The sequence below is a fragment of the Chengkuizengella sp. SCS-71B genome (genome assembly GCF_040100845.1).
Classification (GTDB): Bacteria; Bacillota; Bacilli; order Paenibacillales; family KCTC-33759; genus Chengkuizengella.
Window position 1 is genome coordinate 2,150,172 of the sequence record NZ_JAZHSH010000001.1, and the last position, 57,671, is coordinate 2,207,842.

Below are 57,671 nucleotides of genomic sequence, written 5' to 3' on the forward strand. Positions count from 1 at the left end.
TTAGATCTGATGCATATGGTTTAGTTCAAGGGTACCAAGAACCATATTTTGAAGCTATACAACAAGCGTTAAATTATGCAGAACCGAGAGGGAATGAACCATACTGGACTGATGCAGAGCCAATCTATTTAGAAGTGTTCCAAAAAATTGTTGTGAATGGTGAGGATGTTAAAGCAAATTTAGATGAAGCAGCAGGAAAATTAAATGCATTAAAATAAATTGTTAATATAGACATACTTTCTCTAACCTCCATTAAATAGATGAAGAACTATCTATTTTGGAGGTTTTTTCTGTTACAGACATGCATATGATAATAGTATAAGAATGACTGTAAGGAGGGGAGAGTCATTTTGAATAAAAGATCGCACCGGATGATTTATTTAACGATGTTTATTGTTTTTATAAATGTAATTCTTGTATTACTTCTTATTATTCCTCAAAATCATCACCAACCATCACATATAAAAGAAGGTAGTGAAGCAGCTTATATCGTGGAATGGACGGAGGAAGTTCCTGTTAATTCCCTATTAGATAGGTCTGAATATAAAAAGAAAGGTGATACATATTTTGTGACATTAGAAAAGCAATTGGTTGATTCAAAAATTGATGGAGAGATCTTAATTGAAACCTTTCAGGAATTTGAGATTTATAAGAACCAATATGGAGAAGTGGTTCAGATTATTCCAACATCAAATTTTGATTATTTACGATATTCAATAACTCAATAATATGAAAAAGAAAGTACCTTTTATTACTATGGTGGTAAGAAAGGTTCTTTTTGTATGTAGATATTTAACGTTAATACGATAAAATAATAATTAGATGTTAACTTAATGTCTGATAAAATAACATCAAGTTGCATGATTTATACTGAAATGTGGTGAGATTCTAACATTTATGTTAAAATTAATGATAGTGCGTCTGAATGATGATAACTTATGAGACTGTAAGTATGAAAGGAAGTAATAAAATGATGAGTATAAAAAATAATAGACAATTAACTACAAGAGAGAAGATATTAAAGGCTAGTCTTAAGTTGTTTTCTGAAAATGGTTACAAGGGTGCAACATTAAAAAAAATTGCACTTGAAGCAGGTGTTACAGAAATGACAGTATTCAGAATTTTTGAAACAAAAGAAAAGATTTATGAAGAGATCATGGGTACATTTAAATCTTCTTTACCAATTTTAAGAAATTATATTGAAAATGAAGCAACATATGAACTGGAAGTAGATTTGAAGGAAATTACCAAGTTGTTTTATAATCAATTGCTAGATAACGCCCAAATAATGATGATTATTTTTAAAGAGAAGGATATAAAATCTGTTATATCAGATAAAAGTTTACTGGAGATAAGATACTTATTCATTCATTATTTTGACGAATTGAAAAACAAAGGAATAATAAGAGAAGATATCGACTCAGATAATCTAACATTTACTTTTATAACTTCTATACTAGGTTCTTTCTTAACACGACAAAGATTTTTAGATATTTCATTACCACCTCAAGATCATCTCATAGAAGTAATGATGCCTATTTTAATAAGAGGAATTCAATCTTAAATAAATTGAAATTCCCTTCAATATCCCTAAATTATTTTAAACAATACCGGATTAACCCCCGTATTTTGGACATAATCTCTCTTTTTCTAACGGCTTCTTATTATTTCTTTTCTTTTTGACCTTTCACTTTATTGCTTTAAGATGAACTTGCTTGACATGAAGCCACCACGGGCATGATTGTCTACCAAGAGTCAATAAGACTTAAGTTGGTATTGCTTTAATAAGCTATCATGTCCTTAAGCTGTGCTTTTAGACTACACAAAATTCGCTTATACATGTACATCTTTAATTTCATCATATACATCAATGAGCATTGTAATTTTACCCTCTATATAATGAAGAAGGTGATTTTTTTGATATTATTAATTTAAAAATATAATTCAACAGGGAAAACTTATCATGAGTATTAATAATAGAAAGGAGTAATTTAAAATGGCAATCGCTGATATTACTATCATTCCAATCGGAACACAAAATCCTAGTGTTAGTGATTTTGTAGTAGAAATCCATAAAAAGCTTGAAAAGTTTAAAGATAAGATAAAAGTTCAGCTCACACCTATGAGTACACTTATTGAAGGAGATTTAGATGATTTATTTGAAGTCATCAAGGCGATTCATGAAATTCCATTTTCAAAAGGTGCCCAAAGAGTTGCAACTAATATACGTATAGACGATAGAAGAGATAAACCTTTAAATATGGAGGAAAAGGTGAACAAGGTTCAAAGTAAGATGCATAAATGATATAAAAATGAACAAAGATTGAAGGGGCATAACAAACATTTTCATTTTGACGCTAATTTTGTGAAGCAATTACCATGTTAAAAGAAGCTGAAGAAATATGAGTGATTTTTCTTCAGCTTTTCTTTACTTTTAAGAGACTTATCGGACAGCCGATTCTTTCATAGAGTAATGAAAAAGGAGTACCAACAAACATGCCAATATAAGGGAATATCATATTAATTATACAACTGACAGATATGAAAATTGCTTTTGGGATTGAATAGATTGACTTTTGTACGCTCCTATTTTAAATGAAAAATACAACCAAAAGATCTGGAAAAAATCATCAAAAAAGTAAATTTTATATCTTTTAGGATTGATCAATTTCCTTTTGGAAGAAATATAAGCAATATACCTACAAGTGGTAAAAAACTTAACCAATACATGACTTGATCTAAATCTATGATATCAATCGTTAATCCCAGAACTCCAGAACCGATAGCGCCTAAACCAAAAGCTAAACCTAGTATAATGCCAGTGACAGTTCCAATTTTGTTAGGGATCAATTCTTGAGCGTATACGACCATAACAGTAAAGCTAGAAAGCATGATCAATCCGATCATGAAACAAAATAACATAGCCCAATAGGGAGTAGCAAAAGGCAGCGCTAATGAAAAGGGAACTGTACCAAACATAGATAATAACATGATGTTCTTTCTACCCCATCGATCCGATAACGTTCCCCCTAAAAAGGTACCTAACACGCCACCAAATAAAAAGAGAAAAACATACACTTGAGCATCACTAAATGTAAGACGATATTTTTCCATAATATAAAACTGATAGTAACTTGTGATTCCTGAATAGTACCATGTTCTTGCAATAATAAAAATGATTAAAATAGAGAAGACATATATTATTTTCTTTTTATCAATATGGGATGTCTGATGATTACTTTGTTTTTTCTTTAAAATTTGATGACTATAAGTTTTTTTATACCAAATTGATACTTTCATTAGAAAGAGTATTGCTATCATAACCGCTACACTAAACCATAGAGTTCCTGATTTACCTAAAGGGGCAAATACTAATGCAGCCATAATAGGGGCAAACGCTTGTCCAAAATTACCACCCACTTGAAAAATGGATTGTGATAAACCCCTTTTGTTTCCTGCAGCAAAATATACAACTCTTGAACCTTCTGGATGAAATACAGCGGAACCTATACCGATAAACATAATGCCGATAAGTAGTAAATAGTAGTCATCTACAATACCGATAAATAAGACTCCTATTAATGTAAATAACATTCCTAGTGGCAGTGAATAGGGATTAAATCGTGTATCCCCCCACCAACCCATGAACGGTTGTATGATCGCAGTGGTAATACTTAAAGTAAAACCCAATATTCCTATTTGGAAGTATGAAAGATTTAAACTTTCTCTTAAAATTGGATACAAAGCAGGAACAATGGCTTGAACTAAATCATTAAGAAAATGAGTAAAACCCATCAAATATACAATGATAAAAACAGTTTGGTTTTGCGGTATTTCTGTTTGTTTTTCTACTTGCACCATGCTCATTTATACCTCACTTCTTATGTAACTGCACCCGATGGGCATTAGTCTATTTGTAACATATCTTCGAATGAAATAAAAGATCGCAAATCTCTTTTATTAAATATTCATTTTTTTCTTGACTCTGATTGGAAAGTATTGTATTTTAATTAAAAATGGTATGACCATTAGACTTTTTTTGAATTTAACAACATAAGGAGTACGTTATGAAAGATAAAGTAAGTTTAGGAGGGATCTTCAATAAGGTTCAACCTGTAAGAGGATTTGAAGACATTGCAATGCAAATTCAAGAAGCCATTTACAGCGGACAGCTAAAAAGTGGAGATCGTTTACCTAGTGAGCGTGATTTGGCTGAGATGTTTCAAGTGAGCCGATCTAGTGTACGTGAGGCAATTCGTGTCTTAGAAACTGAAAAAATGGTAGAAGTACGCAGAGGAGTTAAAGGTGGAATTATCATTGTTGAACCTAAACCAGAGCAAGTAGGACGTTCTATTGAAGCATTAATACGTTTTAGGGGAGCAACTGCCGAAGAGTTGGGTGAATTCAGAACAGATTTTGAAAGTCAAACTGCATATTTAGCAGCTAAAAGAGCTACACAAGGGCAATTGGATCGTTTACAGGAAATTACAAATTTATTTAGAGATGAATCGAGTACTTTTGATACCCCTTGGTCTACGTTGGTAGAATATGATCTTATGTTTCATGAAGAGGTTGCAAACGCTTCCCACAATAAAATTCGTGTCGCGATTATGATGGCTACTCATGGAATCCTTCAGAAATCATCATTGAGTATAGAGAAAGTAGATACGAAAGAATGGAGAAAACAACAAGCGATAGATTTACAAAATATAACGGATGCTATTACTGAAGGTGATCAAGAAAAAGCAAGAAAAGCGATGGAAGATCATGTGAGTAGAAATGTAGATAAATATATAGATCAATGAACATATAACAGAAAGTTTGAACAAAATCAGCATTTTCAATTTAATTCATTTGAAATGTTTGGTTTTGTTTAAAAAATACAATAAGGAGAGATTCTATTGAAACAGTTTGAAGGTGTTTTTGTAGCCATTGTTACACCATTTACCAAAAATAATGAGGTGGATTATAGTGGATTAAGAGATCATTGTGACTGGTTAATTCGTGAAGGAGTTCATGGTTTAATACCGGCTGGGTCTGTCGGAGAATATGCGGCCCTTACTAAGGAAGAGAGAGCGAAAGTTGTTGAAACAGTAATTGAAACTGCAGCTGGAAGAGTATCAGTAGTTGTAGGTACAGGCGCACCTTCAACTGACCAAGTTGTTTATTGGGTTCAACATGCGAAAGATGCTGGAGCAGCAGGTGTTATGGCACTTCCTCCTATTAATTATAATCCAAGTGAATCGGAGATTATTGCACATTATGAAGCGATTTCAAATGTGGGATTGCCAATCATTGCATATAATAATCCACATGATTATAAAACCGACTTAACCCCGGAATTATTAGGCAAGTTGTCTAAGATTAAAAATGTAGTTGCTGTTAAAGAGTTTTCCGGAGATATTCGTAGAGTTCAAGATATATATGCAAGTGCTGATTTAGAGATTTTAATTGGAGTAGATGATTTAGGTTTCGAAGGTCCATTAATGGGAACAACAGGATGGATTGCTGGATTTGCCAACGCTTTACCTAAGGAAAGTGTAAAAATATTTGAATTAGGCAGACAAGGAAAAACAGAAGAAGCACTCCCTTTATACCGTAAGTTATTGCCTTTATTCCACTATGATGCAAGACCTGAATTAGTGCAAGCAATCAAGTATACATTAGAATTAGCAGGAAGACCTGGTGGACCAACTCGTCCTCCACGATTACCATTAAGTTCATCAGATTTGAAACTAATTAAGGAAGCATATGAACTAGCAATAAGCAAAGATGAAGTTAAAATTTAATAGAAAGGAATGTAACTTTATGAACAGTAAAAATTGGATAGGAGGAGAATGGATTACTCCTAACAATGGTATTGCAGTTGTGAAAAATCCTTCAAATCTCCAAAAAGAAGTAGGCGTGATTCACTTATCCGATGAATCACAAGTATTGCAGGCAGAGCAGTCATCTAAACAAGCCTTTAAACAATGGTCTAAACTTACAGGAGCTGTTCGTGGTGAACATTTGTATAAAATGGCTGCATCTCTTGAAAAGCATAGTGAAGAGTTAGCTACTCTAGCAAGTTCTGAAATGGGTAAACCCATCACTGAAATGAAAGGTGAAGTAACCAGAGGAATTCACTTATTGCGTTATTACGCCGGTGAAGGTGTTCGCTCAGATGGATCAATCATTCCTTCCAGTGATATCAACGTACTACAATATTCACGTCGTGTACCATTAGGTGTTGTTGGTGTCATTACTCCCTGGAATTTTCCTGTGGCGATTCCAATTTGGAAATTTGCACCAGCATTGATATGTGGTAATACTGTCATTTGGAAACCTGCTGAAATTACATCATTAACTGCAACTAAGATGGCAGAAATATTTGAAGAAGCAGGATTGCCGGCGGGTGTATTAAATCTAGTAATTGGAAAAGGAAGAGTTATAGGAGAAACTTTACTAGAGAAAACTGATATAAATGGACTTAGTTTTACTGGATCAACTGAAACAGGGAGAAGAATTGCAGCTACATGCGCAAGTAGAAATATTAAATATCAAACAGAAATGGGCGGTAAAAATGCTGCTATTATTTTGAACGATGCTGATTTAGCTAAAACCATTCCAATGGTCATCAGTGGGGCGTTCCGTTCTTCTGGTCAAAAGTGTACAGCTACAAGCAGAATAATTGTACAAAAAGAGATTTATCCTGCTTTTATTGAACAGTTAGAAAAAGCTGTGTCAGACATTAACATTTCAAATGCATTAGATCCTGCTGCTTATTTAGGTCCAGTTGCTTCAAAATCTCAATATGACATTGTGAATTCATATACTGAAATGGCTCGTAGTCAAGCAGAAGTTATTGCGGAATGTCAAACTTCAATTTCAGAAGAGGGATATTACATTAAACCATTAATTGCATCTGGAGTACAGGCGAACCATTCGCTAGTACAAGAAGAGATCTTCGGACCAGTGGCAGTGACTTTACAGGCTAAAAGCTTTGAAGAAGCAATTGAACTATGTAACCAAACCATATTTGGTCTAAGCGCTTCTTTATTTACAACTGATTTATCTAAGGCACATCGATTTTTAGATGAAGCAAATGCTGGTATGGTAAGAGTGAATCAAGAAACAGCTGGAGTAGAATATCAGGCTCCATTTGGTGGGATGAAACTTTCAAGCTCACATACTCGTGAGCAAGGACAGGCTGCTTTAAGTTTTTATAGTGAAATTAAAACTTGCGCAATTAAACACACATTCTAAGAACAAAGGAAACTTCAACCTTTATTGGCAAGGGAAGAATGCGCTAAATGTTGTTTTTTTAGTGAATCAGGGGGATTGTTATGAGAGACCGTAAAACAATCATATGTCGTTGTGAAGAAGTAACATTGGATCAATTAGTTCATGCTGCAGAGTCATATCGATGCTCCTCAAGAGAGCTAAAACTGCGTACTAGAGCAGGCATGGGTCAATGTGGGGGTAGGACATGTCGTGCTTTGATAGATACAATTGTCCAAAAGTGTACAAATGATCCTACACCACATGATATACCGCTTGGTTATCAAGCTCCAATACGTCCAGTTACATTTTCATTATTAGGGGAAATGGATCATGACTAAAAGTAGAATTGTGGATCACCCTGTTCTCGGTCGTTTAAAAGAACGAGATAAGGTTCATTTTACTTTTGATAACAAAGAATATATTGGCTATGACGGGGAAACAATAGCAGCTGCTCTGTTGGCAAATGGAGAGCGTGTTTTACGCTGCCATGAGGAGACAGGAAATTTACGTGGAATCTACTGCAATATTGGTCATTGTATGGAATGTCGTGTAACCGTTGGCAATCAAAAATCAGTGCGCGCATGTCTAACTTTAATAGAAGAGGGGATGTGCGTAAATTCTGGAAAGAAATTGCCTACACCATTTAAGAAAGGTGAAACACTATGATAGATGTAATTATCGTAGGAGCTGGACCTGCTGGCTTATCAGCAGCTAACGTTTGTGCCAAAAATGGTTTAAAAGTAAAAGTTATTGATGAGTTTATGAAAGCTGGTGGGCGATTACTTGGGCAATTACATGAGGAACCGGATGGTACTTGGTGGAATGGTATGGAGGAAGCTAAGAAACTAAATGATGAAGCTCAACAGTTAAAAGTAGAAGTCGAATGTGGTGTTTCTGTTTACAACATAAAAAAATTAAATAAAAGTTGGAAAGTTTATACTACAATAGGGGACTTTCAAACAAAGGCACTATTGTTAGCTACTGGTGCTGCTGAAATTCCAATACCTATTCCAGGTTGGACACTTCCAGGCGTGATGTCGATTGGAGCTGCTCAGGTGATGACAAATGTACACAGAGTCAAAGTTGGAAATCGAGGAATAATCGTAGGCATTAATATTTTGTCATCAGCCATTTCCAGAGAGTTGCAATTGGCAGGAATTGAAGTTTCCAGTATGTATCTACCTGGTATAAATATAGCTAATGGTGATCATGGGAACCCATTAATTACTATGAGATCTATGTTGAAAGCAGCTTCTTTAGCTCCATCAAAATTCATTCGTTTTGGTAGCAAATTAATGAAATATGAATTTCTTCACTCTTTAGCATTAAAGTTTTATCCTAAAGGTGGGATGAAAGTCTGGGGTATACCAGTCCATTTACGAAAAGCAGTAATTGAAATTGTAGGCGATAAGCAGGTTGAAGGTGTTCGTGTAGCGCATGTAGATATGAAAGGAGAGCCTATTTTATCCTCAGAAGAATTCGTTCCAGCTGATTTTGTCTGCATTGCAGGTGGGCTATATCCATTAGTAGAGTTAGCTGCAATAACTGGTTGTCCATTTCAATATGTTTCTGAATTAGGTGGTCATGTCCCTGTCCATAGTGAAAAGATGAAAACACCATTAGAAGGTTTGTATGTTGCTGGAAACATCACCGGCATTGAAAACGCTAAGATAGCTATGAATCAAGGAACAGTAGCTGGCTACTCTGTGGTTCAAGATTTGATAAATAAAAAAGAAATGATTGAAGTTCAACTAAAACAAGCTATGAAAGCAGTTGAACACACTCGTGATCAAGCGACGATTCAATTTCATTCTGATATACGTAATGGGCGTAAGAAAGTGTATATGTCATTTAAAGATAAGGGTTTAATTATGAAAAAGAGGAATTTCTATGGAGAGTAGAAATACAGAGGTATTAATCATTGGTGGTGGTGTTATAGGTGCAGCGATTGCCTATTATGCTGCAAAAAGCGGAATGGAAGTTACTCTCATTGACAAGGGTGATATTGCTTGTGGTACCTCCTCTCGTTGTGATGGAAATATTCTAGCCATTGATAAAGAACCCGGATTTGATAGTCTGATGTCTTTAGAAAGTCAAAAACTAGTTCACCAACTAAGCAAAGAACTTGAGCTTGGATTTGAATATCGAGCCCCTGGCAGTATTTTAGTTTGTGAAAGTGAAGACGAGATGATCGCTGCACAGTGTTGGGTAGATAGACAGAAAAAAGCAGGTCTTTCTATTAAAATGTTAGATCGAAGTGACATCAAACAAGAATCTCCTTATTTTGCTGATGATTTATTGGGTGGACTTGAATGTGAATCTGACTCAACCATTAATCCTTATTTGTTTACGTATTCTTTGTTTCAAGGAGCTATAAAGTATGGAGCAAAAGTGAAACTTAGATGTGAAGTAAAAGGAATGACAAGGAATACTGAAACGGGTTTATTTAAAGTTAACACGGATCAAGGTGAAATTATTGCAAAAAAAATAGTTAATGCAGGTGGGGTTTGGGCACCGTTCTTAGGAAGTATGCTAGATTTAAATATTCCTATTAAACCAAGAAAAGGTCATATCATAGTAGCTTCACGAGATATGCCTGTAGGATTGAGAAAAGTGATGGAATTTGGATATTTGATGTCTAAATTCGGTAAAGAAAGAAAAGTAGATGAGGATACAGATAAGTATGGTGTAGCACTTGTATTTGAACCGACAGAAAGCCAGAACTTTTTAATCGGAAGCAGTCGTGAATTTGTAGGATTTAACACAAAGGTGGATATGGATGTAGTTAATTGTATTGCCCGCAGAACGATCCGATTTTATCCCAAAATAGCTGATTTCCTACTTATTCGTTCATATGCAGGGTTAAGACCATGGACACCTGATCACTTACCCATTGTCTCCCCAGTAGAGAAAATTCCAAATTATTATATTGCTGCAGGTCATGAAGGAGACGGTATTAGTCTTGCTGCAATTACTGGGAAATTAATGAAAGAGTTATTACATGAACAAAGTAATACTATCGTCCCTACCGATCCTCTACGTTTTAGTAGATTTCAAAATGTGTCCACGATTCAAACATAAGAGGGTGTATTTATGAAAAGTAATAAGATGTTTAAAACAATAGATACTCATACTGGTGGAAATCCAACTCGAACTGTCATCAGTGGACTTCCTAAATTGTCTGGTAAAACGATGTCGGATAAAATGCTTCAAATGAAAGAAGAGTTTGATTGGATTCGAAAATTGCTGATGTTTGAGCCGAGAGGTCACGATGTGATGTCTGGAGTTTTACTAGTGGAACCATGCCATCCTGATGCAGACTTAGGTGTTATTTATATTGAGACAGGTGGTTATTTACCGATGTGTGGCCACGATACAATTGGGTTTTGTACGGCGATGATTGAATCCGGTATGGTAGATGTTGTAGAACCTATAACAACGTTAACTTTAGATACACCAGCAGGGTTGGTAAAGACGGAAATATTAGTTGAAAAGGGAAAAGCAAGGGAAGTTTCTTTTCTTAATATAGACTCATTTTTGTACAAAAGTGTTGAGGTATACATTGAAGGTATTGGGAACATATCATGTGATATTGCCTATGGAGGAAATTTTTATGCCATTACAGATGCTAGGAGACTAGATATTGATTTAATCCCTTCTAATTCAGCGGAAATTATAGAATTAGCCATAAAAATTCGAAAAGAAATTAATCGAACCGTTAAAGTTGTTCATCCTCAATTTCCCTTTATTCACGGTTGTACTCATGTGGAGTTTTTTACGGATCCATCCCATAAAGATGCTCATGTGAAAAATACTGTTGTTGTGCCTCCCGGAGGTATTGATCGCTCACCATGTGGAACAGGAACTTCTGCCAAATTAGCAACTTTATTTGCATATGAACAAATTAAAATAGAAGATGAGTTCGTACATGAAAGTATAGTTGGCACTTTGTTTAAAGCGAAGGTCAAAGAAAAAACACAAGTTGGAAAACTTCCTGCAGTTGTCACAGAAATTACAGGATCTGCATGGGTCATGGGATTTCACACCTTTTTTAGTCATGATGAGGATGAGTTGAATGAAGGGTTTTTACTCATTCCACAAGCTGAAGATCATTAATAAATAGGAGTGGATAAGTGATGGAAATGGTAAAACACTTTACGACGACGGATCTTCATTCAGCTGGTGAACCTTTAAGAGTTATTACCGCAGGAATCCCTTTTATAATGGGGAATACAATGTTGGAGAAACATGTTTATTTTCATGATCACTTTGATTACGTAAAAAACATCTTACTTAGTGAACCTCGAGGTCATTTAGGCATGAAAGGATGTATCATCACACCTCCAATTGATGAGGAATCTGAATTTGGTGTTTTATTTATTAATCATGATGAAGATTACATTTTATGCAGCCATAGTATTATTGCAGTTATTACATACATGTTAGAAACGGGAATGGTTCAATTAAATGAATACAAGCAAGTAATTATAGATACTCCTTCTGGAAAAGTAGTTACAAAACCAGTATTTAAAGAATCTCAGGTTATAGAGGTTTCGCTCGATCTTATACCCGCATACGTCTATAAAAACAACATTGCAATTCGTTCACATGGAATAGATCTAATGATCGACCTTGGGTTTAGTAATGATTCTTTTTATGTGATGATTAATGCAGCAGAATTAGGTTTAAAAGTTGAAATAGATCAGCTCCCTGAACTTAAAAAATGGACTCAAATTATAATGAAAGAGATTGAAGAATTGAATCTGATACAAGAAGAGAATCAAATTATTAAGGGAACTATTTTTTCTAACTCACCTGAAAATTCTGATTCAAATTTACGCTATGTTACTATATTTGGAAATGGGCAAATTGATCGCTCTCCCTATGGAGCTGGAGTAGGTGTGCAATTGGCACAGCTTCATCAAAAAGGAAAACTAGGTATAGGAGAGCGAATTATCCTCGAGAGTATCATAGGAGCTAGAGCCAATTGCAGTATATCCTTAGATCATAATAAGCTAACAAAATCAAAATTTATTGTTCCTCATATTTGTGGAAGAGCATTTATTACAGGCATGCATCAATTTGTTGTAGACCCATCAGATCCTTTATTTGAAGGATTTTTATTAAAGTAAGTTATTGAAATTTTAAAATTAAATATGTGTTTAAAATGATTGACTTTTATTTCACCTTGCAGGTATAGTAATTCTGTGTGATAAGAGCGAAGTTAGGAGGGTAATAACAGTTAAATAACAATTATGAAAGTCTATAAAACTCTTTATCTTTTTTTACTATAGTTGGTATAATTAGGATAAGGAGTTGATAGATTTGAAATATTACTCAATAGGCCAATTTGCAAAGTTAATTGGAAAAACAAAGGATACATTGCGAAATTGGGATAAACAAGGAAAATTTAAGCCTGATCACGTGTCAGTTATTGTAGAGTGTCCTCCCATAAGCAAAAAGATGATCTTGAAAGACAGATAGAAAACGTAAGAACCTATATGTTAGCAAAAGGTTATCAATTTGAAATCATTTCTGATATTGGCAGTGGGATTAACTACAATAAAAAGGGATTAAATCAACTCATAGATAAGATTACGAATTCAGAAGTAGAGAAAGTAGTCATCCTTTATAAAGATCGTTTAATTCGATTTGGTTTTGAATTAATAGAAAATCTATGTGACAAATATGGAACAACAATTGAAATTATAGATCACACGGAAAAAACCGAAGAACAAGAATTAGTTGAGGATTTAATTCAAATTGTGTTTAGTTGCAGACTTCAAGGTAAAAGAGCCAACAAAGCTAAGAAAATGATTAAGGAGTTAGTTGAAGATGATCCTAGCCAAGAAAATTAGAATCAAGCCGAATGAAGAGCAAGAGCAGAAGCTTTGGCAATCCGTTGGTACAGCAAGATTCATCTACAACTGGACATTGGCAAGACAAGAAGAAAACTACAACAACGGTGGGAAGTTTATCTTAGATGGTACGTTGAGGAAAGAACTAACCCAATTAAAGAAAACTGAGTTGCAATGGCTAAATGAAGTGTCAAATAACGTGGCTAAACAAGCTGTTAAAGATGCTTGTAATGCTTATAAACGTTTCTTTAAAGGTCTGGCTGACAAACCAAAGTTTAAGAGCAGACGTAAAAGTAAACCATCGTTTTACAATGACACGGAAAAGTTGAAAGTAAAGCCAATGAAAGTGTTGATCGAAAAGGTAGGATGGGTTAACACAACTGAACAAATTCCGATGGAAGTGAAATACATGAACCCTAGAGTAAGTTTTGACGGAAAGTACTGGTATTTATCCGTTGGAGTGGAAGAAGAACAATCGAAAATTGAATTAACAGATGAAGTTATCGGTGTTGATGTAGGTATTAAAGATTTAGCTGTATGTAGTAATGGAATGACGTTTAAAAATATAAACAAAACAAAAAGAATCAAAAAGATGGAAAAGAAGTTGCGTAGGTTGCAACGCACCCTATCAAAAAAATATGAAATGAATAAGGAGGGAAACCGTTTCGTCAAAACATGCAACATTATAAAACTCGAAAAGAAAATAAAGTTAGTACACCGTAAATTAGCAAATATAAGAAACAATTATTTGCATCAAACAACGAATGAGATCGTGAAAACCAAGCCATCTAAAGTTGTTATGGAAGATTTGAATATTAAAGGCATGATGAAAAACAAACATTTATCCAAAGCGATTGCAAAACAATGTTTACATGAGTTTAAAAAACAAATGGAGTACAAATGTAAGTTTTATGGAATTGAATTAATACTCGCTGATAAATGGTATCCATCTTCTAAGACATGTAGTTGTTGTGGAGAAGTAAAAAAAGACCTTAAACTATCAGATCGTACATACCAATGTAATTCATGTGGTTTGGTGATAGATCGAGACTATAATGCAAGTCTGAATCTATCAAACTATCAACAAATCAGCGTAATATCACTTTAAAAGATATCGTTGATGTGTACCATTTGTTGTATGGGAATTTACGCCCTTGGATGTGTTATATCAAACGAGAGTAGCCATGGCAAAATCGGACACGATGAACAGGGAAATAAACATGACTTTATAGAGTTTTATAAGGTTTTGGCAACGGGAGATTTTGGTTAGTAAAAAAACAAAAAAAATACAATTTAATATACTATTATTTTTGAGAAAAAATATAACCAAAACTCGGGTCATTAAAACATTTATTGTTATTATAGGCGCATTTTTCAATGCTGTAGCTTTTAATTTATTTTTAATACCCGCAGATGTTTATTCAAGTGGTTTTGCTGGACTAGCTCAGCTTATATCAAGTGTTGTTGAAGATTTTACGCCATTTCCATATCCTATCTCTACAGGTACTGTCTTATTTATATTGAATATCCCTATCGCAATTGTGGGTTGGAGATATTTAGGGAAATCTTTTACTCTGTATAGTTTTTTTAGTGTTATGTTATTAGCCCTGTTTATGAAGTTTATTCCAGTTTATGCTGTAGCTGAAAATGATATTTTATTAAATGCTGTTTTCGGAGGTGTTATGTCTGCAATTGGTGTGGGATTGACTCTAAAGTGGGGTGCTTCTACTGGAGGTATGGATGTCATTGTAATGATACTATCAAGATTGAAGGATCGACCTGCAGGAACTTACTATTTAATCTTAAATGGAGCTATTATTACAGCTGCTGGAGCATTGTATGGTTGGCAAAATGCACTTTATACATTAGTGGCTTTATATGCTTCAACTCGTGTAATTGATGCAATACATACACGTCATATTAAATTAACAGCGATGATTATTACATCAAAACCTGATCAATTAGAAGCAGCGATTCGAGAAAAACTATCTAGAGGAATTACAAAACTTCCTGCAAAAGGCTCTTATTCCAAAGAAGATAAAGAGATGTTATTAATTGTGATCACTCGTTATGAATTATTTGACTTGAAAAAAGTGTTAAGTGATACAGATCCTAACGCTTTTACTAATATCGTACAAACGACAGGGATTTTTGGATTTTTTAAGAAAGAATCTAAGATGGATTAAAAAATAAATAAACATTAGTCTCTTGATACGAAACAATGTATAATAGATATGTTGTGCTTAATGATTGTTTATTGTTTATTCATATTTTCAAAGAATGAATATTTTTGCTAGATTTAAACAATTTGAAGTGGAAACTCTTGATTTAACGTCTAAAATAACAAAATAAAAAACACGATTAACGATTAACTATGAACTTTAAATTGTTTAGGGGGAAAACATGAGCAAAAAAAACCGCATTAATTTTAAAAAATTGCTAGCACCTTTCGAAAAATCTAGTACCAAATCAAGTACGAGGCAAGTATTGAATACATTTCTACCGTTTTTTTTACTATGGTTCGCAGCGTATCTAAGTTTAAATGTTTCTTTTTGGTTATCTCTTTTGTTTTCGATCCCTGCTTCAGGGTTTTTAGTACGAATTTTTATTATATTTCATGATTGCTGCCATCAATCCTTTTTCAAAAGTCGAATGAAAAATGATATTCTCGGTTCGATAAGTGGAGTATTAACCTTGTTTCCTTATGAAAAATGGAAAAGAGAACATTCCATTCATCACGCTACAAATGGAAATCTTAATAAAAGAGGTACTGGAGATATATGGGTTCTTACAGTTGATGAATACATGAAAGCATCATTCTGGAAAAGATTAGCCTACCGTCTATATAGAAATCCACTTATAATGTTTGGATTAGGTCCCATTTATATTTTAATTATTTTAAATCGTTTTAATGCAAAAGATGCAAAAAGGAAAGAACGAATCAGCACTTATTTGACTAATTTGTTTATTATTGTTGTATATACTTTAATGTGTTTTGCCATTGGATGGAAAGCATTCTTAATGATTCAAGCGCCCATTCTTTTTGTTAGTGGTGTACTAGGAATATGGTTATTTTATGTTCAACATCAATTTGAAGATTCTTATTTTGAAGATGAAGAGAATTGGGATTATGTTAAAGCCGCAATAGATGGCAGCTCCTATTATGAATTACCAAAAATTTTACAGTGGATTACTGGAAATATTGGTTTCCATCATGTTCATCATTTGAGCTCAAAAATACCTAATTATAATTTGGAAAAGGTGCATAAATCAATTTCTGAATTAAAAAAGGCAACTACCATTAAAATAGGAACCAGTTTAAAATCACTTCGTTTTAAACTTTGGGATGAGAGACGAAAAACTTTTATCAGTTTTAGAGAATTAAAGAAGTTCTATTTTAATACGAAAGTAAATGTAAAGTAATTCATTGTTGTTGAATAAAAAAATTCCTTTAAGAATGGTGTGAAATTATGTGGGTTCCTACATAAATACACATCATAATTGAAGGAGTTTTTTTTAATCTCTCTAGACCTAGTAAACAATTATGGTCATTTATTCTAATGGGCGTGAACCCATTACGAAATAATTGCATAGGATATAGAACCAAAAAAGGTCGGTTAATACAAAAGGCTAGAGAGGATGATTCAAGTTGATTAACTATTTGGCTTTAGGTGATTCCTTAACGGTTGGTGTAGGTGCCCCATCTCCACAATATGGTTTTGTACCTAGGTATATTTCAATGACAAATAAAGAATTAAAAAAATATGTTTTTTGTGAAAATATAGGTGTGTCTGGTGCAACTTCAGATGATGTTTTAGATATGGTTTCTAATTCTGAGGAGATTCAAGTACTAATCATGCAATCGGAACTGATTTCCATTACGGTAGGTGGGAATGATATGAAAAATGCTGCACTACAATTTTTAAGAAGTAAAAATCAAAGTGTATTAGCTGCAGCTCTAAAGCGATTTAATTGTAATTTTGATAATATCATTGATACTATCCATCGAATAAAAAGATATGATAGAAAAAATTATATTTTAAGGGGGATGAATTTATATAATCCATTCCCAAATACAGCTGGAACCGAAGCTTGGGTTAGACGATTTAATCAACATATACAAAGCTTTGAAGGTAAGAATATCCGCATCGCTAACATATATCCAATTTTTGTAGGAAGAGAAAAAGAATTATTATCATCAGACAAATTCCATCCAAACGGTAAAGGCTATTATTTGATGGCTCAATCATTAAATGAATTAGGTTATTATCCATTATATTGAATTGAGCTTATGTTTCTTGATCTATATAATATATACTATATATCTTATATTACTTGGAGGAAATGAGAAATGAGGAATTGGTTATGGAACATAAGCTAAGTCATGATGAGATGTATCAGATTATGAAAAATTCCGATTCATCATATGATGGGGATATTTTTATGTGTAATAAGTTAAATCAAACTTATTGTTTAGCTTCATGTGAGGCAGCCTTACCTAAAATTGAACAGGCAGAATTTGTTCACTCTTATGATGAGGCAGAAGCTAAGGGTTTTCAGCCTTGTAAATTGTGCAACCCTAATGTTTTCCATATCAAATGGGTTGATTGCGTTGATAGTATAGAAATCGAACTTCCTAATGAATTTGATTTTAATGAATGTTTGGTTTTTTTTAAAAGATCAGAAGAAGAATGTTTACATAAGGTTGTTCAAAATAATGTGTTTAAATTGCTAAAATTTGATAAAAGATTTGTGTTATTAAAAATATCAAGTGTTGATAAAAAAATGATCATTGCATTTTTGAATGGAATTCCAACAAGTTGGATGAGGGCTCAAACCGCAAAATATATTTGGGATATGTTTGATCTTGATACAGATCTGAACCCGTTTTATTCCTCTTTGAGAAATGATCCCATCATGGGAAAACTTATTAAGTCTTATTTTGGATTAAGACTAATTAAAATTAATGATTTATTTGAAGCGTTATGTTGGTCTATTCTTGGACAACAGATCAATTTGAAGTTTGCTTATACATTAAAAAAACGTTTTGTTCATACATATGGTGAAAAATTTACAAATGAAGATGAAGATTATTGGATCTTTCCAAATGCGGGTCGTATATGTGAAATCCGTATTGAAGATTTAAGGGAAATGCAAATTTCAACAAGAAAAGCAGAGTATATTGTTGGGGTTGCAAAGATGATAATGGATGGAACCTTAAATCAAAAAAAACTAAGATTTGAAAATAATTATGATAAAATGATGAATCAACTTACTTCTATTAGAGGAATAGGAAAATGGACAGCAGATTATACCATTATGAAGTGTTTTTCTATTAATAGTGCATTTCCTATAGCAGATGTAGGAATTCATAATGCTTTAAAAACAATCTTAGCATTAAACCAAAAACCATCCATTGATGAAATAGAGGATTTAGTTAAACAATGGAAAGGTTGGGAGTCTTACGCTGCGTTTTATCTTTGGAGATCGTTGTATGATTAAATAATTGAATTGTAACATATCTATATCTTAAAGATTGCACATACAATATAATAAAGCTTAAATTACTGCCCTTCTAATACATTAAGGGGGAGATTAAATTGGTTATAACTCCAGGGATTCCTAACCTACCTTACGTTATGAAAGATGGTATGAAACACTTTACATTAGTAGCCGAACCTGTTACCCAACAATTGCTGCCTGGACTGTATATGAATGGGTGGGGATATAATGGGAATATTCCAGGTCCTACAATACAGGTTTTTCACGGAGATAGAGTAAATATTAGAGTATATAATAAGCTTCCAGAACCTACAAGTGTTCATTGGCATGGGTTAGATGTTCCTAATGTCATGGATGGAGTGCCAGAAGTAGAACCATCACCAAGGATTGATCCAAATCATTATTTTGACTATCAATTTAAAATTACTAATCCACCAGGTTCACATATGTATCATACACATTACCATACTGCTAAACAAGAAATGATGGGACTAGGTGGAACTTTTATAATATTAGAACCACCTCAAAAACAATCTGTAGTTCAAAGAGACTATTTTATTATGTTACAAGAGTTTGCAGTTATAGGACTCAAAGAAGGCACATTAGTTCCAGGCACATATAACCTTGATCCTATGTCACACGATTTAAATTTCTTTACTATAAACGGAAGGTGCTTTCCTTATACTTTACCACTCTTCGTTAATAAAGGTGAAAACATAAGAATTAGAATTGGTAATTTAGGAATGAATGCTCACCCCATCCATCTACATGGACACCAATTTAAAGTGACTGCTACTGATGGCAATTCTTTTACAGAGAGTAATCAATATTTGAAAAATACGATATTAGTAGGTGCTGGTGAAACATATGATACTCAGTTTTTTACCAATAATCCTGGGGTATGGCCATTGCATTGTCATATTCCTCATCATATATCTAATAATTCTACAACAAATACTGGCGGCATGTTTACAACTGTTGTTTATAAGTGAATCGTTTAAGCTTTGCTTAAACATCGAGAAATCAGATGAAGACTCTACTCCACCTGATTTGAAAATCCCACCTATAGAGGTGGGCGTCTGTACGCAAAATATTTTTGGATAAAATTTTTCAAAGCATTGTTATTTTAAAATGAATCTATTAAAATTAAATATTTAAGAGGTAAAAACAAAAATATTTAAAAAGGACTTTAACAGATTTAAAGGAGACATCAAGATGGGAACTGTGATTTTACATAAACCTTCACAAAAAATACTTAATAAATTGAAGGAGTTAGAAAATAGAGAAGTTACAAAATCTGAAATGATAGGGATTAACATATATTTACTCCGAGAAAAGAAGCAACTGACACAAAAAAAATTATCAATAGAGAGTGGCTTGTCAATTTCTTCGATTTCAAAAATGGAACGAGGAAAAAGAGTAGCACATAAAACAGTTCATCAAATATGTAGTTATTTAGGATATTCAATGAAAGAATTACAAAATAAAATCATTTTAAACTCAGAAGAAACAGGTATTGATATTGAGATCCAATTAAAAAAAGAGAGAAAGATGTTAGATTTAGATTTAGAATTACTCAGTTTATTAGGAGTTAAATAGAGTTTTTGATTCATCCTTTATAGGGCTAATTAATACAAGGGTGACTTCAAATCGGCAATTACTTGCAAATTACAAATAATATAGCTATAATCTTACTGAACATACAATAAGGGGTTGACGCAATGAATCAGTTTAGAGACTCCATGTTAATATTATCTAGGAAGTTTGGCATACTAAATGAGCAATCTTGTGTAAATTGTTGTGGCAAGGAACTATCACTTGTGCAAAGTCATATATTATATGAAGTAAATCGCCAAAACCAACCTTCAATGCAAGATATTGCAGGTGCTTTGAGTATGGATATCACAACTTTTAGTCGACAAGTTAAAAATTTGGTTGATAAAAACTTAGTTAAAAAAACACCTGATTTAAATGATAATCGAATTCATATTTTGTCCCTAACAGATAGAGGTAGGGAAATTCGATCAAAAATAGATCAAGAATTTGACATTTATCTTGAGCAAGTATTGTCCCAATTAAGTGATTTCGAACGGGATACGATCATAAGATCCATTGAATTATTAAATATTTCAATGAATAAAACCGCGGTTTGTTGTACTCCAGCAAATTGAGTGAATTTCGAATTAAAACTTGTATTATGCAAGTTTATATTACTTAACTTTTTCTTTCACTGGATGATATAAACTTTTCAGAAAGGAAGGTGAAGAAATTAAATGGAGAATCAATTTTATGAAATTGTTCAAAACTTGAAGCTTGAACACGAACTTTTAAAAGGGAATTTTGGTTTAGAAAAAGAAAATGTAAGGGTGAATGAATTAGGTGAACTCGCTTTAACCCCTCACCCTGCAGTTTTTGGGAATAAATTAACACATCCATTTATTACGACTGATTTTTCAGAGAGTCAAATAGAAATGATTACACCGATGTTTCATACACTTGAAGAAAGTTTTAATTTTCTAGAAAATATCCATCACATCATTACATTAGAGCTTAAAGAAGAATATTTATGGCCACAGAGTAATCCCCCTATGCTTCCTGAAGAAGAACAGATTCCAATTGCAAAATACGAAAATTCGAAAAAGGGAAAAGAAGCTGAACAGTACAGAGAGAAATTAGCAGCTGGTCACGGTAAGAAGAAACAAATGATTTCTGGGATTCATTATAACTTTTCTTTACAAGAGGAGTTTTTAAAAAAAACTTATAAAGAATCAGAAACAAATAAAACTTTTAAGCAGTTTAAAAACGATATTTATTTACAAATAAGCAGACATATTTTGGAATACAGATGGTTGCTCATTTATTTGTTTGGAGCTAGTCCGGGTGTGCATTCAAGTTATAAAAAGGAATGCGTAGAGATCATGGAGAAGCTAGATCAAGAAAGTTCATATTTTCAATATGCCAGTTCTTTTCGGAATGGGGTTTGTGGTTATAGAAATGAAGGTGAGTTGATTGTATCCTATCGTACTGTAGATGAGTATGTAAGTGATATGAAAAAGCTGATAAAAGAAGGTAAACTTCAAAGTGCTAAAGAATATTATAGTCCGGTTCGATTGAAATCGAAGAATAATTCTAATTTATTAACATCACTAGAGAAGGAAGGAATTGAGTACCTTGAGTTAAGGATTCTTGATTTAAATCCATTTTTAAAAATAGGTGTAGATTTAGAAACTCTTTATTTTGTTCATTTATTTACTTTATTTGGTTTATATAAAAAAGAAATAAATAAAAATGAAAACTCACAGATGACTTCTCTAATAAATCATGAGTTAACTGCTAGCTTAGGCAGAAAGCAAAACCTGAAGCTTTTTAAAACATTTCAAGAAGTAGTTTCAATGCATACATGGGGGATTGAAATTTTAAATGAGATGGATACTTTTGTTTCTAATCTAGGTATAAGGAGGGAATATTTCCAACAAATTATTTATAATGCAAAACAAAAATTTAAACATCCTGAAAAAGGTACCTCATCACTAATATTAAAAGCAATCCGAGAAAAATCGTTTATTCAGTTCCATATGGATAAAGCAAAGCAATATTTGAATAGAAGTAAAGCAAAACCTTATAATCTTATAGGCTATGAAGATATGGAACTATCCACACAAATTTTATTAAAAGATGCGATAAAGAAAGGAGTTTATTTTGAGATTTTAGATCGAAAAGACAATTTTATATTATTGTTTAAAGGATCTAAGAAAGAATATATTAAACAAGCAACGAAAACATCATTGGATTCATACAGTACCATTCAATTGATGGAAAATAAATTAGTAACAAAAAAAGTGTTGTATGAACAAGACATAAATGTTCCTATGGGTAAGCATTATCTTGCTATGGATAAAGCATTATCAGATTACTTTTATTTTAAAGAAATAGCAATTGTCATTAAACCAAAATCAACAAATTTTGGTTTGGGTATATCGATACTAAAAGAGAATTATTCCCAACACACATACAAGAGAGCTGTTGAACTGGCGTTTCAATACGACGATTCTATACTGATAGAACAATTCATAAGTGGTAAAGAATATCGGTTTTTTGTGATTCAAGATGAAGTTGTAGGTATTCTGCATCGAGTTCCGGCTAATGTAGCAGGGGATGGACATTCGAATATAGAAAAATTAGTACAGGAAAAAAATACAAATCCTTTAAGAGGTGAGGGATATAGAACTCCCTTAGAAAAAATCAAATTAGGTGAAAGTGAGGAAATGTTTTTAGCTAGTCAAGGGTTGAATTTTCAATCCATTCCCAAGATGGGAGAGATCGTTTACTTAAGAGAGAACTCTAACATAAGTACTGGTGGAGATAGTATTGATTTTACAGATACTATTCATAAATCGTATAAAGATATCGCCGTATTTGCTGCACAAACAGTGGGAGCTTCTATTTGTGGAGTAGATATGATTATTAAAGATGATCATTCACAATATATCAAAGAAAATTACAGCATTATAGAATTGAATTTTAACCCAGCTATTCATATTCATTGTTATCCTTTCAAAGGTGAAGATAGGAGACTTGGAGAAAAAATATTAGAAGCACTCGGATTTTATTAAGTTCAATCATAAAAATTTAAAGTTCATAGGAGGGTGAGAAGCAAGTAATGAGTGAATTAAATAGGGGTGAACCCGTTATTAAAATACAAGAATTGTTTAAAAAATATGGTCAATTCATTGCAGTGAATAAAATTGATTTTGAAGTAAAGCAAGGTGAGGTTTTTGGATTATTAGGTCCTAATGGTGCTGGGAAAACTACAACGATGGAAATGATAGAGGGATTGAGGAAACCTGATGGTGGGAGAGCTTTAGTTGCAGGTTTCGATACTCAGAAACAGTTATATAAAGTAAAAGAAGTCATTGGTGTTCAGCTTCAATCTACTTCATTGTTTGATTTATTAAAAGTAAAAGAAATCACACAAATGTATGCAAGTTTTTATCCTAAGCCTGTTGAAATTGAACCTTTGTTAGAAAGTGTTAATCTAGAGGAAAAAATGAACGATAGGGTAAAAAATCTTTCAGGAGGACAGAAACAACGTCTGGCCATTGCGTTAGCTTTAGTTAATGATCCTAAAGTTATTTTCTTGGACGAGCCTACAACGGGCCTTGACCCACAAGCTAGAAGAACGTTATGGGATATTATTTTAAAATTAAAAGAGAAGGGGAAGACGATCATATTATCTACTCATTACATGGATGAAGCCCATATATTATGTGATCGTATATGTTTAGTAGATCAAGGCAATATCATTGCTTTGAACACACCTCAAGAGTTAATAAAAAGCCTAGACTCGCAAAGTGCAGTGGAGTTTAATTTATCAAATATGGATTTGTTGAATGATGCTGATAAAAAACAGTTGGAGCATGAGTTTGGTAAAATGGCTGCGGTGAAGCAAGTGGATATTCATCATGACACCTATGTATTGTATACAGATCAATTACAGGAAACTTTAACAGATTTAATACAACAAGCAGAAGAAAAAAAGATTAATTTAGCTGATTTACAAACTAGAACGGCTACATTAGAGGATGTATTTATACATATGACAGGAAGGAGTCTGAGAGAAGAATGAAGGGATATCGACAATTAACGATAGCACAATTGAGAATATTTATACGTAATCGTCAAGTTCTTTTTTGGACATTATTTTTCCCTATTTTTTTAATGATTATGATTGGCTCCTTTTTAGGTGGAGGGAACGACGTTTCTTTACAAGGTGTTATCATTGATATGGATGAATCAAACGATTCCAAGATGTTTGTAGATGGATTAATATCAAATCAAACTTCTGTTGATGCTCCAGTATCTATACAATTTGAGGTTTCAGAAGATGAATTGATTGCAAAGGAACAGCTTAAACAAGGAGATATTCAACTTATCGCAATTGTACCTGAAGGGTATAGTGATGAAGTTAATGCTGTAGATGGATCATCCAATATTATTTTGTATTACGATGAAACTGATCAATTAAGGTCAACGATTGGAATTGGATTAGTTGAAGGTGTAGTAGATCATATTAGTAAGCAAATGGCTGGTTATGAACCTGTTATTACAGTACAACAAGAAGGACTACAATCTATAAATTTGCAGTACATTGATTTTCTTGTCCCAGGTATTGTAGCGATGATGATCATGTCAAATAACCTTAATGGTGTGGCTGGTCAAATTGCATCCTGGAGAGAACGAGGAGTTCTTCGAAGAATGCAAAGTACAACTTTGAAAGCGTCCACTTTTATTGCTGCTCAAATTACAGCTAGACTCATATTAAATGGTCTACAAGCTTTAATCGTATTATTAGTAGGAAGTTTCATTTTTGGAACACAAGTAAATGGATCTTGGTTATTATTAATTATGTTTGTCGTTTTAGGAACATTAACCTTTATGTCAATTGGTTTCATTATTGCCTCTGTAGCTAAAACACCTGAGAGTGCAGGACCTATAGCTGGCTTTATTTCATTCCCGTTATTGTTTCTAGGCGGTGTCTTTTTTCCAATCGACGATATGCCATCATATTTACAGCCTATTGTAAACTCTCTTCCTATTGCTCATTTAAGTACAGCTTTTAGACAGATTATGAATGTAGGTGCTGATTTAACAACTTTATGGAGTGAAGCTCTTTTATTAAGTGGATGGATGATTGTAGCGTTTATTATTGCTAGCATCACATTTAAATGGGATTGATGTTTCACAATATATATAATTTTATAAGAGGTTTGGTATTGCACAGCTCATCATTCGAATGGCTCCACATTTTTTAATTCTATTTATGTATCATTTTATTTCGAAATTATTACAAGGGGTTGTTTGTTTGAATACAAATAAAAATACATTTTTTATTGGAACTTTATACTCACTTGCAGCGTATGTTCTATGGGGATTGCTTCCGATTTATTGGAAGTGGATCGAACATGTCCCAGCAGGAGAAATTTTGGCTCATCGAATTGTGTGGTCTTTTGTTTTCGTAATCGGAATTATTTATGTAACTAAGAAATCTTCAACGTTCAGGCAGCAGATATATTTGTTTTGGAAAACTCCCAAAAGTATGATACCTGTTTTAATTGCAGGGATGCTTATTAGCTGTAATTGGTTCATATATATTTGGGCTGTGAATCATGAACAAATAGTTGAAGCAAGTCTTGGTTATTATATGAATCCTTTACTTAGTGTTTTATTAGGAGTGATTGTTCTAAGAGAGAAGATGTCCAATTGGCATATCATTGCGTTGTTTTTTGCAGGAATAGGTGTAGCTATATTAACGATTCAACATGGACAAATCCCTCTAATATCAATTGCTCTAGCCCTTAGTTTTGCATTATATGGATTAGTAAAAAAAATAATTAAGCTTGATTCTGTATTTTCTCTGGCTATTGAAACAGCTCTAGTATTGCCAATAGCATTGATTTATCTAAGTAGCTTACAAGGAAGAGGTGCCGGGACTTTTTTAACCTCCTCATTATCAACAACTATTTTGTTAATTTGTACGGGAGTAGCAACTGCTTTGCCATTATTATTTTTTGCTGAGGGATTACAAAGAATTTCGCTATCATTAAATGGTTTTTTTCAATATTTAGCGCCAACGATAAGTTTAATACTGGCTATATTTGTGTATCATGAACCGTTTTCAAAAATACAACTGATTAGTTTTATGTTTATTTGGTCTGGTTTAATCCTGTTTACACTTTCTAGCACAAACCTAGCTAGGGTTTCGGAGAAAAAAACAGCAAGCGTGTAGTTTGAAGTTTAATTTATTTTATTTTCACGTAGCATTCATTTAACTTTAGAATATTGAATAATATAGTTTATAGAGGTAATAATTTTTTTCCACTTATTGTGATTCATCTGAAATTATGAGTACTTTATGTTATGATAGTAAATGGATTTATTCATGATATTCCTCACTCCCTCGATAGAATCATGAAATGTTAATAAAGAGAAAACGAAGTAATTTAACCGAGGTGAAACATTAATGAACGTAGCTTTTTTTCTTACACCAAAGTCTGAGGTCATTTATTTAAATGAATCATGGAGTATGAGACAAGTTCTTGAAAAGATGAGACATTATCGTTATGCAACTGTTCCTATTATTGATGATCAAGGTAAGTATATAGGAACGATATCTGAGGGTGATTTGTTATGGCAAATGCACGAAATGATTGGAGAATCAATTGACAATTACAGCAAAATTAAATTAAATGACATCCCACTATACAATAGTTATAAATCTATCCATGTACGGGGAGAAATTGAGGATTTAATAGATCTAACAATCAGACAAAACTTTGTACCTATTATTGATGACCTTGAACATTTTATTGGAATCGTAACACGAAAAGATATTATACATCATTTAAATTCAAAATTAAAAACAATATAATTCAACCCATGTTAGTTAAAACGTCACTGAGAGATCAGTGGCGTTTTTTCTATATGTATTTGTTTTTTTGAAAGGAGATCTTATTTTGTGTTTTTAAGTTGAAATTGTAATTCTAAAGCACATATTATGCGTTAAAAGTATATGCTAGTGGAAGAAGGGTCTCTGAGGAGGAGTTGGGGGAATGGATGTCATAGATAATCCAACATTAAATAGACCATTACTCATTAGCTCATTTATCAATAAAAAAGAATTATCAAAAAGGATAAAAAATAATAGTTTCGTAGATCATAAAGTGACTCCATTAATTAAAAACATTTCCTTTCATGAAATGGACAAATGGTTTTTTGATCATTCTGGTAATCTTAAACATGAGAGTGGAAAATTTTTTGTAATACAAGGAATGAAAATTAAAGATCAAGTTCATAAAAAGTTATTATATCGTCCAATCATAAATCAACCGGAACATGGAATTCTCGGGTTAATCATGAAAGAGGAAGATGGTGCTAAGTATTTATTAGTACAGCTTAAAATAGAGCCAGGAAATGTTAATTTCATACAAGTATCTCCAACTGTTCAAGCTACTGAGAGTAATTATACACAGGTCCATAGTGGGAAATCAGTGCCTTATCTTGAATACTTTACTAATTCTAATAACTCTAAAGTGATATTTAAGCAATTACAATCAGAACTAGGAAATAAATTTTACGCAAAGAGAAATTATAATATGATTGCAGAATTAGCAGAAGGTTATCAAATTAAACTAAGACCTGATTTTTATTGGATTTCATTGGGTGAGATCTTTGATTTATTAAGAAAACCTAATCTTATTAATATGGATCTGAGATCTATTATTTCATGTTTCAGTTTTTCTAACCATAATTTAGACAACAAAAAGTACTCTGATAAGTTAGAGGATTCTGAAAGAATGATGAAGTGGAATATACATGGCAAAATGTTATTGCAATCAGCGCTTAATCATAAGGGTGCTGTTAATTCATTAGAACACATTAACGCATGGTTATTAGATCTTAAAAAGAAGAAAAGATTTGAAATAGAAATGATAAGTTTAAATGAACTTTTAGATAAAGGTTGGAATAAAAATAATAAACGTATTTTTAATCATAATTATGATGAATTTGAGGTTAATTATTTGAAAATTCACATAGAAAATAGAGAAGTTAATACTTGGTCACAGCCTATAGTTGTTGATCATCAGGTTAAATTAAACGGATTTATAGTGAAAAAAATAAATGGACTTTACCATTTTTTAGCTCAAGCTTGTGAGCAATATGGTTACCATGATGGAGTTGAAATTGGACCTACTGTCCATAATGTTTCTTCATATTCTTCAGTTGCTTATATGGATTTCTTTCAGAATGCAAAAAATGAAAAAATTCTTTATTCCCAAATATTATCGGAAGAAGGAGGAAGATTCTATCATTGTCAAAATCAATATATGATCATATTTATAGAAGATGAAATCAAAATAAAAAATGGTTTTAAATGGGTAACATTATATCAATTAAAAGAAATGTTGAAAAATGAATGTTTTGTAAATGTAGAAGCAAGAACGATAATTTCATGTGTAGACTTTGGAGTGATGGATAGATGAAGAAAATCATCAAAATTGGTGTTTTAGGTTGTTCAAATATTTCTCAAAAAGCACTCTTACCAGCCATTTGTAATCATCCAAATTTTCAGTTGGCTGGGGTAGCTTCTAGATCTAATGATAAAGCATTGAAATTTTCTAAATTATTTAAAACATTACCGTATTCATATGATGAGCTAATAAATGATGATGATATAGATGCAATTTACGTATCTTTACCTGTAGGTCTTCATTATCTATGGGGGAAAAAAGTACTTCAATCAGGAAAACATCTTTTAATGGAAAAAACGTTTACAGTTTCATTAAAAGAAGCTGAAGAATTAGTATCGTTAGCTTTACAAAATAATATAGTTGCAATGGAAGCCCTAATGTATACCTATCATTCACTATACCAAAAAGTCAGAGAGAGTGTTTTGGAAGGTACAATTGGAAAAATAAGATCCATTGAATCATCTTTCGGTTTTCCATCATTACCACAAGATAATATTAGAAGCCAAAAAACAATTGGAGGAGGAGCAATTTTAGATAATTTAATATATCCACTAAGTTTATGTTTAAATTTAGCAAATGAGAAACTAGTAGATTACAACTATAAAATATATAAAGATGATAATTCAGAGGTTGATACGAGAGGTAGTTTACAATTACATTTCACTTCTTTCTCTGCTCATCTTACCTATGGATTTGGGTATATGTATCGTAATGATTATATCATTTGGGGAAGTGATGGTTATTTAAAAGTGAATAGAGGCTTTTCCAGACCAATAAATTTAGATGCAGAAATATTAGTTGTGAAACAAAATAATGAAAAAATAATAAAAGTGAAACAAGATAATCACTTTTATAATATGATAGATGCTTTTTACCAAAAAGTGATTGGTCAAGATATTATATATATGAATGAGAAGGAGAATATTCTTCAAAGAATGGAAATTATATCAGAACTATATCAATCCTTGGATGTAAATCTTGAAAAATTCTGAAATATTCTAGTTATTTATTTAGGAGGTGGGAAGTGAAAATCTTAATTACAGGTGCAAAAAGTCAATTAGCAAAAGAAATAATAAAACTTACAGGAAATAATAATTTAAACTTACATGAATTTACAAAAGAAGAAATGAACGTAACAAATTATGATGAAGTGAATCAAATTATAAATAACATTCAACCCAATATAGTCATTCATTGTGCTGCTAATGCTAATGTAGATTTTCTAACAAAGTATCCTGATCAAGCTTATCATTTAAACACTTTAGGTACACGTAACGTAGCTGTCGCATCAGAAAAAGTTAATGCAAAATTTTTATTTTTAAGTACGGCTTACGTATTTGATGGTCTACATCCTAGTTATACAGAATTTGATGAACCCTCTCCAGTGAATATATATGGAAAAACTAAAGCTGCAGCAGAGAAAATAGTGCAAACTTTGCACAGCCGATACTTTATTATTCGAACATCTTGGTTATGCGGTGAGAGGTTTATAAAGTGGATGCAAGATACTATATTAAAGAAAAATAGCATAAACATTGAAACAGATTTATTTGGATCCCCAACTCCAACTAGTGATTTAGCTCAATTTATAATTAAAATCATAATGACTGATTTGTATGGGATTTATCATGTCACAAGTAGTGGAATTTGTTCAAAGTATGATTATTTTCAACTTGTACTAGACAGTTTGGGTATAAGTGACTATCATTTAGTGCCTATTAAAGTTAATGATTCAGAACCGAATAGTTTGAGACCAAAATATTCAACTTTAGAAAATATGGCTTTAAAAGTTCAAGGCTTTGATGAGCTTCGTCCATGGAATGAGGGAGTTTATGAATATATACAAAATCTTTATAATTTATAGTGATTTATACAAACAAACTATGGACTTTCAATTTTCAAAATCTAAAAACATATAATACTGAAAGATGTTTTCAAAAGATAATGATTTATTTAATAAAATGAAAGTGATGAAAATTTAAGTTTAGAAGAGATGAAAAAGGAGAGAGAACATGAAAAATTCTGTTATAATTAGATGTTATAATACTTTACCATTGATCAAGAAATGTTTAGATGCTGTAATTAAGAGTACTGATCAAAATACAGAAATTATTTTAGTAAATAACCACCCCCCATATCAAGATGTAATGGATTATTTGTATCATCTTAACCACCCAAGAGTGAAAGTGCTAGACCCTGGACAAAACTTAGGAAATGTAAGAGGGTTTGATTATGGGGCTGATCACTCAACAGGTGAGAATTTAATCATATTAGATGATGATACGATTGTTCCTAATAATAATTGGATAGAAGTAATGTCCCAGTCTTTTGAAGATTTCCCCCAATTAGCCTTTGTCTCATTAGTTTGGCCTGCTGTATTGAACAGGTTAAAAAGCACCCCTAGCCCTCCAAATCTATTATTTGAAAAAAAAGAATATACAATAAGATTTATGACAAATGCAATTTTTATTTTTTTTGGTTGTGTTATGATAAAAAGTTCTCTATGGAAAAAACATTTCAAAAATATAAAAATAGATTTACCCTTATATAGAATAGAACCGGAATATAAAAAAAAGGCTGTTGAGATTGGGATGGATGTTGGTTATATACTTTCTCATATGGCAGAACATTTAAGTAGAACAGAAGAAGCCGATCCCTTAAATGGTGCTTGGAAAGTTTTCTACGCATTTGGACTTACCCAAAAAAGTTACCCTGATTGGAGAGAAAACAAGAATAGCTTGTCACATGTAGAGGAGTATAGTCTAAATAAATTCGGTTATCCACAATCTCAAATCACTGAAATCAAGGAACTGTTGGAAGGTAACTAAACAAATTGTCAGCTCTATAAATATCTAAATCATTTTTAATAGAGCTGACTATACTTTATCTTTTTGATAGCTCTCCATAACAAAACCACGATGATCTTCGAACAACTGTGGTTCTATAATAGTTACTACAGGCAGTTTTGTATTTATGAAATTCAAAAAAATCCCTCCGCAGTTTTCATTTTTGATTCTCTTTTATTTTATGATTTAGAAAAGGATAATGTGCCAACGAAGAATTGAAAGACAATTACATATTAAATAAAGATGTACTTTTTCATATGAAATATGTTCATTATGTTTGAATTCAATTGATTGTGTAATGGTAGTTAATATATTTATTTTTAGGTTATAGTGATCATTTATTTATCAATTCCACTGCCGTCCATACGTTCAGTCTTTAACTTGAATACAATAAAAATATAGTACTGGAAATCTATAGAAGTGAGGTTATATAAATGAAAGAGTTAAGAAATCTTTTTGATATAGTGATTGTAGGTGGTGGACCAGCAGGGCTAAGTGCTGCACTTGTGTTAGGGCGCTCTAAGAGAAAAGTAATGTTAATTGATGACAATAAACCCAGACATAATGTGACTTATGAATCTCACGGTTATTTAACTAGGGATGGTATAACACCTCATGAATTTAAAAATATTAGTAGGAATGAACTAGCAAAATATAAGCATGTTGAATTAATGAATGAACAAGTTGTTCATGTTGAAAAAAAAGAAAAACATTTTGAAACAATAACCAAGAATGGAGTTAAACTTTATAGTTTAAAAATACTATTTGCAACGGGTGTAACGGATCATTTACCTCATATAGATGGATTAAAAGAAATCTATGGACGGAGTGCGTTTCCCTGCCCTTATTGTGATGGTTGGGAATTTAGAGATCAGCCACTTGCTGTAATAGGGAATTCAGATCGAATTTTTGAATATACAAGATCGGTACAAAATTGGAGTTCAAATCTTGTTTTATTTACTAATGGCTCAGCAAATCTAAACATGGAACAAAAAAAGAATTTGGTTCAACATCAAATTACAATCATAGAGAATAAAATAAAACATTTGAATTCTGAAAATGGAAAGTTGCAAAGTTTTCAATTAGAAAATGGAAAACTTATTTTAAGAACTGCAGCTTTTATTGAAGGAATAAAAGAAACTCAAAGTTGTAAAATTCCAGAAAAGCTAGGTTGCAGAATAGATGAAAATGATGCTTATATAACGAAACAGAATGGGTTAACCGATGTTTCTGGTTTATATATTATTGGAGATGCAAAAAATCTCTTTTCTGGTTTAATCAAATCAGCAAGTGAAGGATATTGTGCAGGAGTATCTATTAATAGTGAGATCATAGAGGAGAATTGGTGATCAGATACTCAAAATCATGAACATTATTACAATAGCAATGATAAACGGTAGTATCTTGATAAATATCAAAAGTAATCAGACATCTAAATAAATAAGTTGATTGATTATAATATAAATGAAGGAAAGAGGAGATTGAACATGAAAAATTCTATTATAATCAGGTTCATTAATACTATGAGAAGAGTGAACAAATTGACTGTAAACCATGAAAGAAATTTATTTCTTGAATTATTAAAAAAAGCGATATTGTTCGAAATTTGGTTAGAACATGAAAAATACCAACCTGTAGGAATTCCCATACCTTCACAATTAAATGAATTTATACAAACCCATAATTTACAATTAGTACAAGTAACTCAACCTAATCCTGAAGCTAGACGAGTTGGCATAGATTGGCCGATTATTGCTCATAGCATGATAGGACGCCTTCGAATGAACCAACTACATGAAGCAATGGAAACTGTTATCAAAGAAAAGGTTGAAGGAGATTTCATAGAAACAGGTGTCTGGAGAGGAGGAAGTTGCATTTTCATGCGTGGATTTTTAAAAGCTTACAATATTCAAAACCGAAATGTTTGGGTTGCAGATTCATTTAAAGGTTTACCAGCTCCTAATGTGAAAAAATACCCACATGATACAGGTGATACATTATATACCAGTGATTATTTACGTGTTTCTTTAGAACAAGTTCAACAAAATTTTAGAAAATATGATTTACTTGATGATCAAGTAAAATTTCTTGAAGGGTGGTTTAAAGATACATTACCGTCAGCATCTATTCAAAAAATCGCTATTGCGAGGCTTGATGGTGACCTTTATGAATCCACCATGGATAGTTTAACAAATCTATATCATAAGGTTTCTCGTGGAGGGTTTATTATAATTGATGATTATGAGTTACCTACATGTAAACCAGCGGTTCATGATTTTCGCCAACAAAACAATATAAATGAATCATTAATAAGAATTGATAATGTTAGTGTTTATTGGAGAAAAGAAGAATAACTCTTCTTTCTCTAACAAAACGCTCACCTGTAATGAATGTCAGTCATATTCGTTAATTTCCCTTCAACCAATCTTTATTTTTGACATACCACTGAATTGTATCTTCTATTCCTTTTTCAAAAGTAATGTGTGGCTTCCAATTTAAATCTTCAGTAATTTTAGCAGCATCAATGGCATAACGGTGATCATGACCTAATCGATCTTGTACATAGGTGATTAGATCTTTGGATTTACCAAGTTTTTCTATGATGAATTCGGCGATTTCAAGGTTGCTACGTTCGTTGTGACTACCGATATTAAAGATTTCTCCGGATTTACCTTGATGAATGATAAGGTCAATTGCTACACAATGGTCGCTTACATGAATCCAATCCCTTACATTTTTCCCATCGCCATATATAGGTAGTTTTTTTTCTTTTAAAGTGTTTAAAATTAATTTTGGAATGAGTTTTTCAGGAAATTGATGGGGACCATAATTGTTTGAACAACGAGTAATATTTACAGGAATGCCATAGGTCGAATGATAAGCAAGAACCAAATGATCTGCACTCGCTTTACTCGCTGAATATGGGTTTTTGGGGGATAAAGGTGTTGTTTCTGTAAAATAACCATGATCTCCTAAAGCACCATAAACTTCATCTGTTGAAATTTGGATAAACTTTCGAATGTTATTTTCCAAGGCTACATTAAGTAAGGTTTGGGTACCTAAAACATTTGTTTTCACAAATATGGATGAATCATGGATACTTCTATCCACATGAGTTTCAGCTGCGAAATTGACAATGATATCAATATTATAGCTTTTCACAATATGATTCATTAGATCTTTGTTTTCGATGTTACTTTTTATAAACGTATAATGAGGATGATGTTCAAATTTTGCTACATTAGACAAATTACTTGCATAGGTTAATCTATCTACATTCACCACATGGTAATTCTCATATTTACCCAAAATATGATGTATAAAATGACTACCGATAAAACCTGCACCACCAGTAATTAATACGTTCATCCTATCTTCTCCCAATAAAAATTATTTTCAATATCTTTTAATAAAGGGTGTTTTTCATCTCTTGTAGATAGAATCGGTTTTGAAACAGGCCATTCGATCCCAATATCAGGATCATTCCAAGCAATTCCTCTGTCATCTTCTGAAGAAAACGGTTCATCAACTTTGTATAATATAGTTGTGTTTGTGGTCAATGTACAAAAACCATGTGCAAAACCTTTAGGAATGTATAATTGTCTGTTGTTATATTCACTTAAAATGACACCTAACCATTGGGAAAATGTAGGGGAGCCTTTTCTAATATCTACAACAATATCTAGTATGACACCCGTGACTACACGTATTAGTTTTGTTTGAGATTTAGGATTTAATTGATAGTGCAACCCTCGAATGACTCCAGCTTCCTTTGAAAAGGAATGATTATCTTGGATAAAATCTGATGATAAACCTGCTTCAACAAATTTATCTTTTTGATAACTCTCCATAAAATAACCACGATGATCTACAAATGACTGAGGTTCTACAATGAATACATCGGGTAGTTGAGTATTTATGAAATTCATCAAAAAATCCCTCCCAGTGATATTTTATGATCTTTAACAAGATGTGTTCCAAATAAGAATTTCTGATTAAAAATTGAAGAGGTACTATTACAATCGACCATTTTTGGATGATTTTATATTCTGCCTATACAAATAACATTGATGTTGAATAGAATAAATTATCTGATTATGAAAGGAGGAACTCTCTTGTCAGCTTTTAACAAAAATCCAAAGATAGAATGTGATTTTAGAGATGCTGTTGTTAACTTAGAATCTGGAACACCATCACAAATTTTAGGAGTAACCGTTTGTGTAAGGAATAAGAACAAAAACGTGAAGCTAGATTGGTCTGTTTGTGAATTTCTCTCGTCATTGGATCTGGATGGTCCTTCAGAAGTTCTTGAAGTATCGCCCAATGCTGCGGTAGAATACACACTTTGCAGAAATGGAGTCATGATAGGATCAACTGTTACTTCTTCACATAGAATTGACAGTTTATTAAATATACCGGGTGTATCTGATGCTACTCAAACTTTATCCTTTGAGCATGAATCACAGCCAAATTTTACTTTCTGTGATGAAAACCCAGTCTGTGGTGTAAATAATTATGAGCTTAAAGCGTTACTTTTACAACCAGGTGATGGTGCTACTAGTGTGGCAACTTTACTAGATAGATCATTGGCGGCTGTTTGTTTCGATAAAAAATAATCTGGTGATATGCTATATAGAGGGATAATCTTTAGAGGATTTTCCCTCAAAAATTTTAGTGAGATCGTTTTCTGGTTTTCACAATAAATTTATATGTTGTGGCTTTAAGTTGATTTGTATTTAAACCGTATTTTTCTCCCAATGCTTTTAATTCTTTTAGAAGTTCTATCCCTCTTTCTGTAACGTTTGTATTTATGGAGGTCACATTCTCTATAACCATCTCTTGTGGAAAAAGAAATGGTAATGATGTGTACGTAAAAAATCTTAAATGCTTTTGATTCAAAATTTCTGATGTATTATATGAAAAATTACCTTGTAACAATCCAGCTATTATTTCTAGATTGGAAACATTAGGAATTGATACAATTAAATAACCATTTTCATTTAGAAGCTTCACCAGATTTTTTACAATATTCCATGGATCTTTTAAATGTTGTAAAATATCCGCACAAATAATACAATCAAATGTTCCTAGCTTTTCTTCTGAAAGCTCAATTGTTTCAATATCTTCATGAAAAACTTGATCAAGATGTTGTTTTGCAAAATGAAATGCTAGATTATGTTTTTCTATTCCTACAACCTCGCATGAACGTTGATTCATTAATTCTAGAGCCATCGCACCCATCCCACAACCGATGTCTAAAATTCGTGAAATAGATTCAGGAACTAAGGAGATTAGATCTAGTCTAGGATTTATGAAATAGTGTGCATCAAATCCCCATTTTTTTTTAAATACAATCTTGTTATTTTCCATTAACTTAGCAAAATCTATATCTTTGTTTTTAAATGTTATACTACCAAAATGATGAACAAAACAATCTTGGACAATTCTTAATTCATACCCTTTTATCAACATCCTTAAGCACAAATCATCATCTTCAAAATTTCCAATACCAAACGCTTCATCAAAAAGCCCTATCTTATTTAACACCTCTTTTTTACAGGCTAGTGCAAAACCAACAAGTCTTAAGACTTTCTTATTACGATTTGCATGTTGAGCGCAATGACTTTCTGAAAATTCACTAAGTCCTTCTAGCGTATCTTGGTTATAGTGTACTTTAATCTTTTGTATACCATTAATATTATCATTATTCGTAACAGGCCCAACCATAGCTATTTTTTCTTTTGAATATAAAGCAGATACTAATGATTGTAGCCATCCTTGTGTAACGACTGTGTCGTTATTCAAAAACACAATGACATCACCAACAGCAATTTTGACCCCTTGATTATTTGCTTTTGAATAACCTACATTCTCTTGATTGGAAATGACACGAAGGTCAGTTTGCTCATTTAAGTAGTCTAATGTACCATCATTCGATGCATTGTCCACTACGATTAATTCATAATGTAAACTAGAAGTATTTTTCCTTATGCTTTCAATGCACTTTTTCGTATAAGGCAGTTGATTGTGTGTCAGCATGATAATACTTATTCTCATATTTAAAACAACCTTTCCACTTCACACGTAATTCGTATTCGTCACTTCATTATAGATTAAAGATAAATTGTTAATTTGCAATTATTAATAAATTTTATAGCTTCACAGATGGCATGAAAAAACATATGTTAGTATAAAGCTTTGTTGTCAGTACAATTAAAATGAAGGAGTTATTAAATCATGAGCTATGAAGATGAAATAGAATCGAGGGAACATAAACAATTTCCTTTAGTAAGCATATTAATACCAACTTTCAATCGACCGAAGTACTTTGAACGATGTCTTGAAAGCGCACTAAGACAAACTTATCCTAATATTGAGATTCTTATCGGAGATGATAGTACAAATACGGAAACTGAAAAATTAATGAAAGAAAAATATCTCCCTCAGTATGAAAATATTATTTATATAAAGAACAAACATAATCTCAGATTATTTAAAAATGCAAATATGTTATTAGATCAAGCAAATGGGGAATTTATAAATTTTCTAATGGATGATGATCTGCTTCATAATTATAAGATTGAAAAGATGATGAAGTATTATTTAATGGATAAAAATCACGAAATAAAACTTATAACGGCTCATCGTCAACCTATTGACAAACAAGGAAATTTGTTGAAAAATATTCCGGCAACTACACGTTTGTTTCCAACAGATGTTCTAATGGATGGTAAGAGACTAGGGGATATTGTTCTTACGACTTTAACAAACGTAATAGGAGAACCTACAGTTGTTTTATTTCGCAAACGAGATCTAACTAGCCCTTTTGGTACTTTCTGTGGAAGAAAATATCCTATAAATATTGACATAGCTTCATGGCTTACTTTACTTGTAAAAGGAAAAACGATTTATATTCCAGAAACACTAAGTTGGTTTCGAATCCATTCGAGTCAAAACCAAAACAAGTTAAATGTGTTTAATAAAGGGTTAGAGGAATGGGGGCATGCATTAATAAGTAGTAGAGCCTATGGATTTTTAACTTCGAATAAAGATTTCAAACATGCTATTTCACAATACCTTGAAAAGGTAAGGATCAATGTTTCATCACCTTCACAAACTTTAACAGAATTTTGTGAAAGTCTTGCAAAGATACGAGAAAACTTAGAAAGTGATAATAATGTATAGTATTAAATAAGCTATCCTAAAGCTATCCTGATTTTAGATCATCTAGATATAAATCCAAGAATTTTTTTCGTGATTGGTTAAATTCTGCAAAGTTAGTTTGTCTTTCCCTTATAAAGTGAAGTACCCAAGGCATAGGCTGACGAGGAATCACTACACTTAACCCTTTCTTATTAAACTTTATGCATTGAGATGTATCGTAAAAGTGAAATCCTTTAATTTGTTCATCCCATTCGATATCGTGTTGGGTCACAAGCAGCAAGCCATCAACGGAATGAACATTAACATATAACTCTTTAACTTCTTGAAATGTAAGATAGTTAAACGTTTGTCGGTATTCAATTACTTTCCCAAATCGAACATCACCTTCCCACCAAACGCCTGTATGTGGTAATTGCACAACTCCAGCAACCCCTATCATACCAATTTGTTCACTTTTCGAAAAAATCTTTAAAATATCCATAATGAAATTTTTATTCATAATAAAACTATCTTGATGAATGTACACTTTATACTTTGCATTACTTTTCTTCATAGCTTTGTTGTAACTAATTGTAATGTCTTTACTATTAAATAATGGGAGAATTTCAATTTGAAATTCTTTGGGTACATATAGACTTCTGATGTGTTTTACGCATTCCATAAACAACTTCTCGTCACTTACACAACAAATAAATGCCACTAATTTTTCATTCATAGGTTCACCTCTAATTTATCATATGATTTTTCATTTTTATCAGAACCATATAGAATCATTGTTCATATTAATAATGTAGTCACATGAATTATGAATTTTTTTGATGTTGGGAGTAGATGGTATGACTGAAGCGTCTATAAGTCTTTGTATGATTGTTAGAGATGAGGAAGAAGTATTGGAAAGATGTCTTTCGACCATTGCTGATATTGTGGATGAAATTATCATTGTTGATACAGGTTCAACCGATAACACAAAAGAAATTGCAAGAAAATTTACTGACAAGATTTATGATTTTGAATGGATAGATGATTTTTCTAAAGCGCGAAACTTCTCATTTTCAAAATCAACAAAAGAGTATATTATGTGGCTTGATGCGGATGACATTGTTCCAGATGAAAGTCGTCAACAAATTTTAGAACTGAAGAATAAGCTGATAACTCACAATATGAAGAGTGTTTTGATGGAATATCAATATGCTTTTGATGCAGAGGGAAACTCAACATTTGCACATCGTCGGGAGCGAATTGTTAAAAGAGATTGCAATTTTAAGTGGGTTGGAAAAGTTCACGAGATCCTTGATGTCTCAGGAACTGCACACGTCACAAATATTGTGATAAAACATAAAAGAATGAAAGCACATTCAGATCGAAATATTAAAATATATGAAAAAGCATTGAAACTAGGGGAGACTTTATCTATTAGAGATAGGTTTAACTATGCGAATGAATGTTATGATAATCAACAATATGATAAAGCTTTGAAGTTGTATGAAGAATATTTGAAAGAATTTGAAGATTCTGATCTTGTAGATCAAAGAGTGTATGGATACTTAAAAATTGTTGATTGTCTAATTCAACTAAACGAATTTGACAAAGCTATTTTAAACGGTTTGAAATCTTTCCAACTTGATTACCCGCGTGCAGAGGTTTGTTGTAGATTAGGTTATCTTTACGAAACAAAAAAAGAGATTCTAAAAGCAATAAACTGGTATAAAATAGCAACTGCTGTTGATATTCCGATGCATAGTACGTATATACAACAACATTGTTATACATGGCTTCCTCACTTGCAATTATTCGCTTGTTATGTTTCTATAGGGAATTTTCAAGAAGCTAAACGACATAATGATTTAGCAGCAAAGTATATACCGAATAGTGCTTATGTAACTAATAATGAGAAGGTCCTAGAGGAAATGAAATTAAAATATGAAAATGGAGATTGAATATGATAATGATAGGATGTATTGTTCCAAAAAATACCTAGGCAGAGATAGTAAGGCAAGAAGGAGCCAGTAAAAATGTTCAGTATATTAGTAACTGCAATTGGATCATTTTCGGCAGATATTGTCATTAAAACACTTAAAGAAGCTGGTCACAAAGTCATCGGATGTGATATTTATCCTAAGGAATGGATAGTTAATGCATATAACGTAAATAGTTTTTATCAAGTTCCTTATACGCATGATAAAGAAGGTTATATAAACTCTATAAAAAATATTTGTAAAGAACATGATGTTCAATATATTTTTCCATTAACTGATCCGGAAGTGGATATACTATCAGGAATAAAAAAAGAACTTCAAAGACAAGGGGTATTCGCTTGTATCTCTGATGATCAGACCATAAAGCTATGTAGGAATAAATATCTATTGCCCAAGTTTTTATTAGAACAAGGGATCAAACAGTTAATTCCCACTAAGCTCTTATTTGAAGTAGATAATAATCATGTTCAGTTGCCTGTATTTATTAAACCTGTATTAGGTAGAAGCAGCCAAGGTTGCAGACCAGTTTATGATTATAAAGAGTACGAAACATTAAAGGAAGTTTTAAATGGTAATGAAAACATTGTTCAACCATTGTTAAATGGAAATATTATTACAGTAGACGTTATAAGGGATTCTAAAACAGATGATGTAGTATGCATAGGTCGCCGCGAGTTGCTCAGGAATAGTTCAGGAGCAGGAACTACAGTCGAAATAATTGAAAATAAAGAGTTGGGAAATTTAAGTGCTGAAATTGCACGAAAGGTAGACATTATTGGTGCGGTTAATTTTGAATTTATACAAACTAACTCTGGGGAAGTGTTTTTCCTTGAAATAAATCCTCGGTTTTCTGGAGGAGTAAAATTTAGCTGTATGGCTGGCTATGACGTAGTATCTAATCATTTGAGGTGTTTTACAAATCAACCCATTGATAAAAAAGTAATTAAAAAGATGATTATTGCAAGGAAATACAATGAATTTGTTACTTCATTAGATTAAGAAAGAGGGTATAGTAAGTTGTGGAGCAAAAAAATTGTAAAATGGAGCATCATAGGCTTGCTACACCATGTTATGTAATTGATTTAAACCAATTTGAACAAAATATTAACAATATTAAATCAGAGTTCATTAAAGAGTGGGGTTATAATATTATACTAGGGTATTCTATAAAAACCAATCATTTACCATTTTTTTTATCCTATGCAAAAAAAAATGGTTTTTACTCGGAAGCAGTCTCAAGTGATGAATACTACTATGCAATTTCTCAAGGATATGAACCTAAGGAAATAATATATAACGGACCTCAAAAGGATTGCGAAACAGTTCAAAAAGCACTTAGTGAAGGCAGTATTGTTAATCTTGATAATTTCCAAGACCTTAAGCTTATAGAAAAAATTTTACCAAACATTAAGAAGGATGGAATTAATATTGGAATAAGGGTGAATTTTGACCTAGAGAGTATTTGCAATGGTGAAACTAATTTCGAAGATGAATTTAGTAGATTTGGATTTTGTGTTGAAAATGGAGAATTTGAAAATGCACTCTTATATCTAGATAAGTTAAACTGTACTGTTCGTGGCTTGCATCTTCATTATACAACAAAAACACGTAGCCTATCAGTGTTCAAAGCAATTGCAAAAAAAGTAGCTGAGTTAATTTTAAAGTACAAAATGAAAGATGGTTTAAAGTTTATAGATATGGGTGGTGGCTTTTGGGGAGGTAGAAAGTTTCAGAATAAACCTACTATGGAGGAATATAGCAAGACCATAGCTTACGAACTAAAGAAAGTTATTCCACCAGACAAGGTACAACTAATTCTTGAGCCTGGATCTTCGCTTCTTGCAACAGCAGTTTATTATTTAACAAGAGTAATCAATACAAGAGTTATTAGAAATACAAATATCATAACTGTAGATGGTTCACTATTACATGTAAATCCATTTTTGAATAAAAGAGAGCTTGACTTTTCTACTTATTCTTTAGATCGCAAATTGGTTTCTAAGCAGATAATATGTGGGAGCACATGTCTTGAATATGACAGGATTCTCAATCTTAATGATTATAATGAATTTAGGGTCGGAGATATTATCAAGATTCACAATGCCGGAGCATACACCATGCCCTTTAATAACTGTTTTATTAATTGTCCACCTCGTATTTATTTACAAGATAGTAACGGCTACACACAAATTAGAGATGAGGCAATTTCTTTAATGGAACGAATATAACATTAAATCGTGTCTAGAAATGATGAAAAAATGAGTGATACTCTACCTTACAGAATGTTCGAAATGTGAGTGAGCAAATGTTTCAAGGCTCTAGGCATTCAAATAATGACACAATGGTATCCTCTAAAGAAAATTGAGGTTTCCAATTAGTTAACTCAAAAAATTGGGATGAGTCCATAACTGAAGAAGTTTTTCTACTTTCAGGGCTTATTTTAATATCAACCTTTAAACCATATTTTGATTTAGCTACATCCGCTACCATATTCGCAATTTCTAATATTGAGTGTGAATGACCTGTTCCTACGTTATAAACTGATTTCCAATTTCTATAGTCTGTTTTTAATAAGGCGACTATTGCATCAGCTGCATCTCTTACATCTAACCTCTCTATTTTCTGCTTTCTATCCCATATTTCTATTGTTTCATTATTGAGTACATGATTAACAAACTTTGTAATCAAATCCATAGGTACTAATCCTGTTAAACCACCAGATAAAGTTGATAACCTTAATGAAGTCTCGAATGAATGTTTATTGATCTTATGTACGGTGCTCGTCATTAACTCTGTTGCATACTTGGCCTGAGCATATACAGTTTCAGGTATAACTGATGTATCTTCTGTCCATTTAGTAGACTGTTTTGTTCCATACACACTTTGTGAAGAAATGTTGATAACAGCAGGAATTTGATGTGCAATCGCAGAATCCATCAGTTTATTTGTGAAATTTAAACTATCTGCAATTTGTTCATTTGTGTGGTGTGAGCGGGCAAAACCACAATGAATTAAATAATCTACCTGCCCTAATTGTAAATTTCCATTATGAAGATCATGGTGATCAAAAGAAGAAACGTTGTCATTCTCTTTATAAAATGATTTAATATTATCCTTTTTTCTACTAAACGCTAAAATATTGCAGTTTTCAGATGATAATCGTTTAATTAAGGCTTGTGCTAAGTAACCACTAGCTCCTGTTATTAAAATACTCTTCTTTAAATTAAGTGATGGTTTATATATCTGTGTTGATAAGTGTTTAATTTTTAGATTGTTTTCAACAGAAATTATTTTTTCTGTCGTTTGTTTAATTGCAAATTTATTATAATTAACTTTTAGTGGACCAGTGGATGATTGAAGATCGAGCCATTCTTTAATACAACTTTCAACCTCATTAAACCCCATCATAGCCCTCATACCTGTAGTCCCTGTAAATCGCGGATTCATTTCAAATATTTTTAAACCCTGATCAGTTAATCGTCCTTGAATATTTAAAGGACCTCTATGTCCTAAATCCCGCAAAGTAGGAAGCAATTTATCTATTTCAGACCATATATAGTCATCTTTGTAAGGAAGTGTTTCAGTTGCTACGCCATTTTTCATTTTTTTCTTATATAATACCATTTTACCTATCAATTTCCCTTCTTTATTCGTAACTACCTGAATAGAGATTTCAGAAAACTGACAATTTATACCTTTGGCAATTTGATTTAGATATTCTTCACGAAATGGATCGTCTTGTTTTGGAATTGCTAATTCCTGAATAATATGTTGGTCAGTAAGTCTTGCCAAATCTTCTTTTTTCAATAATATCTCAACCCCATTCGAACCAGCTCCCCCTCGCGGTTTAGCAATCAATGGGAATTTATGTTGGTCGAACCATGATTGTACTTCTGAAAGGGTGTAGCTTTTCACGAAAATATCAGCAATAGGAGTAAGCTTCTCACAGATATATGCCTTATCTCTAGTCAATTCAATTAACTCTTTCTCAGATACAATCACTTGTAGTCCTTCTTCTGTTAATTTGTTTATGTTTTGAGATAAGATTAAAGCATCATCATCTAAACCTGGGATGATTAAATCAACGGCATATTTTTTGCATTTTTTAATTAACTCTGAAATATAATCCTTGGAATAAATAGAAGGGACGTAATCCATTTCATCACATTCATAACCTCCAAAAGCAAATGGATCTGTACCTAATCCGATCGTTTTTATAGGTAAATTTGATAGGTTGCAGGAAGTAATTACTGACTGCCCGACAATAGTTCCTACACACATGATAGCAATGCAATATTTTCCATTTACCATAATATCACTCCAATATAATTAATGAAATATTCCAATTTTCAGTTCGCCAGTTGGGGCGTAGGATAGATCCAGTATCAAGGTTTAAGGCATTCAAATAATGACACAATAGTATCCTCTAAAGAAAATTGAGGTTTCCAATTAGTTAATTCAAAAAATTGGGATGAGTCCATAACTGAAGAAGTTTTCCTACTTTCAGGGCTTATTTTAATATCAACCTTTAAACCATATTTTGATTTAGCTACATCCGCTACCATATTTGCAATTTCTAATATTGAGTGTGAATGACCCGTTCCTAAGTTATAAACTGATTTCCAATTTCTATAGTCTGTTTTTAATAGGGCGGCTATTGCATCAGCTACATCTCTTACATCTAACCTCTCTATTTTCCGCTCTCCATCCCATATTTCTATTGTTTCATTATTGAGTACATGATTTACAAACTTTGTAATCAAATCCATAGGTACTAACCCTGTTAAGCCACCAGATAAAGTTGATAGCCTTAATGAGGTCTCGAATGAATGTTTATTGATCTTATGTACGGTGCTCGTCATTAACTCTGTTGCATACTTGGCCTGAGCATATACAGTTTCAGGTATAACTGATGTATCTTCTGTCCATTTAGTAGATTGTTTTGTTCCATACACACTCTGTGAAGAAATGTTGATAACAGCAGGAATTTGATGTGCAATCGCGGATTCCATCAGTTTATTTGTGAAATTTAAACTATCTGCAATTTGTTCATTTGTGTGGTGTGAGCGGGCAAAACCACAATGAATTAAATAATCTACCTGCCCTAATTGTAAATTTCCATTATGAAGATCATGATGATCAAAAGAAGAAACGTTGTCATTCTCTTTATAAAATGATTTAATATTATCCTTTTTTCTACTAAACGCTAAAATATTGCAGTTTTCAGATGATAATCGTTTAATTAAGGCTTGTGCTAAAAAACCACTAGCTCCTGTTATTAAAATACTCTTCTTTAAATTAAGCGATGGTTTATATATCTGTGTTGATAATTGTTTTATTTTTATATTGTTTTCAACAGAAATTATTTTTTCTGTCGGTTTTCTAATCGTAAATTTATTATAATTAGCTTTTAGGGGAGCAATGGGTGATTGAAGATCGAGCCAGTCTTTAATACAGCTTTCAACCTCATTAAATCCCACCATAGCCCTCATGCCTGTATTCGCTGAAAACCGTGGATTCATTTCAAATATTTTTAAACCCTCATCAGTTAATCGTCCTTGAATATTTAAAGGTCCTCTGTGCCCTAAATCCCGAAGAGTGGGAAGCAATTTATCTATTTCAGACCATATATCATCATCATCGTAAGGTAATGTTTCAATCGGTACGCCATTTTTCATTTTTTTATTATATAAAGCCATTTTACCTATCATTTTCCCTTTTTTATTCGTAACTACCTGAATTGATATTTCAGAAAGTTGACAATTTATACCTTTGGCAATTTGATTTAGGTATTCTTTACGAAATGGATCGTCTTGTTTTGGTACTGCCAATTCCTGAATGATATGTTGGTCAGTGAGTCTTGACAAATCTTCTTTTTTCAATAATATCTTAACCCCTTCTGAACCAGATCCCTCACGTGGTTTGGCAATTAACGGGAATTTATGTTGATCGATCCATGATAGTACCTCTGAAAGGGTGTAGCTTTTTACGAAAATATCAGCAATAGGAGTAAGTTGCTCACACATATATGCCTTATCACTAGTCAATTCAATTAACTCTTTTTCAGATACGATCACTTGCAGTCCTTCTTCAGTTAATTTGTTTATGTTTTGAGATAAGATTAAAGCATCATCATCTAAACCAGGGATGATTAAATCAACAGCATATTTTTTGCATTTTTTAATTAACTCTGAAATGTAATCCTTGGAATAAATAGAAGGGACGTAATCCATTTCATCACATTCATAACCACAAAAAGCAAATGGATCTGTACCTAATCCAATCGTTTTTATAGGTAAATTTGATAGGTTGCAGGAAGTAACTACTGACTGCCCAACAATAGTTCCTACACACATAATAGCAATGCAATATTTTCCATTTACCATAATATCACTCCAAAATAATTAATGAATTATTCCCAGTTCGCTAATACATCAGTTGATGCTTTTTTTTGAATAAACTTGATAATTTCACAAATTTGTATCACCTCCTCCGTCGTTAATTCTCCATAAAACGGTAAAGCTAAAACGGTCTCAATTTTTTCATAAGCTGTAGGAAGATATTTTTGCTGAGCGGATGGAAGATCATGATACCATGTGAAATCACTGCATAATGGATAAAAATACTTGCGAGTGAACACATTGTAATCTTTCAACTTTTCATGTAATTGATTACGATTAATGCCAAATTCTTTTTCATTTATCTCAATAATAAAAAACTGATAGCTGCTCTCTTGTTCTTCATGTTTTGTTACTATTCTAATCCCAGAAATTGTTTTTAAATTTGTTTCATATAGTTGTTTTATATAATGACGTTTTTTACGCTGTTCTGGCACTAATTTAAGTACTTCTAATCCAACTGCTGCTTGAATTTCATTTAGTTTAGCGTTTATACCAGACAATTCTACAGTATCTGGACCGCTAATCCCAAAATTTTTAAATAGCTGGAGCTTTCTATCTAAAGTCTTATCTTTAAATGTAACCGCCCCTCCTTCAATAGTGTTAAATAATTTGGTGGCATGAAAGCTAAACATCGTCATATCACCAAATTCCCCTATTGGCTTGCAATTAAGCTTTGCCCCAAAAACATGAGCACCATCATAAATGACTTTCAAATGATATTTATCAGCAACTTGTTGAATTTTGTCCACTTCACAAGGTATACCCAAAACGTGTACAGCCAAAATTGCACTGGTTCGCTCAGTGATTAGTGCTTCAATCTTATTGGCATCTATAGTTAAAGTTACATTGTCAATATCACAAAACACTGGAGTTAATCCATTCCATTCAAGTGCTCCCACTGTGGCTGGGAATGTAAAAGGAGTTGTAATCACTTCTCCAGTTAACTCTAAAGATTTAATACCTAATAACAGACCTAATGTACCGTTACTAAACAATGACAAATGATTAACAGCTAAATATTCTTTTAATGCTTCTCGCAATTCTTTATTTTTAGGACCATTATTTGTAATCCATTTACTTTCCCATATTTCTTGCAACTGATTGTTAATATTTTGTAAACTCGGTAATAAAGGTCTAGTAACCATAATAGGTTCATTAAATTTGCTAATCACAGTAAAACTCCTTTAAACTTCGGATTTCATTTTCATATTATATGAATGGTTGAAGGTTTATGTTCAAAAATTACGTTTAGAAAGCTTCCAATATAAAAAAACACATTTTGATACAATCCCTCTCCTAATTGGAACTCCCCAACATCGTTTTTCATATATATATAACATACCTTTAAGAAAGAAGTTGTATCTTTTGGATAAGATTTTCCAAAGTGAGGAATTTCTCTTATTTATGATTTAAAAATTTAAAAATAACAATTAATCATGCAAGTTGAAACCATTTATCAAGATTAAAGGAGTTAGTATTATAATGAAATTTATAAATAGAAGAAGAAAAGAGCGTGATTCAGATTATCTTTTAAACGAGAATATTAATAAGAAGAATTTAACTCTTTTATTTGTAAAATCTGGTAAAAACACCCCTTATGATACATTGGAGACATCAATCATCAAGTCATTTAAAAAAGAAATACAACAGGTTCATATCGTTTCACCAAATCAACATATTCATAAAGTAGCTCTTGAAATCAATCCTCACCTTATTCTATTTTTTGATGGTTGGTACGTATCAGCACCAAAAATAAATTTATTAAAAAATTTAGGTTTTAAGATGGCTGTATGGTTTATAGATGATCCATATTATACAGATTTCACAAAGGCTATAGCGCCAAATTATGATGTTGTGTTTACAATTGAAAAAGGCTGTATAGATTTTTATAAATCTTTTGGCTGCGAAAATGTATATTTTCTTCCTCTAGCTGCAGATCATGACATATTCAATCAAAAAAAAGATTTGGAATCTAAATACAACACTAGTGTTCTGTTTGTGGGGAACGCACATCCTGATAGATTACAATTTTTTAAGTCAATTGATGATGAATTATTTAAAAGAAATATACGGATTATAGGACCGAATTGGGATGAACTTAAGGGTTCTTCACTTCATGACTGTATATTAATAAATAATAGAATATCTTATGAGGAAACAGCTAAATATTATAATGGGGCTAAAATAGTTATAAATATGCATCGCTCTATTGAGAATCCAGAAATTAATATAAATTCAATTAAAATTCCAGCACAATCTCTGAATCCAAGAACATTTGAAATATCTGCTTGTGGAGCTTTTCAACTAACAGATTATCGTGAAGAATTAGAAAATGTTTATATACCTGGGAAGGATATTGGAACGTATACTTCACCTGTTGATTTGATACAAAAAATTGATTATTATTTATCTCATTCATTTGAAAGAAAAAGAATGGCAAATAAAGCTATGCAAAAAACATTAAAAAGTGAAACTTATTTAAATAGAATTAATCAATTGTTAGAGATTGTAATCACAAGTTTAAATGAAAAAAATAAATAGAGTATCAAATTGTAAATATTGGATTTTTTTAATTTAATATATTTATATAACTATAAAGTAAATTGGAGGAAATGAATAAGATGAAATGGAACTATTACACACCTACATTTTTAATTGATAAATATGTATCGCCTAATACGTCGGCATTCAATGGTCACAGGAATTTTTCATATGATTTAGTAAGAAATAAAAAACCCAAATTAGTAGTTGAACTAGGTACTTATTCGGGAGTATCCTATTTTAGTTTTTGTCAGGCAGTAAAAGATGGAAAGATTCCTACAAAATGCGTTGCAATCGATCATTGGAAAGGAGACCCTCATACAGATAAATATGAAGAAGATATATATATAAAAGTCAAGGAAATTTCTGATATAGAATTTCCTAAAATATCTACTTTAATGAGGACAACATTTGATGAGGCAGTAAGCAGTTTTGAAGACAACACAGTTGATATTCTACTGATAGACGGTTATCACACTTTTGAGAGTGTTAAACATGATTATGTAACTTGGCTTCCAAAGCTATCAATAAATAGTATTGTTCTATTCCATGATATTTGTGTAAAAAAAGATGATTTTGGTGTATATAAATTATGGGAGATGTTGAAAAAACAATATCCTTCTATTGAATTTGATCACTCATATGGTTTGGGCGTTTTATATCCAAAAGGGTGCAATGATCAGTTTATTATAAATCAGCAAGATGAATTTAAGAAAGTTTATGAAAAGTGAACTCGTTTAAGCAAAGCTTAAACATTATTGAAATCAGATGGAGACTCTACTCCACTGACTAGGGAGGAACCACCTAAAGGGATAGGTGTCTTAACACTAAAAATCATAGGATAAATGGGAAATTATCATTTCTTTAAATCCGATAAAAATTCTTCTATTGCATCTTTCCAATTTCTCATTTCATTGAAACCATTGAGTATTAGAGCACGATCATTTAATACAGAATAAGCAGGGCGAGGAGTATCGTTTTCAAACATATCAGATTGAGTTTTTTTTAATTCTACTTTTATCTTTTCAGTTTTAAAGATTAAATCTGCAAGCTCATACCATGAACAACTGCCAGCATTTGAGATGTGATACATGCCGTATTTTTCTGTATGTATTAATTGACCAATTCGTTCTGTTAAATCTACCGTATAGGTTGGGCATCCTATTTGATCAGATATGACTGAAAGTGAGTCTTTTTCAGTTGCTAATGAAAGCATGGTTTTAACAAAGTTATGACCATATTTTCCATATAACCATGAGGTTCTAACAATATAAAACTTAGAGTGTAATTCACTTACAAATTGTTCACCCGCTAGTTTTGATTTTCCATACTGATTCAATGGGTTAGTCTGATCAAATTCTGTATAAGGGGAGGATGTATTCCCATCAAATACATAGTCAGTACTTATATAAACTAATTTTGATCCTATTTGTTCAGAAGCAGCAGCAATATTTCTTGTTCCATAGCCGTTTATTAAAAATGCTTGATTAGGTTCTTTTTCTGCTAGATTGACATTTGTATAAGCCGCACAATGAATGACAACATCAGGATGTATTTCTTTCATTATAATGAATACATTTTCAATTTCTGTGATATCTAGTTCCTTCCTGCCAAAAGCAAACACTTTTTCTCTATTTTTTTTAAGTCTATGCACCATATCACTTCCTAATTGTCCATCTGCTCCTGTCACTAGTACTTTAAGTTGTGTCAAGTGATAGCCCCCTACTTGTTAATTCAAAATTTTTACCACACTTTTCGCACCCTGTTTGCTTCTTATACCTCAAAAATAAGTGTTTAATGTGGTCTAAATGAAGGAATTTAGCTTTCAAGAAGTAAATAGAGGTAAATAGTGGTCTTATATGAAGGAATTTAGTCTTTAAGAAGTAAATAGAGGTAAATAGTGGTCTTAATTTTAATAATTTTATCTAAAAATTTAATAATACCTCTTTTTAAGCCATAATAAGACCATAAATTACCTCTAATTTATAAAATGAGCAGAAAAAACATAATAAGACCATAAATTACCTTTATTATAAGGGCTTTCCTTTGGTAATGGCTTGACATACCATTATCGTCTCATTCATCCTGCTAATTTAGCGTTAAGACGCCCATCTCTATAGTTGTTTTCTTAATTGTTAATAATTGTTAACCATGTCTATCAGATATTCACTGTAACTGTTAGTTTTCATAGACTTCGCTAATTTAAGTAGTTGCTCTCTAGTAATATAACCTTTGCGATATGCAATTTCTTCAATACATGCTATTTTTAAATTTTGTCTACTTTCTATGGTTTTCACAAATGCCGCTGCTTCTTGTAAGGTATCATGAGTTCCAGTATCGATCCATGTAAATCCTCTTCCTAATAGTTCAACGCGTAATTCATTTAAATTTAAATAAACTTTGTTTACATCTGTGATTTCAAGTTCACCTCTTGAAGAAGGAGTAATATTTTCTACAATATCTATTACTTTATTGTCGTAAAAATATAATCCTGTAACTGCGTATCTTGATTTCGGTTTATCTGGTTTTTCTTCAATTGAAATCACTTGGTTCCTGTCGTTTAACTCAATTACTCCAAACCGTTCAGGATCCCTTACAGGATAACCTAATATAGTTGCTCCCGATTTTAGAGTGGCTATTCGTTCTAGTACATCTATAAATTGATGACCATAAAAAATATTATCTCCTAGTATTAATGACACATCATCTTCACCAATAAAATTTTTACCAATTTTAAATGCTTCAGCGATCCCTCTAGGTTCGGTTTGTACTTCATAAGATAAGTCTAGCCCTAAATTTTCCCCATCTCTCAGTAGTTGTTTAAACCTTGGCGTATCATGAGGAGTAGAGATGATCAATATTTCTCTTATGCCTGCTAACATCAATACGGATAATGGATAATAAATCATAGGTTTATCATATATAGGGAGTAATTGCTTTGAGAGTACTTTTGTTAACGGATATAGTCTAGTTCCACTCCCACCAGCCAAAATAATCCCCTTCATTTGGAATCCTCCTAAGTTGATTTATCTTTATTATTCAACCTAACCAATGGTCATTTTATAAAAATCTTATTTCAGGAAATTTTCAATAATTTTTCTATATTGAATAATTTATGTTGAAAAAACAATTGTGTTCCTTTATTCCATTTAAAGATCATTAAAAAATAGGGTGACAAAAATGGTTTGTAACATTGGAGCTTTTGTTTCTATATCATCGGCATGTGTCGCATGCCGATGTATGGTTCTATAATTAAATCCCTATACGATTTAATTTGGAAATTATTTGATTCTTAGGTTTTCGCCAATATACACTATGGGGATCGATTCTAACAAGCGGTTCATTTATAGTGTTTTGTTGACGAAAATCATGTACCGCTGGTTTACAAGTGGGCAACTCGTAATCATCTATAATGATAAATCCACCTGGAGAAACCTTATGATAAAGGCTTGTTAAGCTATCCATAGTAGATTCATATAAATCACCATCTAGTCTAGCGATAGCAATTTTACCAATGGGAGCGGACGGCAAAGTATCTTTAAACCAACCTTCTAGAAACTCCACTTGATCATCAAGTAAATCATATTTTCTAAAATTTTGTTGAACTTGTTCTAAAGAAACACGCAAGTAATCACTTGTATATAAAGTATCATTTTTATCGTGAGGGTATTTTTCAGCATTAGGTGCTGGCAAACCTTTAAATGAATCAGCGACCCAAACTTTGCGGTTGTGTATATTGTAAGCTTTTAAAAATCCACGCATGAAAATGCAACTTCCCCCCCTCCAGACACCTGTTTCTATGAAATCTCCTTCAACCTTTTCTTTGATGACGGTTTCCATTGCTTCATGTAATTGATTCATTCGGGGTCGTCCTATCATGCTATGTGCAACGGTGGGCCAATTGTGAGATTTTAAGAATTCATTTAATACTGGAGGTATAGGAAGACCTGTAGGAGAATATATTTCATTTTTTCCCCAAATCTCAAACAATATGGTTTTTTTTAATAGTTCAAGATATAAATTTATTGTTTCACGCTTTACTCTCATTATGTTCACTCCTCGCATAGTATTCAAATATGAGCTGCTGTCTCGATTCATGCTAAAACATATATTCTTATATTATTATGTTCTTTAAAAATTGTGACATATGAAAAAAAATAGGTATTTAACTACACCGATATCTAAAATTCAAATGTTAGCAAAAAATGAAGCGAAGACGTAAACAAAAGGTATATATCTTCATATACTGTTATTGGTTTATTCAAGAATTTAGCGAAGTTATGTATAAAAAATCAAACTAAAATAATGAAAAAGATATTTTGAGGTGTCGGGAATGCATAGAATCGAAACATCAATACCCATGAAAATATTAAAAAAAATAGGTTTAAACTTGGGAATAGGAATGGAACAAAAAAATAATGAAATTGAGGATTTGAAGAAAGAAATAACTCGCAAGAATGAACAGCTCTTTAAAGCAATCACCAGCATAAATAAAAAAAATCAAATTATTAATAAATTAAAAAGGATTAATGCTTATAATCAGATGAATAATCAAATACCGCTTGATAATTATAATTATCAGAATAACAAATTACAAAAAAATGTTTATAAAGATATCCTTTTTATCAACGGATGTACATTAGATCATCCTTTTAGGTACAGAGTACTTCATCAGATTGAGCAGTTGCAATTTAATGGTTACTCATGTGATAGTGTCTTCTATGAAGACCTAGATTTGAAAAAAGTTAAATATTATAGAGGATTTATTTTTTTTAGATGTCCACATACGAATATCGTTGAAGAATTTATTATGAAATGTAAGTACTATAACAAAGTAACCTTTTTTGACATAGATGATTTAGTCATAGACTTTAAATATGTGAATCAAATTAAGTATATTCAAACCATGAATCAGAATGATTATGATTTGTATATGGACGGAGTCAATCGAATGCAACAAACTCTGAAGTTATGTGATCATGCGATTACTACCACTGAAACATTAAAAGAAGAACTCAGCAAATATGTAAATGGCGAAGTATTTATTAATCGAAATGTATCTTCTGATTACATGGCATATTTAGCGTTAGAAGCACTTAAAACAAAAGCACCTGCTAGCAAAAAAATAGTAATTGGTTATTTTAGTGGAAGTATTACGCATAATGATGACTTTCAAATGATACTTCCTATAATAAAACGAATACTTTCAGAGTATAAAAATGTATATGTAAAAATTGTTGGACTATTAGATGTTCCAGATGAATTAGAGAATTATAAAGAACAAATTATCGTAGAAAAATTTCATCATTGGCAAGAGCTGCCTAATATTATTTCTGCAGTAGATATAAATATATGTCCACTAGAAAATACGATTTTTAATAGAGCTAAATCTGAGAATAAATGGGTAGAGGCTGCTTTTGTCAAGACACCAACAATCGCAAGTAATGTAGGAGCTTTTAATACTTGTATTAAACATGGCGTTGACGGATTACTATGTAATGATAATGAAGATTGGTATTTAAGTTTGAAGTTGTTAATAGAAGATGTTAAAAAACGAAAAAGTATAGCTGAAAATGCATATCACAGGGTTAGAAAGAATAATGTAACTTCATACACAGGATTATCATTAATGAGGTTTATTGAATCAAATTTAAATCACAATATTTCATTTGTTTTACCCACAACTACTATTTGTGGGGGAGTAAATGTTGCCATTAAACATTGTAATATATTACGTGATCATGGTTATGATGTAACAATTATCAATAATGATAAAAGTGATGAAAATATAAAAAATAAAGATGGTGAAGTTAATGTGGTGTCTTCCTTAAATACTACTTTTCAGGGCTGCTTTCACAAGTTAGTTGCCACATTATGGGATACATTAGATTTTGTTAACAATTATCCAAAAGTAAAGAAAAGGTATTATTTGGTGCAAAATTTTGAAACCGATTTTTATGATCACGGCCAATTAATGAAGATGTATTCAAACAGGACTTATAGTTCATTCCACGACTTGAAATATATAACGATATCCAAGTGGTGCTCTCGTTGGTTATATGATAAATACAAGAAACAATCAAAATATGCTCCAAACGGAATTGATCTTTGTAACTTTAAATATAAAAAAAGAAATTTTAAAGAGAAAAAAATAAAAATTTTGATAGAAGGTAACTCTGAAGACAAAAGTAAAAATGTAGATGAGAGTTTTAAGATTAGTAATCAATTAGATAGAGAGAAATATGAAGTATGGTATTTATCATACCAGGGAAAACCAAAAGATTGGTACATTGTAGATAAATTTTTTCACTGTATTCCTAATGATGAGGTCTACAAAATATATCAAGATTGCCATTTATTGATAAAATCAAGTGTTTTGGAGAGTTTTTCCTACCCACCTCTTGAAATGATGGCAACTGGTGGTATTGTACTTGTTTCTCCTAATGATGGAAACTTAGAGTATTTAAAAGATCGAGAAAACTGCTTAATGTATAAACAAGGAGATATTGACATGGCAATGAGGTTAATTGAAGAAGTTATTTCTGATGAGTCTTTGAGGGAGAATTTGATTTATACAGGGCTAGATACATCAAGAGGGAGAAATTGGGATTACATGAAAGATCGTATTGTTGAATTGTATGATTAAATTCAAAATATGAGTTTTATTTATCTTTTAGGGTTAAGAGGTGAAATAGACATGAGTATTTTTAAAAAAAGAAAATACGAGAAAAAAATTGTTTTTCATATTGGAAGACCACATACAGGATCAAAAGCATTGCAATTTTTTTTATTTGAAAATAGAGAGCTGCTAAAAAAGAAGGGTATATTGTATCCTACATCAATTTTATTTGATAAATTTCATCATCCAATCACATGGTCCATTAAAGGTATAAATAAAGATCTATGTCCAAAAAGCCCAGAGTATTACATTAAAAAATTAAAAACAGAGTTTGATGAAAGTAAATGTAATGTTTGCATATTATCATCAGAAGATGCTGGCATTACAAGCAATAAGCTTTTTTGCAAAACTCTCTATAAAATGCTTATTGACTATAAATTTGAAATTGTAGTTTATCTAAAACGACAAGATTATGCATTGGAATCCAGTTATAAACAGTCTGTTAAACTCTCAGCGAGCCCATTTTCTGGTACAATTCATGAATATATGAAATATAATTTAGATTTAGATTATTACCATTCTCTTAAACCGTGGGTAGAAGTATTCGGTAAAAATAATGTGCATTTAAGACCATATGAAAATCATGTGAAAGATGATGTTGTATTAGACTTTATAGATCACTTGAATTTGGATATAAACGATTTTAATTATGAAAAACAAAAAATTAACCCTTCGCTAGATAGAGATGCATTAGAAATTGTGAGAAGAACAAATAAATATAATTTATCACTTGATAGCAGAGTAAAGTTAATGGAAAAAGTTAGTCATTTGGTTAATAATATACAGTCCAAAAAAAACGAGAAACAATTTTCTAATAACTGCATATTATCACCATCAGCTCGGAAAGAGATAATTTCAAAGTATAAAGAATCAAATGTGCTTGTTGCAAAACATTTTTTAGGAAGAGATAAGTTGTTTCACGAAAAAATCGAACTGGATAATAATAAATGGAAGGAGTATGAAGGTTTAACAGATGATTTATTGATTAATATCATTATTGAATTATGGAAAGAGTCTGATGAAAATAACTAAAATAATGGAAAGTAAACATAGGGGTAATTATGAAGATAAATAAAAGTAATATGAATTGGCATGAATATAAAATAATTAAGGAAGAACGTCAAAAATTAAATGGTCATAAAAGTGCTGTATTATGGTTTACAGGTTTATCTGGATCGGGTAAATCAACATTATCTGTAGAAGTTGAGAAGGTGTTACACAACAGAGGGATATTAACCTATATTCTTGATGGGGATAATATTCGACACGGTATAAATAAAAACCTAGGATTTAGTCCAAAGGATCGAACTGAAAACATCCGTAGAATTGGAGAAATATCCAAATTAATGGTGGATGCGGGGGTAGTAACACTCGTTGCTTGTATTTCTCCTTATTATAAAGATAGGAAAATAG

Annotated in this window: 54 protein-coding genes and 1 pseudogene (2 of these 55 cut by a window edge); 43 read left to right on the top strand and 12 right to left on the bottom strand. The window is 31.9% G+C overall.

Features of this window, described 5'->3' with window-relative positions; translation table 11 throughout:
* From VQL36_RS10500 to VQL36_RS10515, 4 genes are all read left to right on the top strand, one after another.
* Positions 1–218, top strand: partial view of an extracellular solute-binding protein gene (locus tag VQL36_RS10500; RefSeq protein WP_349249261.1) — the 3' portion only. 1,060 nt of this gene lie to the left of the window's left edge; 218 of the gene's 1,278 nt are visible here — the last part of the coding sequence; its start codon lies off the left edge, out of view; its stop codon occupies positions 216–218.
* A gap of 132 nt (positions 219–350) precedes the next feature.
* On the top strand, positions 351–728 hold the full coding sequence (locus tag VQL36_RS10505) for a hypothetical protein (RefSeq protein ID WP_349249262.1): 378 nt from the start codon (positions 351–353) through the stop codon (positions 726–728).
* Between the two features lie 197 nt (positions 729–925).
* A complete protein-coding gene (locus tag VQL36_RS10510) occupies positions 926–1,564 on the top strand; it encodes a TetR/AcrR family transcriptional regulator (RefSeq protein WP_349249263.1) in 639 nt (212 codons plus the stop codon).
* 432 nt (positions 1,565–1,996) lie between these two features.
* Positions 1,997–2,305, top strand: coding sequence for an MTH1187 family thiamine-binding protein (locus tag VQL36_RS10515; RefSeq protein WP_349249264.1), 309 nt, complete (start codon positions 1,997–1,999; stop codon positions 2,303–2,305).
* 359 nt (positions 2,306–2,664) lie between these two features.
* Here VQL36_RS10515 and VQL36_RS10520 read toward each other — a convergent pair whose 3' ends face one another.
* Entirely contained in the window at positions 2,665–3,867 is a 1,203-nt protein-coding gene (locus tag VQL36_RS10520) for an MFS transporter (RefSeq protein ID WP_349249265.1), read from the bottom strand.
* 200 nt (positions 3,868–4,067) lie between these two features.
* Here VQL36_RS10520 and VQL36_RS10525 point away from each other — a divergent pair, with 200 nt between their 5' ends.
* From VQL36_RS10525 to VQL36_RS10655, 27 genes and pseudogenes are all read left to right on the top strand, one after another.
* The gene (locus tag VQL36_RS10525) at positions 4,068–4,805 is read left to right on the top strand and encodes a FadR/GntR family transcriptional regulator (RefSeq protein WP_349249266.1); all 738 of its coding nucleotides are present in this window, start codon (positions 4,068–4,070) and stop codon (positions 4,803–4,805) included.
* Positions 4,806–4,901: 96 nt separating this feature from the next.
* Complete coding sequence (locus VQL36_RS10530) at positions 4,902–5,789, top strand: dihydrodipicolinate synthase family protein (protein WP_349249267.1); 888 nt, start codon at positions 4,902–4,904, stop codon at positions 5,787–5,789.
* Between the two features lie 19 nt (positions 5,790–5,808).
* Entirely contained in the window at positions 5,809–7,245 is a 1,437-nt protein-coding gene (locus VQL36_RS10535) for an aldehyde dehydrogenase family protein (protein WP_349249268.1), read from the top strand.
* Positions 7,246–7,325: 80 nt separating this feature from the next.
* Positions 7,326–7,601, top strand: a complete 276-nt coding sequence (locus tag VQL36_RS10540; RefSeq protein WP_349249269.1) for a (2Fe-2S)-binding protein — start codon at positions 7,326–7,328, stop codon at positions 7,599–7,601.
* Positions 7,594–7,929 (top strand): (2Fe-2S)-binding protein, encoded by a 336-nt coding sequence (locus tag VQL36_RS10545; protein WP_349249270.1) that lies wholly within the window; start codon positions 7,594–7,596, stop codon positions 7,927–7,929. The genes VQL36_RS10540 and VQL36_RS10545 overlap by 8 nt, the downstream gene beginning before the upstream one ends.
* The gene (locus tag VQL36_RS10550) at positions 7,926–9,164 is read left to right on the top strand and encodes an NAD(P)/FAD-dependent oxidoreductase (RefSeq protein ID WP_349249271.1); all 1,239 of its coding nucleotides are present in this window, start codon (positions 7,926–7,928) and stop codon (positions 9,162–9,164) included. The genes VQL36_RS10545 and VQL36_RS10550 overlap by 4 nt, the downstream gene beginning before the upstream one ends.
* Positions 9,154–10,344, top strand: coding sequence for an FAD-dependent oxidoreductase (locus VQL36_RS10555; RefSeq protein WP_349249272.1), 1,191 nt, complete (start codon positions 9,154–9,156; stop codon positions 10,342–10,344). The genes VQL36_RS10550 and VQL36_RS10555 overlap by 11 nt, the downstream gene beginning before the upstream one ends.
* 12 nt (positions 10,345–10,356) lie before the next feature.
* Positions 10,357–11,379, top strand: a complete 1,023-nt coding sequence (locus VQL36_RS10560) for a proline racemase family protein (RefSeq protein WP_349249273.1) — start codon at positions 10,357–10,359, stop codon at positions 11,377–11,379.
* Positions 11,380–11,399: 20 nt separating this feature from the next.
* Positions 11,400–12,395, top strand: a complete 996-nt coding sequence (locus tag VQL36_RS10565) for a proline racemase family protein (RefSeq protein WP_349249274.1) — start codon at positions 11,400–11,402, stop codon at positions 12,393–12,395.
* A 193-nt stretch (positions 12,396–12,588) separates the two neighbouring features.
* Positions 12,589–13,121: pseudogene (locus VQL36_RS10570) on the top strand (IS607 family transposase).
* Positions 13,099–14,229, top strand: a complete 1,131-nt coding sequence (locus VQL36_RS10575) for an RNA-guided endonuclease TnpB family protein (RefSeq protein WP_349247502.1) — start codon at positions 13,099–13,101, stop codon at positions 14,227–14,229. The pseudogene VQL36_RS10570 and the gene VQL36_RS10575 overlap by 23 nt, the downstream one beginning before the upstream one ends.
* A gap of 214 nt (positions 14,230–14,443) precedes the next feature.
* The gene (locus VQL36_RS10580) at positions 14,444–15,307 is read left to right on the top strand and encodes a YitT family protein (RefSeq protein ID WP_349251164.1); all 864 of its coding nucleotides are present in this window, start codon (positions 14,444–14,446) and stop codon (positions 15,305–15,307) included.
* A 217-nt stretch (positions 15,308–15,524) separates the two neighbouring features.
* Positions 15,525–16,544: a fatty acid desaturase gene (locus VQL36_RS10585; protein ID WP_349249275.1), complete on the top strand. Its 1,020-nt coding sequence runs from the start codon at positions 15,525–15,527 to the stop codon at positions 16,542–16,544.
* Between the two features lie 226 nt (positions 16,545–16,770).
* A complete protein-coding gene (locus VQL36_RS10590) occupies positions 16,771–17,403 on the top strand; it encodes a GDSL-type esterase/lipase family protein (protein WP_349249276.1) in 633 nt (210 codons plus the stop codon).
* 83 nt (positions 17,404–17,486) lie between these two features.
* Positions 17,487–18,623 (top strand): Ada metal-binding domain-containing protein, encoded by a 1,137-nt coding sequence (locus VQL36_RS10595; protein WP_349249277.1) that lies wholly within the window; start codon positions 17,487–17,489, stop codon positions 18,621–18,623.
* A 98-nt stretch (positions 18,624–18,721) separates the two neighbouring features.
* The gene (locus tag VQL36_RS10600; RefSeq protein WP_349249278.1) at positions 18,722–19,615 is read left to right on the top strand and encodes a copper oxidase; all 894 of its coding nucleotides are present in this window, start codon (positions 18,722–18,724) and stop codon (positions 19,613–19,615) included.
* A gap of 223 nt (positions 19,616–19,838) precedes the next feature.
* Positions 19,839–20,222 (top strand): helix-turn-helix transcriptional regulator, encoded by a 384-nt coding sequence (locus VQL36_RS10605; RefSeq protein WP_349249279.1) that lies wholly within the window; start codon positions 19,839–19,841, stop codon positions 20,220–20,222.
* 122 nt (positions 20,223–20,344) lie between these two features.
* Positions 20,345–20,794: a MarR family winged helix-turn-helix transcriptional regulator gene (locus tag VQL36_RS10610; protein WP_349249280.1), complete on the top strand. Its 450-nt coding sequence runs from the start codon at positions 20,345–20,347 to the stop codon at positions 20,792–20,794.
* A 102-nt stretch (positions 20,795–20,896) separates the two neighbouring features.
* Positions 20,897–23,236, top strand: coding sequence for a bifunctional glutamate--cysteine ligase GshA/glutathione synthetase GshB (gene gshAB, locus VQL36_RS10615; RefSeq protein WP_349249281.1), 2,340 nt, complete (start codon positions 20,897–20,899; stop codon positions 23,234–23,236).
* Between the two features lie 47 nt (positions 23,237–23,283).
* A complete protein-coding gene (locus tag VQL36_RS10620; protein ID WP_349249282.1) occupies positions 23,284–24,249 on the top strand; it encodes an ABC transporter ATP-binding protein in 966 nt (321 codons plus the stop codon).
* On the top strand, positions 24,246–25,358 hold the full coding sequence (locus tag VQL36_RS10625) for an ABC transporter permease (RefSeq protein ID WP_349249283.1): 1,113 nt from the start codon (positions 24,246–24,248) through the stop codon (positions 25,356–25,358). Before VQL36_RS10620 ends, VQL36_RS10625 begins: the two co-directional genes overlap by 4 nt.
* Positions 25,359–25,485: 127 nt before the next feature.
* The gene (rarD, locus tag VQL36_RS10630) at positions 25,486–26,409 is read left to right on the top strand and encodes an EamA family transporter RarD (RefSeq protein WP_349249284.1); all 924 of its coding nucleotides are present in this window, start codon (positions 25,486–25,488) and stop codon (positions 26,407–26,409) included.
* Between the two features lie 234 nt (positions 26,410–26,643).
* A complete protein-coding gene (locus VQL36_RS10635; protein WP_349249285.1) occupies positions 26,644–27,051 on the top strand; it encodes a CBS domain-containing protein in 408 nt (135 codons plus the stop codon).
* Positions 27,052–27,232: 181 nt separating this feature from the next.
* On the top strand, positions 27,233–28,663 hold the full coding sequence (locus VQL36_RS10640) for an NDP-hexose 2,3-dehydratase family protein (RefSeq protein WP_349249286.1): 1,431 nt from the start codon (positions 27,233–27,235) through the stop codon (positions 28,661–28,663).
* On the top strand, positions 28,660–29,643 hold the full coding sequence (locus VQL36_RS10645) for a Gfo/Idh/MocA family oxidoreductase (protein ID WP_349249287.1): 984 nt from the start codon (positions 28,660–28,662) through the stop codon (positions 29,641–29,643). Before VQL36_RS10640 ends, VQL36_RS10645 begins: the two co-directional genes overlap by 4 nt.
* 32 nt (positions 29,644–29,675) lie before the next feature.
* Complete coding sequence (locus VQL36_RS10650) at positions 29,676–30,515, top strand: SDR family oxidoreductase (RefSeq protein ID WP_349249288.1); 840 nt, start codon at positions 29,676–29,678, stop codon at positions 30,513–30,515.
* 148 nt (positions 30,516–30,663) lie between these two features.
* On the top strand, positions 30,664–31,479 hold the full coding sequence (locus VQL36_RS10655) for a glycosyltransferase family A protein (protein ID WP_349249289.1): 816 nt from the start codon (positions 30,664–30,666) through the stop codon (positions 31,477–31,479).
* 48 nt (positions 31,480–31,527) lie between these two features.
* Here the strand turns inward: VQL36_RS10655 and VQL36_RS10660 are convergent, their stop codons facing one another.
* The gene (locus tag VQL36_RS10660; protein WP_349249290.1) at positions 31,528–31,635 is read right to left on the bottom strand and encodes a dTDP-4-dehydrorhamnose 3,5-epimerase family protein; all 108 of its coding nucleotides are present in this window, start codon (positions 31,633–31,635) and stop codon (positions 31,528–31,530) included.
* A 296-nt stretch (positions 31,636–31,931) separates the two neighbouring features.
* On the opposite strand from VQL36_RS10660, the gene VQL36_RS10665 reads away from it, so the two are divergent.
* Together VQL36_RS10665 and VQL36_RS10670 are read left to right on the top strand one after the other, a co-directional pair.
* The gene (locus tag VQL36_RS10665) at positions 31,932–32,846 is read left to right on the top strand and encodes an NAD(P)/FAD-dependent oxidoreductase (protein ID WP_349249291.1); all 915 of its coding nucleotides are present in this window, start codon (positions 31,932–31,934) and stop codon (positions 32,844–32,846) included.
* A gap of 174 nt (positions 32,847–33,020) precedes the next feature.
* Positions 33,021–33,851 (top strand): TylF/MycF family methyltransferase, encoded by an 831-nt coding sequence (locus tag VQL36_RS10670; protein WP_349251165.1) that lies wholly within the window; start codon positions 33,021–33,023, stop codon positions 33,849–33,851.
* Positions 33,852–33,903: 52 nt separating this feature from the next.
* Here VQL36_RS10670 and rfbB read toward each other — a convergent pair whose 3' ends face one another.
* Complete coding sequence (gene rfbB / locus VQL36_RS10675; protein ID WP_349249292.1) at positions 33,904–34,866, bottom strand: dTDP-glucose 4,6-dehydratase; 963 nt, start codon at positions 34,864–34,866, stop codon at positions 33,904–33,906.
* Positions 34,863–35,426: a dTDP-4-dehydrorhamnose 3,5-epimerase gene (gene rfbC, locus VQL36_RS10680; protein WP_349249293.1), complete on the bottom strand. Its 564-nt coding sequence runs from the start codon at positions 35,424–35,426 to the stop codon at positions 34,863–34,865. Before rfbC ends, rfbB begins: the two co-directional genes overlap by 4 nt.
* A 186-nt stretch (positions 35,427–35,612) precedes the next feature.
* Between rfbC and VQL36_RS10685 the strand changes: the two genes are divergently transcribed.
* On the top strand, positions 35,613–36,113 hold the full coding sequence (locus VQL36_RS10685) for a hypothetical protein (RefSeq protein ID WP_349249294.1): 501 nt from the start codon (positions 35,613–35,615) through the stop codon (positions 36,111–36,113).
* Positions 36,114–36,168: 55 nt separating this feature from the next.
* On the opposite strand, the gene VQL36_RS10690 is transcribed toward VQL36_RS10685, so the two are convergent.
* On the bottom strand, positions 36,169–37,536 hold the full coding sequence (locus VQL36_RS10690) for a glycosyltransferase (protein WP_413789503.1): 1,368 nt from the start codon (positions 37,534–37,536) through the stop codon (positions 36,169–36,171).
* Positions 37,537–37,734: 198 nt separating this feature from the next.
* On the opposite strand from VQL36_RS10690, the gene VQL36_RS10695 reads away from it, so the two are divergent.
* On the top strand, positions 37,735–38,682 hold the full coding sequence (locus VQL36_RS10695) for a glycosyltransferase family 2 protein (protein ID WP_349249296.1): 948 nt from the start codon (positions 37,735–37,737) through the stop codon (positions 38,680–38,682).
* Positions 38,683–38,704: 22 nt separating this feature from the next.
* Here VQL36_RS10695 and VQL36_RS10700 read toward each other — a convergent pair whose 3' ends face one another.
* A complete protein-coding gene (locus VQL36_RS10700) occupies positions 38,705–39,376 on the bottom strand; it encodes a glycosyltransferase family protein (RefSeq protein WP_349249297.1) in 672 nt (223 codons plus the stop codon).
* A 121-nt stretch (positions 39,377–39,497) separates the two neighbouring features.
* Here VQL36_RS10700 and VQL36_RS10705 point away from each other — a divergent pair, with 121 nt between their 5' ends.
* The 3 genes from VQL36_RS10705 (at position 39,498) to VQL36_RS10715 (ending at position 42,865) form a co-directional block, all read left to right on the top strand.
* The gene (locus tag VQL36_RS10705) at positions 39,498–40,598 is read left to right on the top strand and encodes a glycosyltransferase family 2 protein (RefSeq protein ID WP_349249298.1); all 1,101 of its coding nucleotides are present in this window, start codon (positions 39,498–39,500) and stop codon (positions 40,596–40,598) included.
* A 75-nt stretch (positions 40,599–40,673) separates the two neighbouring features.
* Complete coding sequence (locus VQL36_RS10710; protein WP_349249299.1) at positions 40,674–41,636, top strand: ATP-grasp domain-containing protein; 963 nt, start codon at positions 40,674–40,676, stop codon at positions 41,634–41,636.
* A gap of 20 nt (positions 41,637–41,656) precedes the next feature.
* Complete coding sequence (locus VQL36_RS10715) at positions 41,657–42,865, top strand: pyridoxal-dependent decarboxylase (RefSeq protein ID WP_349249300.1); 1,209 nt, start codon at positions 41,657–41,659, stop codon at positions 42,863–42,865.
* 82 nt (positions 42,866–42,947) lie between these two features.
* Here VQL36_RS10715 and VQL36_RS10720 read toward each other — a convergent pair whose 3' ends face one another.
* The 3 genes from VQL36_RS10720 to VQL36_RS10730 all read right to left on the bottom strand — a co-directional run bounded on the left by VQL36_RS10720 (position 42,948) and on the right by VQL36_RS10730 (position 48,210).
* Positions 42,948–44,948 (bottom strand): NAD-dependent epimerase/dehydratase family protein, encoded by a 2,001-nt coding sequence (locus VQL36_RS10720; RefSeq protein WP_349249301.1) that lies wholly within the window; start codon positions 44,946–44,948, stop codon positions 42,948–42,950.
* 74 nt (positions 44,949–45,022) lie between these two features.
* On the bottom strand, positions 45,023–47,023 hold the full coding sequence (locus tag VQL36_RS10725; RefSeq protein WP_349249302.1) for an NAD-dependent epimerase/dehydratase family protein: 2,001 nt from the start codon (positions 47,021–47,023) through the stop codon (positions 45,023–45,025).
* A 26-nt stretch (positions 47,024–47,049) separates the two neighbouring features.
* The gene (locus VQL36_RS10730; protein ID WP_349249303.1) at positions 47,050–48,210 is read right to left on the bottom strand and encodes a DegT/DnrJ/EryC1/StrS family aminotransferase; all 1,161 of its coding nucleotides are present in this window, start codon (positions 48,208–48,210) and stop codon (positions 47,050–47,052) included.
* A gap of 310 nt (positions 48,211–48,520) precedes the next feature.
* Here VQL36_RS10730 and VQL36_RS10735 point away from each other — a divergent pair, with 310 nt between their 5' ends.
* Both VQL36_RS10735 and VQL36_RS10740 read left to right on the top strand, forming a co-directional pair.
* Positions 48,521–49,579 (top strand): glycosyltransferase, encoded by a 1,059-nt coding sequence (locus VQL36_RS10735; RefSeq protein ID WP_349249304.1) that lies wholly within the window; start codon positions 48,521–48,523, stop codon positions 49,577–49,579.
* 80 nt (positions 49,580–49,659) lie between these two features.
* On the top strand, positions 49,660–50,310 hold the full coding sequence (locus VQL36_RS10740) for a class I SAM-dependent methyltransferase (RefSeq protein ID WP_349251166.1): 651 nt from the start codon (positions 49,660–49,662) through the stop codon (positions 50,308–50,310).
* A gap of 125 nt (positions 50,311–50,435) precedes the next feature.
* Here the strand turns inward: VQL36_RS10740 and rfbD are convergent, their stop codons facing one another.
* The 3 genes from rfbD to VQL36_RS10755 all read right to left on the bottom strand — a co-directional run bounded on the left by rfbD (position 50,436) and on the right by VQL36_RS10755 (position 53,626).
* Positions 50,436–51,290 carry a dTDP-4-dehydrorhamnose reductase gene (rfbD, locus tag VQL36_RS10745; protein ID WP_349249305.1) on the bottom strand — a complete coding sequence of 285 codons (855 nt, stop codon included), beginning with the start codon at positions 51,288–51,290 and terminating at the stop codon, positions 50,436–50,438.
* A 424-nt stretch (positions 51,291–51,714) separates the two neighbouring features.
* On the bottom strand, positions 51,715–52,584 hold the full coding sequence (rfbA, locus tag VQL36_RS10750) for a glucose-1-phosphate thymidylyltransferase RfbA (protein WP_349249306.1): 870 nt from the start codon (positions 52,582–52,584) through the stop codon (positions 51,715–51,717).
* 247 nt (positions 52,585–52,831) lie between these two features.
* Complete coding sequence (locus VQL36_RS10755; protein ID WP_349249307.1) at positions 52,832–53,626, bottom strand: TylF/MycF family methyltransferase; 795 nt, start codon at positions 53,624–53,626, stop codon at positions 52,832–52,834.
* A 286-nt stretch (positions 53,627–53,912) separates the two neighbouring features.
* Between VQL36_RS10755 and VQL36_RS10760 the strand changes: the two genes are divergently transcribed.
* The 3 genes in view from VQL36_RS10760 to cysC are tightly spaced (at most 51 nt apart) and all read left to right on the top strand, a layout consistent with a single transcriptional unit that may run on beyond the window.
* A complete protein-coding gene (locus tag VQL36_RS10760; protein ID WP_349249308.1) occupies positions 53,913–56,225 on the top strand; it encodes a glycosyltransferase in 2,313 nt (770 codons plus the stop codon).
* Positions 56,226–56,276: 51 nt separating this feature from the next.
* Positions 56,277–57,290 (top strand): hypothetical protein, encoded by a 1,014-nt coding sequence (locus tag VQL36_RS10765; RefSeq protein WP_349249309.1) that lies wholly within the window; start codon positions 56,277–56,279, stop codon positions 57,288–57,290.
* Positions 57,291–57,319: 29 nt separating this feature from the next.
* On the top strand, positions 57,320–57,671 hold the 5' portion of the coding sequence (cysC, locus tag VQL36_RS10770) for an adenylyl-sulfate kinase (protein WP_349249310.1). Its footprint extends 254 nt past the window's final position; only the first 352 of its 606 coding nucleotides appear in the window; the start codon lies at positions 57,320–57,322; its stop codon lies beyond the right edge, outside the window.

Coding starts and splice junctions, on each gene's coding strand:
- VQL36_RS10510 (WP_349249263.1), top strand. CDS start 926: ATGATGATAACTTATGAGACTGTAAGTATGAAAGGAAGTAATAAAATG.
- VQL36_RS10515 (WP_349249264.1), top strand. CDS start 1,997: ATGGCAATCGCTGATATTACTATCATTCCAATCGGAACACAAAATCCT.
- VQL36_RS10520 (WP_349249265.1), bottom strand. CDS start 3,867: ATGAGCATGGTGCAAGTAGAAAAACAAACAGAAATACCGCAAAACCAA.
- VQL36_RS10525 (WP_349249266.1), top strand. CDS start 4,068: ATGAAAGATAAAGTAAGTTTAGGAGGGATCTTCAATAAGGTTCAACCT.
- VQL36_RS10535 (WP_349249268.1), top strand. CDS start 5,809: ATGAACAGTAAAAATTGGATAGGAGGAGAATGGATTACTCCTAACAAT.
- VQL36_RS10540 (WP_349249269.1), top strand. CDS start 7,326: ATGAGAGACCGTAAAACAATCATATGTCGTTGTGAAGAAGTAACATTG.
- VQL36_RS10545 (WP_349249270.1), top strand. CDS start 7,594: ATGACTAAAAGTAGAATTGTGGATCACCCTGTTCTCGGTCGTTTAAAA.
- VQL36_RS10550 (WP_349249271.1), top strand. CDS start 7,926: ATGATAGATGTAATTATCGTAGGAGCTGGACCTGCTGGCTTATCAGCA.
- VQL36_RS10555 (WP_349249272.1), top strand. CDS start 9,154: ATGGAGAGTAGAAATACAGAGGTATTAATCATTGGTGGTGGTGTTATA.
- VQL36_RS10560 (WP_349249273.1), top strand. CDS start 10,357: ATGAAAAGTAATAAGATGTTTAAAACAATAGATACTCATACTGGTGGA.
- VQL36_RS10565 (WP_349249274.1), top strand. CDS start 11,400: ATGGAAATGGTAAAACACTTTACGACGACGGATCTTCATTCAGCTGGT.
- VQL36_RS10575 (WP_349247502.1), top strand. CDS start 13,099: ATGATCCTAGCCAAGAAAATTAGAATCAAGCCGAATGAAGAGCAAGAG.
- VQL36_RS10585 (WP_349249275.1), top strand. CDS start 15,525: ATGAGCAAAAAAAACCGCATTAATTTTAAAAAATTGCTAGCACCTTTC.
- VQL36_RS10595 (WP_349249277.1), top strand. CDS start 17,487: ATGGAACATAAGCTAAGTCATGATGAGATGTATCAGATTATGAAAAAT.
- VQL36_RS10605 (WP_349249279.1), top strand. CDS start 19,839: ATGGGAACTGTGATTTTACATAAACCTTCACAAAAAATACTTAATAAA.
- VQL36_RS10610 (WP_349249280.1), top strand. CDS start 20,345: ATGAATCAGTTTAGAGACTCCATGTTAATATTATCTAGGAAGTTTGGC.
- gshAB (WP_349249281.1), top strand. CDS start 20,897: ATGGAGAATCAATTTTATGAAATTGTTCAAAACTTGAAGCTTGAACAC.
- VQL36_RS10620 (WP_349249282.1), top strand. CDS start 23,284: ATGAGTGAATTAAATAGGGGTGAACCCGTTATTAAAATACAAGAATTG.
- VQL36_RS10625 (WP_349249283.1), top strand. CDS start 24,246: ATGAAGGGATATCGACAATTAACGATAGCACAATTGAGAATATTTATA.
- VQL36_RS10635 (WP_349249285.1), top strand. CDS start 26,644: ATGAACGTAGCTTTTTTTCTTACACCAAAGTCTGAGGTCATTTATTTA.
- VQL36_RS10640 (WP_349249286.1), top strand. CDS start 27,233: ATGGATGTCATAGATAATCCAACATTAAATAGACCATTACTCATTAGC.
- VQL36_RS10645 (WP_349249287.1), top strand. CDS start 28,660: ATGAAGAAAATCATCAAAATTGGTGTTTTAGGTTGTTCAAATATTTCT.
- VQL36_RS10655 (WP_349249289.1), top strand. CDS start 30,664: ATGAAAAATTCTGTTATAATTAGATGTTATAATACTTTACCATTGATC.
- VQL36_RS10665 (WP_349249291.1), top strand. CDS start 31,932: ATGAAAGAGTTAAGAAATCTTTTTGATATAGTGATTGTAGGTGGTGGA.
- VQL36_RS10670 (WP_349251165.1), top strand. CDS start 33,021: ATGAGAAGAGTGAACAAATTGACTGTAAACCATGAAAGAAATTTATTT.
- rfbB (WP_349249292.1), bottom strand. CDS start 34,866: ATGAACGTATTAATTACTGGTGGTGCAGGTTTTATCGGTAGTCATTTT.
- rfbC (WP_349249293.1), bottom strand. CDS start 35,426: ATGAATTTCATAAATACTCAACTACCCGATGTATTCATTGTAGAACCT.
- VQL36_RS10690 (WP_413789503.1), bottom strand. CDS start 37,536: ATGCTGACACACAATCAACTGCCTTATACGAAAAAGTGCATTGAAAGC.
- VQL36_RS10695 (WP_349249296.1), top strand. CDS start 37,735: ATGAGCTATGAAGATGAAATAGAATCGAGGGAACATAAACAATTTCCT.
- VQL36_RS10700 (WP_349249297.1), bottom strand. CDS start 39,376: ATGAATGAAAAATTAGTGGCATTTATTTGTTGTGTAAGTGACGAGAAG.
- VQL36_RS10705 (WP_349249298.1), top strand. CDS start 39,498: ATGACTGAAGCGTCTATAAGTCTTTGTATGATTGTTAGAGATGAGGAA.
- VQL36_RS10710 (WP_349249299.1), top strand. CDS start 40,674: ATGTTCAGTATATTAGTAACTGCAATTGGATCATTTTCGGCAGATATT.
- VQL36_RS10720 (WP_349249301.1), bottom strand. CDS start 44,948: ATGGTAAATGGAAAATATTGCATTGCTATCATGTGTGTAGGAACTATT.
- VQL36_RS10725 (WP_349249302.1), bottom strand. CDS start 47,023: ATGGTAAATGGAAAATATTGCATTGCTATTATGTGTGTAGGAACTATT.
- VQL36_RS10735 (WP_349249304.1), top strand. CDS start 48,521: ATGAAATTTATAAATAGAAGAAGAAAAGAGCGTGATTCAGATTATCTT.
- VQL36_RS10740 (WP_349251166.1), top strand. CDS start 49,660: ATGAAATGGAACTATTACACACCTACATTTTTAATTGATAAATATGTA.
- rfbA (WP_349249306.1), bottom strand. CDS start 52,584: ATGAAGGGGATTATTTTGGCTGGTGGGAGTGGAACTAGACTATATCCG.
- VQL36_RS10755 (WP_349249307.1), bottom strand. CDS start 53,626: ATGAGAGTAAAGCGTGAAACAATAAATTTATATCTTGAACTATTAAAA.
- VQL36_RS10760 (WP_349249308.1), top strand. CDS start 53,913: ATGCATAGAATCGAAACATCAATACCCATGAAAATATTAAAAAAAATA.
- VQL36_RS10765 (WP_349249309.1), top strand. CDS start 56,277: ATGAGTATTTTTAAAAAAAGAAAATACGAGAAAAAAATTGTTTTTCAT.